Consider the following 54,773-nt stretch of genomic DNA (forward strand, 5'->3'; position numbering starts at 1 on the left):
GGCCGAAGCGCCGGCCGCCAGCGTGGCCCGCAAGGCAGAAGCCGCGCCGGCGAAGGTGCAGGCCCCCGAGCCCGCTCCCGCCATGTCTCATCAGGCTGCGGTCGTGGCCTCCGGAAAATGGGTGATCCAGCTCGGTGCGACCGATGACGAGGGTAAGGCCAAGGAGATCCTGGCCCGTGCTCGCGCCAAGGCTTCCGGCTCGCTGGCCAGCGCCTCGCCCTTCACCGAGAAGGTCGAGAAGGGCGGCTCCACCCTTTTCCGCGCCCGCTTCGCCGGCTTTGAAGATCCGAAGGACGCGCAGAACGCCTGCGCGCAGCTGAAGCGCGGCGGCTTCTCCTGCTTCGCCACCCGCAGCTGAGCATCGGACCGACAAGTGGAATCCGGCTTTCGGGAGAATCCGATGCGCAATCGCAAAGACAGATCGCCGAACCTGCGTCCGTCAGGACGCAGGGCGGGCTGACCGGCCAGGGAAAGGAGTTCACGCCATGTCGCAGACGCACTCCCCGCACCCTTCGCTATCGCTGCTTCACAAGGACGTCCTTGGCCTGGTTGACGCGAGCGGCAAGGCCGCTGGTGCCCCCGGCATCCGGGTGGATGCGCTTCATCAAAGCCCGGTGGGCTTCGCGGACCGCCTCCTCGCTCGCCCCCGGCTGAAGCCCCAGGATCTCGTAGGCCTCCTGCTGCGTCATCGCGCCCGTGCCCGGCGCGCCGCCCTGCCCCGCGTCGCGATCACGCTGAGCGTCTTCACGCCAGCCGGGCGACCGGCGGTCGAGATATGCCTCTAGCAGGCGCGTGCCATCGGGATCGCGCGCCAGGCATTCGCGCATCAGCGCGCTGAGCTCGCTCATTCCCAGGCTGTCGAGCGGCCGGCCCGCAAAGGCGCCCGCCTTGACGCTGCCGGTCATCGCGCCGCTATCGTGGTCGAGCTCCATCTCCAGCAGCGCCGAGCCGACCTTCGAGCTGGCGCCCGGGCTCGGCCCGGACCGGTCGGCCCAGGGAAAACGGATACCGCCCGGCCCTGTCGCGCTCCAGCCGAGCAGCCAGGCGCCGATGCCGCCGAGAAAGACCGCCATATCCAGGCGTCCGCGCACCATCAAGAGCCCGGCCACGCCGAGCGAGGCGACGCCGCCGACAGTTTTCATCAGCCGCGCAAGCATTTTGGGATTGGTCCCGGCGAACAGCTTCGCCAGCCACCAGACCAGGATCAGGACGGCAACGCCGTAGAGCAGGCTCACTTGCGCCCTCCGTCCATGGCCGCGAGCAGGCCCTTGACCGCCGGGCTCGATCCGGCGAGCCGCAGCATTGCCTCGCGCCCGCCAGCGGCGTAAGCCGCCGCGCCGCGCAGCAGTTCCAATAGCGAAGCCGGCGCCGTCACGTCGAAGCGCGCATGCGCGCCGCCGGTCAGCCGCGCGATCGTCGCGAAGGCCGCGCTCGCGGCGGGATCGCCCCCCTCCTGGAAAACGAAGCCGCGGATGCCGCGCAGGCCGAGCTCGCCCGCCAGCGCCCCCAGCGCATCGACATCCTCTTCCATTGCGTCGCCGACAAAGACGAAAGCGCGCAACGGCACCTTTGCCGCCTCGTCGCGGACATGGCGCAGAACGCGGGCAATCTGCGTCTGCCCGCCCTCGCAGGCGATCCTGCGCATCAATCCGGTCAGCCGTTCGGGCTCGCCGACCCATCCCGAGGCGCGGCATTCGCCGATACCCCGGAAATAGACGAGCTGGACCGCGAGCCCCCCGCTCTGCCCGGCGACCTCGAACATCCGCGCCTGCAGCGAACAGGCGAGATCCCAGCTCGGCTGGCGGCTCATCGTGGCATCGAGCGCGAAGACCAGCCGTCCGGCCTGCCCCGTTGCCAGCGGCGCCAGCCGCTTCGCCGCTCCGAGGAAGCGGTCGATTTCGCCTGGCTGCGAATGCCCTGTCGGCGTGGTCGCGGCGGCCTTGCCGACAGCGCGATCGTTCTTGTCGCTCATCAACCCATCGATCCGACGGAATCGTTCTCGTTGGTTCTGATATTGGCCATCGACACCGGATTTGCTACCCGTCCCGGACGGAGATCGGCCTGTTCCTCTCAGGCTTCATCCTGAGGAGCGGACGAAGTCCGCGTCTCGAAAGGTGCTTCAGACGGTTCCGGAACCTCCTGGGGCATCCTCGAGAGGCCGCTACGCGGCTCCTCAGGATGAGGGCTGCGAAGATCGACGCAGACGAGAAAGAGAAGTCCATGGCTGGGATCACGGTTTTCGAGACGGTCGCGGCGATGCGCGAAGCCGTCGCCGGCTGGCACGCGGCCGGCGAAAAGGTCGCGCTGGTGCCGACCATGGGCGCGCTGCATGCGGGCCACATCGCGCTGGTCACCGAAGGCCAACGCCACGCGAAGCGGGTGATCGTCTCGATCTTCGTCAACCCGACCCAGTTCGCTCCGCACGAGGATTTCAAGAAGTACCCGCGCACCTTCGACGACGACTGCGCCAAGCTCCTCGCTGCCGGCGCCGATGCCGTCTTCTTCCCTTCGGTCGAAGAGATGTATCCGGCGGGCTTCGCCACGCGGGTGCTGTTGCTGGGCCCAGCCGCCGTCGGCCTCGAAGACCGCTTCCGCCCGACGCATTTCGAGGGCGTCGCGACAATCTGCTGCAAGCTCTTCACGCAGTCCCGCGCCGATTGCGCGATCTTCGGCGAGAAGGACTATCAGCAGCTCAAGGTCGTCACGCGGATGGCTGGTGATCTCGATCTCGGCATCACCGTCGTTCCTCTCGCGACATTCCGCGAGGCGGACGGCCTCGCCATGTCCTCGCGCAACCGCTACCTCTCGCCCGAGCATCGGGCGTTGGCGCCGGTCCTCCACCGCGTGATGCAGGTCCTTGCCGCGCGCATCCGCAACGAGGATCCGCTGTTCCGGGCGGTCGCCGACGCGCAGAACGAGATCATCACCGCCGGCTTCGAACTCGACTATCTCGAAGCCCGCCACGCCGAGACGCTGGCCCCGATTACCGGGCTGGCGGATGGGCCGATCCGCTTGCTGCTCGCCGCCCGCATCGGCGGCACACGCCTGATCGACAACATTCCGGTCTGAACGCCGCCGCCGCTGTGATTGCGGCGCCAAACGGAAACGCTACGCTGGCCGTATCCGGGCAGCCGTCTGGTTAGCGGTCGGCATGCTGAAAGCGCCAGAGCCAGAGGAGAGCGGTGGATGATCCATGCATCGGGTAGCGCAGCGCGCGGCCGAAACGCGTTCCTGCGCCGGGGCGCCGCCATACTTCTCGCCTGCGCGCTGCTCGCCGACACGGCTGTCCAGGCCTGCACGCGCTTCGTCTATTTCGGAGCGAATGGCAGCGTCGTCACAGCGCGCTCGATGGACTGGAAGAGCGACATCGCCACCAATCTCTGGATCCTGCCGCGCGGCGTCGAGCGCACCGGCGAGACCGGCGCCAACACAGTGCGCTGGACGGCGAAATATGGCAGCGTGATCGCCTCCGCCTACGACATCTCCAGCAGCGACGGCGTCAACGAGGCCGGGCTCTCGGCCAATCTGCTCTGGCTGGTCGAATCCGAATATCCGAAGTTCGAGGCCGCCTCGAAGCCGGGGCTGAGCATCTCACTCTGGGCGCAATACGTGCTCGACAACTTCGCCACGGTGAGCGAGGCGGTCACCGCGCTGCGCGAGGAACCTTTCACCCTCGTCACCGACATGATGCCGGGCGAGAATCGTCTCGCCACCGTGCATCTCTCGCTCTCCGACTCCAGCGGTGACAGCGCCATCATCGAGTATGTCGGCGGCAGGCAGGTCATCCATCATGACCGCGCCTATCAGGTCATGACCAACTCGCCGATCTTCGAGAAGCAGCTCGCGCTCGCCGAATACTGGAAGCAGATCGGCGGCACCGTGATGCTGCCCGGCACCAACCGCGCCTCCGATCGTTTCGTCCGCGCCGCGTTCTACGCGAACGCGATCCCGAAGGACCCCGATCCGAACCGCGCCGTTGCCAGCGTCTTCAGCGTGCTCCGCAACGTCTCGGTGCCCTATGGGCTGACGACGCCCGACCAGCCGAACATCTCCTCGACGCGCTGGCGCACGGTCTTCGACCATGCCCGCAAACTGTATTTCTTCGAGTCGGCGCTGACGCCGAACACCTTCTGGGTGGACCTCGAGAAGATCGACTTCTCGACTGCGGGCGGCACCCGCAAGCTCGATCTCGGCAAGGACCAGGACCACACCTATGCGGGCGACGCGACCGGGAGCTTCGTCCCGGCCAAGCCCTTCGCCTTCCTCGGCCTGAAAGGCTGAGCCGGTCGCCTACAGCAACCCGAGCCCCGCGAGTTCCCGCCGCAATTCCTCCGGCATCTCGCCGAGATCGCCGCCATGCTCGGAGAGATCGCGCGGCGCGTCCTTGGGCTGGAGATAGCGCCAGCCCTGGAACGGGCGGAACGGGCGTGGCTCGACCGGAACCACCACGGGCTCCATGACGAGATGGCAGCGCCCGATACCCTCGGCGTCGGTGAAGGGCCGGATATCGGTCAGGCGCTGGCGCGCCGAGATCTGCCCCTTGATCACCCAGTAGAGCGAGCCGCCATCGAGGATTTCCTCGACCTTCTTCGGCACCATGCGTGTGGTGTGCAATTGTTCGGCCGGCTCGCCACGGGCACGCCGCTGCGCCTGGCGTTCGGCGATCCACTCTTCGAGGTCGCCGATCGATTCCGCGCCGACGCAGAGCTTGAGCAGGTGAAGGGACATGGCCGGTAAAATAGGCCTCGAAGCGCCCGCCGGCCAGCCTCCCCGGCCCTTCTCCACAGATCGCCTCAGCCGCGATGCGCCAGCACATTGACCAGCCGTCCGAACGGGTCACGCAAGAAGAAGCGGCGCACGCCCCACGGCTCGTCGACAGGACCGTATTCGATCGGCAGCCCGGCCGCCTCCACCTTGCGCAGAACCTCGTCGAGGTCATCGACCTCGATCGACAGGTCCGGGACCGGCGCGCCCGAGCCGCCCTCGCTGGCGAAGCTGAGCTGCGGCCCGGCGGGGTCGCCGCCTGCCGCATAGGTCTGTATCCAGCCGTGGTCCATGACGGGGTGCATGTCAAAAATGCTGCCGTAGAAGGGTTTTGCCAGCGCCGGCTCGGCGGTTAGCATGTTCGCCACGATACGCTTCACCGTCATGCTCTTTCCCTCGACAGGCTACGGACGATCATCATGCGCGGACTTGCAGGCAAGGCCATCCTCATCACCGGTTCCTCCACCGGCATCGGCTATGCGATGGCCGAGCGCCTCATTGCCGAGGGGGCAAAGGTACTGATTCATGGCCGAGACCGGGCCGAAGTCGACGCGGCGGTCGCCCGGCTCGGCGCCGCCGCCAGCGGCATCACCGGCGACCTCGCCGAGCCTGCCACGGCACAGGCCATCGTCGATGCCACGGTCGGCGCCTTCGGCCGCATCGACGGGCTCGTCAACAATGCCGGCATCTATCCGCGCGGCATCCTCGGCGAGACCACCGCCGCCTTCTTCGACCATATGTTCGCGATCAACACGCGGGCGCCGCTGCTCTGCGCCGAGGCCGCGATCCACGCCTTCCGGGCCCAGAAGTCGCCGGGCGCCATCGTCACCGTCGGCTCGATCAACGCCTATTGCGGGCTGTCGAATCTGACCGTCTATTCGATGTCGAAGGGCGCGCTGATGACGATGACGCGCAATCTCGCCAACACGCTCGGCCCGGAGCGCATCCGCGCCAACCAGCTCAATGTCGGCTGGACCTGGACCGCCAACGAGGACGCGACGCAGCAGCGCGAGGGACGAAAGCCCGGCTGGCAGAACCATCTGCCGCTGCGCGACGCGCCGACCGGCCGCATCATGCAGCCGGAGGAAATCGCCTCCCATACCGCCTTCTGGCTGTCGGACGACAGCGCGCCGGTATCCGGCCAGATCTACGAAGCCGAGCAGTTCCCGATCATCGGCCGCGGATGAACGCGATTTCTCCAAGCTCGTTCGAGCCCTGGCTCACACGCTGGGAGCTTGTCCCGGATGGCGCGCCAATCGCGACGCGCGGCAGCCTGCTCCTGCCCGTCCTGCAAGACAGCGCGCCGGCCATGCTGAAGCTGCCGGCCTGCGAGGACGAGCGCCGCGGTTACCTGCCGCTGGAATTTTGGAGCGGTGACGGCGCTGCCCGTCTCCTCGCGCGCAGCGAGAATGGCGGGGCGATGCTGATCGAGCGCGCCACGGGCCGGCGCTCGCTCGCCGCCATGGCCCGCAGCGGCGCGAAGGGCGATGACGAGGCCACCGCCATCCTCTGCGACGCCATCGCCGCCTTGCAAAAACCGCGCGGCGCGGCCCCCGCGGGGCTGATCCCGCTCGACATCTGGTTCAAGGACCTCTTTCCGGCGGCGGCGCGGCATGGCGGCCTGCTTGCTCGGGCCGCTGCGGAGGCAAGCGCGCTCCTGCCTGCCCAGCGGGAAATCCTGCCGCTCCATGCCGATCTGCATCACGACAACGTCCTCGATTTCGAAGGCCGCGGCTGGCTCGCTATCGACCCGAAATCGGTGATCGGCGACCGCGCTTTCGAATACACCATCCTGTTCTGCGACCCCGACCTCGCCGATCCCGAGCCGCCGGTCGCCGTCGCGCCCGGCATCTTCGAGCGGCGGCTGGAGATCGTGCTGGCGAAATCCGGGCTGGTGCGAAAGCGGCTGCTACGCTGGATCGTCGCCTGGTGCGGGCTGTCGGCCAGTTGGTTCATGGCGGATGGCGACCCGCTGGCGGAGGTCAATCTCGCCGTTGCGAAACGAGCGATCGCGGCGTTGGACGGCTGAGGGCCGTCATGCTCGCCCTTGAGGCGAGCATCCACGTCTTCACCGCACGGCATCGACCAAGACGTCGATGGTCGGGACAAGCCCGACCATGACGGGAACCGCCTGAATCAGAATCGAAGCAATCGCCCGCAAGCGATTCCGCCGATTCAGCTATTCACCGATCACAACCACCTTGGCACCTTCTGCCACCTGCGCACCGGGCTCGCCTGCGACTTCGCTGACGGTGCCGTCGCGCGGCGCGGTCAGCACATGCTCCATCTTCATCGCCTCGACGATGGCGAGCCGCTGGCCCTTGGTCACCGCCTCGCCGGGCGCCACGAAGAGAGCCACCAGCTTGCCATGCATCGGCGCCTTGACCACGCCGCCCGAACCGGCGGCCGCCTCGAGATCGACCTTGAAGGGATCGAACAGGGACACCGCCGTCTGGCGGCCGCGATGCAGCGCAAACCACGTACCGCCCTCGCCTTCGGCCAGCGCGATCTCGTGCTCGCCTTCGCCGATCTCGTGGCCCGGCAGGCTGACGCGAGCGTCCTCGCCATGCCATTCGATCTGCGCTTCGATGCGCTCGCCATCGACGAGCAAGGGCAGCCCCAGCGGCTGGCGCGGCATCAGCGAGAAGGCGTCCGGGTCAAGCCAGGGCGAGCGTGACTCGCCCTCCGCCCGTCCGGCCGCCTCGATCATGCCGGCCTCCTGCCGCTCCTCCTCGAGTTGCAGGGCAGCCGCCGCCACCGCCGCCGCGTCGAGCGGCTGCGGTTCGGCGCCGAGCGCGCTGATGTTGCGGTCGATGAAGCCGGTATCGAACGGCCCGGCCCGGAAGCCGTCGGCCTCGGTCAGTTTCTTCAGGAATGCGAGATTGGTGCGCGGACCGGCAACGATCGTCTCGCCCAGCGCCGCACCGAGCCGGTCGAGCGCCTCGTCGCGGGTCGCGCCATGGGCGATCACCTTGGCGATCATCGGGTCGTAGAACGGCGTCACCGTATCGCCGGCCTCGACGCCGGTGTCGATGCGGATGCCCTCGCCATCGGGGAATTGCAGCGCCCAGAGCTTGCCGGTCGAGGGCAGGAAGCGCTTCTCCGGGTCCTCCGCATAGAGCCGCGCCTCAACGGCATGGCCGGTCGCCTTCACATCGGCCTGCGTGAAGCCGAGCGGCTCGCCCGCCGCGACCTTGAGCTGCAACTCGACCAGATCGAGCCCGGTGATCGCCTCCGTGACGGGATGCTCGACCTGAAGCCGCGTGTTCATTTCCATGAAATAGAAGCGGTCGGCCCGGAGCCCGTCGCGGCCATCGGCAATGAACTCGACGGTTCCGGCTCCGACGTAGCCGACCGCCCTCGCCGCCTCCGTCGCCGCCTTGCCCATCGCGGCACGTACCTCGTCCGTCATGCCGGGCGCCGGCGCTTCCTCGATCACCTTCTGGTGGCGACGCTGCAGCGAGCAGTCGCGCTCATAGAGGTGGACGACATTGCCGTGGCTGTCGCCGAAGACCTGGATTTCGACATGGCGCGGCGAGAGCACATATTTCTCGACCAGCACGCGCGCATCGCCGAAGGCATTCTTGCCCTCGCGCTGGGCGCTTGTCAGCGCGTCCGCAAAGTCCTGCGCCCGCTCGACTTTCTTCATGCCCTTGCCGCCGCCGCCGGCGACCGCCTTGATCAGCACGGGATAGCCGATGCGCTCGGCCTCCTTCGCCAGAAACCCGGCATCCTGCTCGGCGCCGTGATAGCCCGGCACGACCGGCACCTCGGCCTTCTCGACCAGCGCCTTGGCGGCGTCCTTCAATCCCATCGCCCGGATTGCGGAGGCGGGCGGGCCGACGAAGACGATACCGGCCTTGGCACAGGCATCCGCGAAATCGGCATTCTCCGAAAGGAAGCCATAGCCGGGATGAATGCAGGCAGCGCCGGCCTCCTTCGCCACCGCGAGAATCTTGGCCGCGTCGAGATAGCTCTCGCGGGCCGGGGCCGGGCCGATATGGTAGGCCTCATCAGCCATCTGCACGAACAGCGCCTCGGCATCGGCATCCGAGTAGACTGCGATGGTGCGCAGGCCCAGCCGCTGCGCGGTGCGGATCACCCGGCAGGCGATCTCGCCGCGATTGGCGATCAGGATGGAGGGCAGCTTGGCGGCGATCGTCATGGAAGCGTCCTCGGCAGCATCCTTGGCTTTTCGCCTTTATAGCCCGCCCGCCGCTTCTGTCTGCGCCTTGTTGTGCAAACCGGGCTGGGCCGCTTCCGACCCCGCGCGCCGCCGCAGCGAGCGCCAGATCGCCCATGTCGCCTGGAAGCAGATCCCTGCGACGACGAGATCGAACAGATATTCCGGCCAGCGCACCGGCGCGACGCGCGCCGCAAGCCCCACCAGCGCGAAGCCGGTCGTCGAGATCGCATCGTTGCGGCTCGACAGCCAGGTCGCCTTGATCACCGGATTGTCCTCGCGGCGGAACCGCCAGAGCACGGCAATGACGATGAGCGCGATGACGATGGCGCTCGCCGCCGCGAAGCCGAGCGTCCAGACCTCGATCGGTCGCGGGCGGACAATCTTGTCCCAGAGATCGTAGAGGGTGTGCAACCCGGCGACAGCCATGACGGCGCCGATCGCGATGGCCGCCAGTCGCTCGGCCCGTGCGTCCCGGCCGAAGACCAGAGCGGCGATGCCGTAAAGCGCGACATCGTAGACCCAGTCGACGCCGTCCTTGAACAGTTGGGCATTGCCGATGGCGAGCGCCCAGACGACAGTCGCCACCGCCTGAACCAGGATGCCGAGCGCGATGCCCCAGATGGTCAGCGTATAGGCGCGAGCCACGGTGGGACCGGTCACCGAGTCCATAATCGCATCAGGAGCATTCTCGATCGCCGCCATGCGGCCTCCCGTCACTCTCGGGCGCAGCGCCTGGGTCCGACCTTTGGTCAGCCCAAGGATAAACTCCGCGGAGCCCCGAGAATCTCATCATCCATCTGGACGAGATGCCCGGGTCAAGCCCGGGCATGACGGAGCTGCCCGATCACCCACGCCCGACGAGCGGCGCCTTGGTCGCCATCACCGTGACGAAGAGGATGTTCGCGTCGAGAGGCAGTCCGGCCATATGCAGCACCGTGGTGGCGACGTGGTCGACATCCATCACCGGCTCGACCTTAACCGAGCCGTCGGCCTGCGGCACGCCGGTCGTCATCTTCTTGGCCATGTCGGTCAGCGCATTGCCGATATCGACCTGGCCGACCGCGATGTCGTATTTGCGCCCATCGAGCGAGGCCGTCTTGGTCAGGCCCGAGATCGCATGCTTCGTCGCCGTATAGGCGGCCGAGTTCGGCCGCGGCACCTGGGCCGAGATCGAGCCGTTATTGATGATGCGCCCGCCGCGCGGCTCCTGGCTCTTCATCGCATTGAAGGCGGCCTGGGTGCATAGGAAGGGGCCGGTCAGGTTGGTATCCACCACCTTCTGCCAGTCCTCCAGCGAGAGGTCCTCCAGCAGGACCCCGCCCGGCGCATTGACGCCGGCATTGTTGAAGAGAACGTCGACCCGGCCGAAGGCCTCCTTCGTCTTCTTGAACAAGCTCTCGACCGAGGCCTTGTCGGTCACATCGGTCGAGACCGCCAGTGCGCGGCCCTTGTCGACGCCGGAGAGCGCGATCGTCTCCTCCAGCGCATCGACCCGGCGCCCGGCCAGCACGGTGCGGTAGCCGTCCTTCAGGAAGGCGATGGCGACCGACCGCCCCACGCCCGAGCCAGCTCCGGTGATCATCGCGACCTTGTTATGCCCAGACATGCGCTTCCTCGTGTTTCCTGCGGCCTAAATCGTTTGATATGGCGCACGACCATAGCGACGGCGACGGCTCGGGGGAACTGCGCAGCCATTCGCGTTGCATGCGCTTGCCGCCCGCCGGCTCTGCCTTATCGTTGTAGTCGGGAGGACGACGCGATGACCAGCCTGAACCGCCGCCATCTGCTGGCTGCTGGCGCCGCCGCGCTCGCCGGGCCGGCGCTCGCCCAGCAGCCGGGTCATGAGCACCACGGCCCGCAATACGAGCGGCTCACCCAGCCCGGGCGGATCGAGAAGCCCGCGCTTGCCGCCGCGCAGAACGTCTTCGACTCGCCGGCACCGAAAGCCGCCTCGCCCGGCCGCTGGAGCCCGAAGTCGCCGCTGCCGCTGCCGCGCTCCGAGATGGCCTGGGCAACGGCCTTCGAGGACAAGATGCATATCGTCGGCGGCTACGCCGAGCAGCGGGTCGACCGGCGCTATCACCATGTCTATGAGGCGATGTCCGATCGCTGGAGCGACGCCGCGCCACTCCCGCTCGGCGCCAACCATGTCGGCGTCGCCTTCCTCGACGGCAAGCTCTACGCCATCTGCGGCTTCCTCGAGCAGAACCGCAAGCCGCATCCGCGCTGCTTCGTCTATGATCCGAAGACCGATCGCTGGGCCGAGATCGCCTCGTTACCGGCCGCGGTCGGCTCGGCCGCCGTCGTCGGGCTGAACGGCCGCCTCCACGTCATCGGCGGCGCCATCGGCGACGCCTTCGACACCAAGAAATCGATCGACTGGCACCTGACCTACGAACCGAAAACCGACCGGTGGGATAGGCGCACGCCCATGCCCACGGCGCGCGACCACACCGGCACGCTCGCTATCGGCAACCTGATCCACGTGATCGGCGGGCGCGTCGATTCCTTCCACACCAACTCGAACCTGCACCACGCCTATGATCCGACGACGGACAAATGGGCGATGCGCTCGCCCCTGCCGACCGCCCGCTCCGGCCACGGCGCCGTGCTCTATCGCGGCAAGGTCTTCGTGATGGGCGGCGAAGGCACCAACCGCGTCTTCGGCCAAATGGAAGCGTATGATCCTGCGGCGGACAGCTGGGAGCAGTACGCGCCGATGCTGACGCCCCGCCATGGCCTCGGCGCGGCGGTGGTGGGCGATGCGATCCACGTTGCCGGCGGCGGCCCGATCATGGGCGGCGGCGTACAGAGCGCCGTGCACGAAGCCTTCGCGCTGGGCTGAAGCCCCGCAAGCGAGGCGAACCCGGCCCGAACGGCACCGTGGGTCGTTGGCGAAGCAGAATTCGGCGGCGGTTCCTCTCTCGGATTGCAGTCATGTTAAATTAATCTTGGACCGGCCGCGGATTTGGAGGAGCAACCGGACGACCACGTATCCAACAGCACGGAAGACGATGGGAGGACCAACCATGGGCACAAGATGCGTTACGCTTGCCGCGGCCGTCGGGCTGCTGGCACTGGCCGGCGGTGTGGCTAAAGCCCAGACAGCAGAGATGAGTTTTTTCGTCACCAGTGCGGGGTCCGGCAAGGGGGCCGACCTCGGCGGCCTCGCAGGTGCGGACGCGACTTGCCAGCGCCTCGCCCAGGCGGTTGGCGCCGGCGGCAAGACTTGGCGAGCTTATTTGTCGACGCAGGCGAGTGCTGGTGCGGCTGCCGTCAATGCGCGTGATCGCATCGGCGCCGGTCCCTGGCGCAATGCCAAGGGAGCGGTCATCGCCACCAGCGTTGCTGATCTGCATGGTGCTGCAGCGAATCTCACCAAGCAGACCGCGCTGACTGAGAAAGGCGAAATCGTAAACGGCATCGGCGACAGGCCCAATGAGCACGATATGCTGACGGGCTCGCAGGCCGACGGCACGGCATTCGGTCCGGGCGAGGACCGCACCTGCGGCAACTACACCAGGAGCGGCACGGAAGGAGCGGTGATGATGGGTCACCATGACCGCACCGGGCTCGATCAATCGCCGCCTGCGAAATCCTGGAACATGGCGCATCTCTCGCGCGGCGGCTGCAGCCAGGATGCCCTGAAAAGCACGGGCGGCGCCGGCCGCTTTTACTGCTTCGCGACGAACTGACGCGATCACGCAGCGACCGACGAGGGTCACCACCGACGATCGGTGCCGTCGCGCGGACGGCACCGCGGAATTCGGCGCCTTCCGGGCCGCGCATCGCCCGGTCGCCTCACAGCGCGCTCGCTATTCCTCGTAGCGGCCCGTAGCATCCCGATCGCGCTCATATCGTCGCTTGAATGGAAACGGCGGCAGCCAGGATTCGCGGCGGACGGTCCAGAGCTCGTAGGTCGGCACCAGTTGGTCGGGGGCATCGAGGGATCCCAGGTTCACCTCGACTTCATCGCCGCTGCGGGCGAAAACCGGCGAGCCGCAGCGGGGACAGAAGAACCGCCCGGCATAATCGCGGGTCTCGCCGGCAATCGTCACCGCCTCCTGAGGGAACACCGCGGAAGCGTGAAACAGCGCTCCGTGATGTTTGCGGCAATCGAGGCAGTGACAAATGCCGACCCGATAGGGGCGCCCCGAGGCCACGATGCGAACGTCTCCGCAGCGGCAACTAGCGGTGAATCGGTCCATGCCGCGCCTCCACGAAATCAGATGATCCAGATGCCGATGATCAGCATCGTCGAGCGTTGGTGCAGCTCGCGCCAGCCCTTAGCGCCGGAAGCGACAGCTATCGACAGGCGTGTCAAACGATGCCCTCATGCTGTCGATATTCCAAGGAGGCCACCCGCCTTGCTCCGCACCCTGCTGATCCTGCTCGTCATACTGACGGCTCCGCTCGCGCGCGCCCAGGAGCCCGTCCTCGAACTCGCGGGTATCGGAGCGGCTGCGATCCGGCTCTCGCCGGGATCCCTCGCCAGCCTGCCGGCCGTGGAACGCGACGTGACGTTCGAAACCTCGAAGGGGCCGGCGACGCATCGCTACAACGGCGTGCTGTTCTGGGATGTGCTGCAGGCGAACAAGGCACTCGACGGCCTCAAGCCCGCCGACCAGTTGAGGAAGACGTTCCTCGTGAGTGCCAAGGACGGCTATCAGATCGCCTTCTCGATCGGCGAGATCCATCCCGATTTCGGCGGCCTGCCCTTAATCCTTGTCACTGCCGTGGACGGCAGGCCGCTCGACGGCGGTTGGCGCCTCGTCGCCCCCGGTGACAAGCGCGGCGCGCGCGCCGTCTACGAGGTCACGAAGATCGAATTGCGCTGAGGCGGGCTGCGCCCCTCACATCCGGAAAACGCCGAACTTCGTCTCGGGCACTTCGGCATTGAGCGTGGCGGAGAAAGCCAGCGCCAGCACCCGGCGCGTCTCCGAGGGCAGGATGATGCCGTCGTCCCAGAGCCGGGCCGTCGCGAAATAGGGCGAGCCCTCCTCCTCGTATCTGCTACGGATCGGCGCCTTGAAGGCTTCCTCGTCCGCCGCCGGCCAGCTCTTGCCCTCGGCCTCGATATTGTCGCGGCGCACCGTCGCGAGCACGCTCGCCGCCTGCTCGCCGCCCATCACCGATATCCGCGAATTCGGCCAGGTGAACAGGAAACGTGGCGAATAGGCCCTCCCGCACATGCCGTAATTGCCGGCACCGAAGGAACCGCCGACCAGCACGGTGATCTTCGGCACCCGCGCCGAAGCCACCGCCGTGACGAGCTTGGCGCCGTCCTTGGCGATGCCGCGGGTCTCGACGTCGCGGCCGACCATGAAGCCGGTGATGTTCTGCAGGAAGAGAAGCGGGATGCGCCGCTGGCAGCAGAGCTCGATGAAATGCGCGCCCTTCAGCGCACTCTCCGAGAACAGGATGCCGTTATTGGCGATGATCCCGACCGGGATGCCGTGGATGCGGGCGAAGCCCGTTACCAGCGTCGTGCCATAGAGCTTCTTGAACTCGTCAAACTCCGAGCCGTCGACGAGTCGCGCGATCACCTCGCGGATATCGTACTGCTTCTTGAGGTCGGTCGGGACGACGGCTTCGAGCTCGGCGGGGTCGTAGAGCGGCTCGACCGGCTCGGCGATGTCGATGTCCGGCCGCTTCACGCTGTTGAGATTGCCGGCGATGCGCCGGGCGATGGCAAGCGCATGGGTATCGTCGCCGGCATAATGGTCGGCGACACCCGACAGCCGCGCATGGACATCGGCGCCGCCCAGATCCTCGGCCGAGACGACCTCGCCGGTCGCGGCCTTCACCAGCGGCGGGCCGCCGAGGAAGATCGTACCCTGCTTCCTGACGATGACCGTCTCGTCCGACATTGCCGGCACATAGGCGCCGCCGGCAGTGCAGGAGCCCATCACCACCGCGACCTGCGGGATGCCCTCGGCCGAGAGCGTCGCCTGGTTGTAGAAGATGCGGCCGAAATGCTCGCGGTCGGGAAAGACCTCGGTCTGGTGCGGCAGGTTCGCGCCGCCGGAATCGACGAGGTAGATGCAGGGCAAGCGATTCTCGCGCGCGATCTCCTGCGCCCGCAGATGCTTCTTCACCGTCATCGGGTAGTAGGTGCCGCCTTTGATCGTAGCATCGTTGCAGACGATCATGCATTCCCGCCCCGCGACGCGCCCGATACCGGCGATCATGCCGGCGGCATGGACATCGCCCTCATACATGCCCAAGGCAGCGAGCGAGCCGATCTCGAGGAAGGCAGAGCCGGGGTCGGTCAGGCGCAGCACGCGTTCCCGAGGAAGCAGTTTTCCGCGGGAGGTATGGCGCTCGCGGGACTTGGCATTGCCGCCGAGCGCAGCCGTCGCGCGCCGCTCCTGCAGCTCGTCGCGCAGGCCGGCCCAGGCTTCGGCATTGGCGCGCGTCTCAGCCGAATTCAGATCGACCTTGCTCTCGATGACAGGCACGGGCGCGCTCCCTCACGACAATCCTTGGCCCGAGGTTATGGCGCGCCCTATCGAAAACGCCAACCGGCACGGACACCCGGACGCGGCCGGGCAAATCCGCGCCGGGCGCTTGCGTTCACTCGCTCATCTTGTTGATCGATCCGGTTACGGAAGGCGCCGCGACGGCGCCGATCGCACCTCCGGCGACCGCGCCGATCGGTCCGCCGACGATCGCCCCGGCTCCCGCTCCAGCGGCAGCGCCGGCAATGCGCTGGTCCGTCGTGTTGCAGGCTGCCAGCAACACGGCGAAGCTACCGGCGAAAAGGAAAACACGCATCGTCGTCCCCATGCTTTTGGCCCAGTCCCCATACCGAGGATGGGTTTGGCATGGCTAACGACAGGTAAATCAGACCAAGACCGTCGGCCCGAACACCCGCTCGAAGGCTTCGCGCAGCATCGAATCGGCCTCCGGCATCGTCACCGGCAGGCCGAGATCGACGAGGGAGGTCACGCCATGCTGGCTGACGCCGCAGGGCACGATTCCGTCGAAATGGGAAAGGTCAGGCTCGACATTGAGCGAGATGCCGTGGAACGAGACCCAGCGTCGCACGCGGATGCCGATGGCGGCGATCTTGTCCTCGATATCAGCGCCCTTCTCCGGCCGGCGCACCCAGACGCCGACGCGATCCTCGCGCCGCTCGCCGCGGATGTTGAAATCGCCGAGCGCGCCGATCAGCCAGCCTTCGAGCGCCGCGACGAAGCGGCGCAGATCCGGCTGGCGCCGCTTCAGGTCGAGCATGACATAGGCCACCCGCTGGCCGGGGCCGTGATAGGTGAACTGCCCGCCCCGCCCCGACCGAAACACCGGGAAACGCTCCGGCGCGATCAGATCCTCGTCGCGTGCCGAGGTGCCGGCCGTGTAGAGCGGCGGATGTTCGACCAGCCAGACGCGCTCGCGGGCCTTGCCGTCGGCGATCAGGCCGGCACGCAGTTCCATCTCGGCGACGGCCTCGTCATAGCCGGTCAGTCCCTCGGCCACGACCCATTCGACCGGCTCGGAGCCTGCTTCCGGCAGGAAGGAGACGGCCAGTTCCTCACGCATCTTCACCATGGCTTAACCATGTTCCGTTCAATCTTTCCAGGCTGGCGACATCCGGCGCGACCTCGGCAAGCCTGATGCGCCGAAAACCGGCAGGCAGGCAAGTTTTGCTGGTCCAATTCTGAAGTAAGGTTCCGGAGGCAGGACTTGAAGGCCGATCTCGATCTCGTTCCCGTCGAGCTCACTGTCGTGCTGGGGCAGACCCAGATGCCGATCTACAAGCTGCTGCGACTCGGCCGCGGCGCCATCATCGAGCTCAACGCCAGCGAGACCGACGAAGTCCAGATTCTCGCGAACAACCACCCCTTCGCCAAGGGAATCGTCGTCGTCAGCGGCGCGAGGATCTCCGTCGAGATCACCCAGATGCTGAAGCGCCCGACGATCTACACCCTGCAGAGCGTCGCCGAAGCCGCCTGAAGCGGCCCATTCTGGGGAAAATTCGATATCGCTCGTTTTTCCACAGTGACGCTCTTGTGGCAGCGGATTCGATTTGCTAGATCGGCGCCGCTCCCTGGTTGCACCGCCCGCAACCGGAACCGAGCTGCGGTCGTGGCGGAATTGGTAGACGCACTACCTTGAGGTGGTAGCGGGGAGACCCGTGGAGGTTCGAGTCCTCTCGACCGCACCAAATTCGGACAGTGTCCAGCGAAAGGCGACCTTCGGGTCGCCTTTCGTGTTTCCGGGCCATCGCAAGGCGTTACGGCAAGAACCTTCCTTTCCGCGGCAACAGCGAATCGACGGCGCTGGACGGCCGTATCACGGAGCTGCCGCCGATTGGGCTGACAGGCGGCAGAACTTTGGTAACGTAAACCGGCCGTCAAGCATTCTCCGCAATTCTCCCCGACATGAACTCCCATCGCATGCAGTTCTCTAGCATCCTGCCCTTTCTGGCTGCCGCCGCTGTCGCGGCCCTTGGTGGCTGCGTGGCGCTCGACAACTATCCGTCGAAGGGCGATGCGCGCCCTCATCCCGGTGTTGCCGCGGCACATAGCTATCCGATCCACGGCATCGACATCTCGCGCTGGCAGGGCGATATCGATTGGGCCTCGGTCAAGGCGGCCGGCACCCGTTTCGTCTACATGAAGGCGACAGAGGGCGGAGACCATGTCGATCCGGCCTTCCAGCGCAACTGGGAAGGTGCGCGCCGCGCCGGCATCCCGCGCGGCGCCTACCATTTCGTCTACTGGTGCCGTCCGGCGCATGAGCAGGCGGTCTGGTTCAAGCAGCAGATTCCCAACGATGCCGATGCGCTCCCGCCGGTGCTCGACGTCGAATGGAACGGGCACTCCCGCACCTGCCCACAGAAGATCGACCGCGAGCTGGCGCGTGAGAAGATCCAGCTGATGCTGAGGGAGCTGGAACAGCTCACGGGCAAGAAGCCTGTGATCTACACGGACATCACCTTCCACCGCGAGGTGCTGGAAGGCCAGTTCAACGAGTACCCCTACTGGATCCGCTCGACCGCGGCCCTCCCGGAAGCGCGCTACAACAACCGCACCTGGGGCTTCTGGCAGTTCACCACCACCGGCCGCGTGCCCGGCATCAAGGGCGACGTCGACCGCAACGCATTCTTCGGCACGGAGAGCCAGTTCGCCGGCTGGCTGCGCGGCGAATACGACATCGGCATGCGGCGTTGGGACAAGCGGGAGGCCGCTCCGCAACCCGCGGCGGCTCCAGCGCCTCAGCAAGCCCCCTCGCCGGCTCCCGTTCCCGGCCAGGCCCCGCTGCCGGCACCGGACGTGCCGAGCGACGTACCGGTCGCGCGCATCCCGGGCAGCGCTCCTCCAGTCGCCTCCGCCTTCCAGCCGAGCCGCATGGCTGCGAGGGCGGCTCAGGACTCCGACCTCGACGATTGAGGGCCCGCCAGCCCGGCGGTTAACCAAGGCTGAAACTCTTCGCTAGATTGCGCGGCAATTCTAACCGCTGCTTAACCACGCTCCCGCCATCTGGACCTGTGATGCGGGAGAGACACATGCCAGCGGGCAAGCTGACCAGCGGACGGACCGGGCTTGGAGCCCTTGCCCTAGCGGCGCTTCTGACCTGTTTTGTCGAGCCGGCACTGGCTCTCTATCCGAAGAAGGGCGACAGCGCCCCGCATCACGGCGTCCGCGATGCGCGGCGCAAGGTCATCCAGGGCATCGACGTCTCGCGCTGGCAGGGCGAGATCGACTGGGGCAGGGTCAAGGACGCCGGCACCCGCTTCGCCTTCATCAAGGCGACCGAGGGCGGCGACTATCTCGACCCCAACTTCAAGCGCAACTGGGCCGAGGCGAAAAAGCACGGCATTCCACGCAGCGCCTATCACTTCGTCTGGTGGTGCCGTTCCGCGAAGGACCAGGTGCGCTGGATCAAGAAGCATATCCCGCGCGACCCGGATGCCTTGCCGCCCGTCCTCGATGTCGAATGGCAGAACGACTCGCAATGCACCCGCAAGATCTCGCGCGAACTGGCGCTCGCCAAGATCGAGGAGATGCTGAAGGGGTTGCGCGAGCACACCGGCAAGAAGCCGATCATCTATACCGACATCAATTTCCACGAGGATGTGCTGGAGGGCGAACTCAAGGATCACCCCTTCTGGCTGCGCTCGACCGCCGCGCCGCTGGCCAAGCGCTATGCCCGGGACCGTTGGGAATTCTGGCAATTCACCACCACCGGGCGCGTGCCCGGCATCTCCGGAGACGTCGATCGCAACGCCTTCTTCGGCAGCGAGCGCGAGTTCGAGGCCTGGCGCAAGGGCCACTTCGACATCGGTTCGCGTAAGTGGCACGGTGGCGAGCCGAAGGTTGCCGAGCAGAGGGCACTGCCGACACCGGCCGGCGCCCGCGCGCCGAAAGCTGCGGGCGGAACGCAGCTTCAATTCGTTCCGCCGGGACGTATCCCGCCCGCGCGCACGGCCGCCAATCGCAACTAGCCGGGGACAGCGACCGTCACGTCGCTGTCACATCCGCAGCGCCCTTAGGCGCGCCGCCGGCCAGACTGCGGCGGTAGCGGAAACAGACCATGCCCGGCGACGTGCAATCCCAATCCGGCATCATCTGGGCCTATCGCTTCGATGAGGATGGGTTGCCGAGCCGGGTTCCGCGCGACATCCTGCCGGACCTAAATCCCGCCGAGGGCTTCGTCTGGCTCCATCTCGACCTAGTCCACACGCGGGCCCAGAGCTGGATCGCCGAGCAGGCCCTGCCGGACGCAACCCAGGAAGCGTTCCTCTCGCATGAGCAGCACCAGCGGCTCGACCATTCGGCCAGCCTCGCCTGGGGCGTCTCGCACGATCTGATCCGCGACATCGCCCACAAATCCGAGGATGTCGGCGCGCTGCGCTGGATCGTCGGCGACCGGTTCCTGCTGACCGGACGCCGCGAGGCGCTGCACTCGATCCGCATGACGGCGGAGGCGCTCGATCGCGGCGAGCCGGCCGCGAGCCCGGCCGGGCTGTTCGAGCAGATCATCGAATACATCATCGACGACGTCACCGACGCGGTCATCCGCCTCGTCGACGAGACCGACAGCGTCGAGGATCACATCCTGCTCGATAGGCTGCATGATGGCCCGCAGCGTGTCGGTGCAGTGCGCCGCACGGCCGTCCGCCTGCACCGGCAGCTCAGCGGCCTGCATGTGCTGTTCCGCCGCTTCGCCGAGACGCCGTCCGGCCGCAGCGCCCCGGATGCCGTCAAGGCGGCAGCCCTGCGGTTGCTCCAGCGCATCGACGGCCTGCACCACGATGTCCAGTCCGTACAGGACCGCGCCCGGCTGTTGCAGGATGAGATCGCCGCCCGCTCGGCCAGCCGCACCAACCGGCAGCTCTACGTACTCTCGCTGCTGACGGCGCTCTTCCTGCCTGCGACCTTCATCACCGGCCTGTTCGGCATCAATGTGAAGGGACTGCCCTGGGTCGAGTCGGATTTCGGCGCCGCCTTCGTGTCCCTGTCCTGCATCTGCGCCGCGCTGTTCACGCTGATCTTGCTGCGCCGCCGCGGCGTGATCGGCGACTGAGCCCGCCCCTACGCGGCGGAACGCGTGTTCACCTCGACCGTGACATGCGAGAGCGTCGGCAGATCGGCGAGCAACGCCTTGTAGGCCGCGGGCGGCTTGGGCTGGCCGGTCACGACCGAGACGATGGCGCTGCGATGGCCCGGCCCAACCTGCCAGAGATGCAGGTCGGCGACCTCTGCGCCCTCGGCCGCGATCCGCTCTCCGATGCGCCTTGCCAGCTCCTCATCCGGCACCGTGTCCAGCAGCACGCCTCCCGAGCTGCGCAGCAGCCCGATCGACCAATGGGCGATGACGCAGGCGCCGACGATGCCCATCACCGGATCGAGCCAGACCCAGCCGTAGAAGCGGCCGCCGAGCAGCGCCGTGATCGCCAGGATCGAGGTGAACGCATCCGCGAGCACATGCATGTAGGCGGCGCGCAGATTGGTATCCCCGCCATGACCGCCATGGGCGTGGTGATGGCCGTGTTGGTGGTCGTCATGCCCGCGGCCGTGATGCCCGCTGCCGCCATCGTTGTGGCCGTGGTGATGATCGTGCCCGTCGCTCAGCAGCCAGGCGCTTACGAGATTGACCAGAAGCCCGAGCACGGCAACCGCCGTCGCCTGGGTGAAGTCGATCGCGATCGGCGTGTAGAGCCGCAGAGCCGACTCCCAGGCGACAGCCAGTGCGATGAACATCAGCAGCAACGCGCTGGCGAAGGCAGCGAGATCGCCGAGCTTGCCCGTTCCAAAACTGAAGCGGCGGTCATGCGCGTGCTGGCGCGCGAAGCGATAGGCAAAGGCAGCGATGCCGAGCGCCGCCGCATGGGTCGACATATGCCAGCCATCGGCCACGAGAGCCATCGAGCCGAAGACCGTACCGGCCACGATCTCGGCGACCATCATGACGGCCGTCAGGCCGACGACGAGCCAGGTGCGCCGCTCGTGGCGGTCATGCGCGCTGCCGAGAAAGATATGCTCATGCTGGGCGGGAAAGCTGTTCGCGTCCGACATCGGTTTACTCCGCGGCGGTCAGAGATATTTGGTGAGGGCCTTGAGCTCCTCGATCGACTTGCGCGCATCAGGCGTCGAGACCTGTGCGTGGTCGAACAGATGATGCTCGATATGATCGAAAATGAGCAGCGACTTGACCTTCTCCAGCGCCTTCTCGACAGCCTGGAGCTGCTGCACCACCTCGGGCACTGCCCTGCCCCCCTCGACCATGCCGACGACGGTGCCGAGATGCCCCTGCGCGCGGCGCAGGCGGTTGATGATGTCGGGATCCATCGCGTGGCTCATGTACGTATCCTATCCCCCTGGATAGGATATGTACAAGCCTTGAATTCCGGTTGGAACGCCGCTCCGCCGATGCCGGCTGCGAGACCTGACCGTGGCGTCGACGCCAAACTGCGCCGGGCGCGGCTGCGCACTGACGCGCCGCCCCCCGGGCAGCTATAACGAAGGCAAAGGGAGCCCCGCTCCCCACGATCTGCCGGGAGGTTCCGCCATGCTTGCCAACGCGCCGCGCCCGTTCAATTTCGACCTCGGCGAGACCGCCGACGCCATCCGCGACACCGTCCACGCCTTCGCGCAGGAGAAAATCGCCCCGCGCGCCGAAGAGATCGACCGCACCAACCAGTTCCCGCGCGATCTCTGGCCGGAAATGGGCGCGCTCGGCCTGCACGGCATGACGGTCGAGGAGGAATATGGCGGTTCGGGGCTCGGCTATCTCGAACATTGCATCGCCGTGGAGGAGGTCAGCAGAGCCTCGGCCTCGGTCGGCCTCTCCTACGGCGCCCACTCGAATCTCTGCGTCAACCAGATCCGCCGCAACGGCAACGAAACGCAGAAGCGCAAATATCTGCCTGGGCTGATCTCCGGCGAGCATGTCGGCGCGCTCGCCATGTCCGAGCCCGGCTCGGGTTCCGACGTCGTCTCGATGCGCACCCGCGCCGAGAAGAAGGGCGACCGCTACGTCCTCAACGGCAACAAGATGTGGATCACCAACGGCCCGATCGCCGAAACGCTGGTCGTCTACGCCAAGACCGATCCGGAGGCCGGCTCACGCGGCATCACCGCCTTCCTGATCGAGAAGGGCATGAAGGGGTTCTCGACCCATCAGAAGCTCGACAAGCTCGGCATGCGCGGTTCCGACACCTGCGAGCTCGTCTTCCAGGATTGCGAGGTGCCGGAGGAGAACGTGCTCGGCCAGGTCGGGCGCGGCGTCAACGTGCTGATGTCCGGCCTCGACTACGAGCGCGTCGTGCTGGCGGCCGGGCCGCTCGGCATCATGCAAGCGGCACTCGACGCGGTCATGCCCTATGTCCACGAACGCAAGCAGTTCGGCCAGTCGATCGGCGAGTTCCAGCTCGTTCAGGGCAAGGTTGCCGACATGTATGTCGCGATGAACTCCTGCCGGGCCTATGTCTATTCGGTCGCCAAGGCCTGCGACCGCGGCGAGACGACCCGCGAGGATGCTGCCGGCGCCATCCTGATCGCAGCCGAGAAGGCGACGCAGGTCGCGCTCGACGCCATCCAGTTGCTCGGCGGCAACGGCTACATCAACGACTACCCGACCGGGCGATTGCTGCGCGACGCCAAGCTCTACGAAATCGGCGCAGGGACAAGCGAGATCAGGCGGATGCTGATCGGGCGGGAACTGTTCAACAAGACGAAGTAAGGGTCAAAGGCGCCGTCATGCTCGGGCTTGACCCGAGCATCTCAGGACGAGATGCCTCAACAAACAGGGCGGCTATACGTCCCGAGATTCTCGGGTCTGCGCCGCGCGCCGCCCGAGACTGACGCGAGGCCCCAATGCCCCTCTATTTCGCCTACGGCCTCAACATGGACCCGGCCGGGATGGCACAGCGCTGCCCGAACTCGCGCCCGCTCGGCCCCGCTCGCCTGCCGCGCCATCGCTTCATCATCACCCGCGACGGTTATGCCTCGGCGATCCGCGATCCGCGCGACGAAGTGCATGGCGTGCTCTGGGATTGCTCGCTCAGCGACATCCGCGTGCTCGACAAGTTCGAGGATATCGCGAGCGGCCTCTATGTGAAGATCAGCCAACCGGTGATCGTGCCGGGCGGCGCCAAGCGCACGTTGATCTATATCGGTCGCTCAGCCGAGCCGGGAAAGCCGAAGCCCGGCTACATGGAGACGGTCATCGCTGGAGCAAAACACTTCGGCCTGCCAGAGACTTACATCGCCAACCTGAATCGTTTTCTGACCGAGAACCGAGGGATGGTGTCGCCGCGATTGCAGGAAAAACTCCGCAAATTCTGATGCCCCTGGGCCAACGCGAGAGCTATTTCGACGCTGGGAACGCTCGGGTGTCGGCGGATCGTTGCGAGGTTGGACTAGACGAGGGCCGCTACAGCCCTCGCCGGAGGGGCGTAGCGGAGCTCGACCCGCAGCCCGGCTGCGTCGAAGAAGTGCCAAGCCGAGCCGTTGAAGCCAAGCCGGACGGACTTGCCTTCGATCTGTTCCGTTCCCGGTGGCAGGATGACCGCGAGGTCCCGGTCGAGGATTCTGCAATAGGCGATGCGCGAATTTCCGAGCTCCTCGACCATGTCGACGACCGCGTCGCAGCTCTCGGCCGCTTCGCTCATGACGATCTCTTCCGGACGGATCCCAGCGACCAGTTGCGTGCCTGGTCTCATGCCAGAGCGCAAAGCGATCGCCCGCTCCGGCTCGATCTCGAGCGCGACCGCCCCGTCGTCGCGGACGAAAGCCGGCAGTAGGTTCATGGCGGGAGCCCCGAGGAAACCGGCCACGAACAGGGACGCCGGGCGACGATAGATCTCGGACGGCGCTCCGATTTGCTCCACCCGGCCCTTGTTCATCACGATCAGGGTGTCGGCGAGCGTCATCGCCTCGATCTGGTCATGCGTGACGAGGATGGAGGTCGTCCGCAGCCGCTTGTGCAATCGCTTGATCTCGATCCGCATCTGCACGCGCAGCAGGGCGTCGAGATTTGAGAGCGGCTCGTCGAACAGGAAGATCTGCGGCTCGCGGACGATCGCCCGGCCCATCGCCACCCGCTGGCGCTGGCCGCCGGAAAGCTGCGCGGGCTTGCGGCCGAGATAGTCGCTCAGCCCGAGAAGCGCGGCGGCCTCGCGCACCTTGCGCTCCTTTTCGGCCTGCGGAACACGGGCGATCTTCAGCGGATAGGCGATGTTCTGCGCCACCGTCATATGCGGATAGAGCGCATAGTTCTGGAAAACCATGGCGCAGCCGCGCTCTGCCGGATCGACGAAATTCACCACCCTGTCGCCGATCACGATGGTGCCGTCGGTGACGTCCTCGAGCCCCGCGATCATCCGCAGCAAGGTCGACTTGCCACAGCCCGAGGGGCCGACGATGACCGCAAAGTCTCCGTCGGGGATCGCGACATCGATGCCATGCAGCACCTGCTTGCCGTCATAGCTCTTGCGGAGCGCCGTGATCGAAAGAGCGGACATCAGAGACCTCTCGGCATCAGCGGATGCCCGATTTCATGAAGGATTGAACGACCTGACGCTGCAGCACGAGATAGATCGCCAGGACCGGCAGGCTCGCCATCGTCGAGGCTGCCATGAGCGGCCCCCAGGCATTGCCCTCGGCCGTCATGAACATTTGGATGCCGATCTGGATCACGCTGTTCTCGGACGTGCGGCTCAGCAGCAACGGCCAGAAATACTCGTTCCATGTCGAGATGAAGATCAGGATGGCGAGCGAGGCGAGCGTCCCGCGCAGGCTGGGCATGACCACCTCCCACAGCACGCGCCAGTGCCCGGCGCCATCCATTCGGGCCGCCTCCAACACCTCTTTCGGAAAGCTCCGCATGGTCTGGGCCAGCAGCAGGATCGCGAGCGCGGAGGCGAAGTTCGGCAGGATCTGTGCGGCGACGCTGTCCAGCAGACCCATCCGCGCGATCAGCAGGTAGTTCGGGATCATCACGACCTGGAACGGCACGAGCCAGGTCAGCGCGATCAGAGCGTAAACGAGACGATCGCCCGGGAAGCGCCAGCGCGCGAAGGCATAAGCCGCCAGCAGCCCGGTGAAGAGCTGGATCACCGTCACGGCGACGGAGATGACGAGCGTATTGGCCAGCATCCGGACGATCGGGATGGCGTCCAAGGCTGTTGCATAATTCGCGAGCGAGAGCTCGGAGGGCCAGAGGCTGGTCTCGAAGATCGCGTTCTCGGGACGCAGCGAGGTGACGATCATCCAGTAGACCGGGAACAGGCAGAAGATCGACAGCAGGACCATGACGAGATGGCCCACGGCGCGGCCGCGCTGCCCCGGACGAATGTCAGTTGTCATGGATGGAATACCTGTCGATCAGCCGCAGGAGGACGAAGGCGATCGCGCTGAAGCCGAGGAAGAGGATGACGGCTGAGGCCGAGCTCCAGCCGACGGACATTGTCGAGAAGCCGAAATCCCAAAGCAGGTAGAACAGGTTCGTGGTCGAGCCGAGCGGGCCGCCGCCGGTCAGGACATGGATGTAGCTGAAGCTCCATTGCGCGCCGAGCAGCGTGGTCATCATCAGCAGGAACAGCACCGTGGAGCGCAGCAGCGGCAGGCGCACGTCGCGGATGATCTCCCAGCGCGAGGCTCCGTCCATTCGCGCGGCCTCGATCAGTGCCGGATTGATGTTGGCGTTGGCGGCCGAAAGGATCAGCGTCGAGAAGCCGATCAGCTTCCAGCCTGTGATGACGATGATGGTCCAGATCGCCCAGGCGGGATCGCCCAGGAAGCGGACAGGCGCAGCGCCGGTCAGGGTGATGCCGGCATTGACCAGCCCGTGGCCGGGATCGAGCAACCAGCGCCAGATCACCGCGCCGACGACGGGGGCGATGATCATCGGGACGAAGATGATCGCGCGATAGATGTTGCGGGAGCGCGCCGGCAGGTCGTGCGTGTAGATTGCGATCGCGAGCGGCAGCAGCACGGCGAGCGGGATCAGGCCGAGCACGTAGACGCCGGTATTGGCGACTGCATCCCAGAATTTCGGCAGCGAGAATATCCGGACATAGTTGTCCCATCCGACGAAGCGCTGCGGCGCGTTGGGCAGCATGTTCCAGCGGAAGAAGCTGAGCCGGACGGCGTCGATCAGCGGCCAGTAGATCCACAGGATCAGCTTGATCATCGCGGGCGCCAGATAGAGCCACGGAGAGACGATCCATCTCGCCCTGCGCCTCGAGGCCGCCGCAGCGAGCTCGGCGAAGGGTGTCATCGCATGTGCCATGTGCCGGCTGCCGCGCGCTTCAATCGTTCAGCCGGGCCCGCAGCCGCTCGATCCGAGCGGGCGCGAGCCCGATGGCTGCGAGATAGGTGGCGATGCCGCCATGCCGCTCCCGCAGATGCGCGAGCATCGTGCGGATCGTGATCTCGTCGCTCGCCAGCATGAGCGAGACCTGGGCCGGATCGGCGCCGCCGGCGAGCGCGCGCTCGCGCAGTCTGTCGAGCATCGCCTGTCCGAGTTCCGCGGTCAGGACGTAGTCGGCGGCGATCTCGTCTTCGGCGACGCCGGCGACCAGCAGCAGGAGCGCAGCGACGATGCCGGTGCGGTCCTTGCCCGCCGTGCAGTGGAAGAGCACGACCCCCTCGGGCGCCTCGGCGATGGCGGCCAGGACGTCCACGAGCCGCTCACCACATCGATCCAATGCCTCGCAGTAGCGTGCTGCCATATTGAGCGGCGCTGACAGCGTTCCAATGGGCTCCAACTGGTCGAAAAGCGCTATGCTGCGATAACGCACCGTCGCATGGGCAGCGAACGGGTTCGGCTGATGGGCAATCTCGTGGAACCCGCGCAGATCGATCACCAGAGCCAATCCGCGGTCCACCAGCGCGTCGCGGCTGCTCTCGCTCAGATGCCAGAGGTCGTCGCCGCGCAGCAGACGCCCCCAGCCCGTGGCGACTCCACCGGCGCCGGCATAGCCCCCGAGATCGCGGATATTATGGGCGTCCGGCAGTTGCCAGTGACGCAAGGGGTGAAGCGGCATCGATCGGGTGACCTGTCGGTGAACGGAAACGCGGAGGGAGCGGGCGGGGACGCCCGCTCCAGCGTCAAAGGTCAGGGCATCATCGCCTGGCCGCGGGTCTGCGCCTCGGTCAGGATCCTGGCGACGTCGCCTCGGCCGAAGACCGCTTCGATGACGGCGTCCTTCATAAGGCTTTCGACCTGGCGGTAATCGGGGCCGGGAAAGGCGACGTTCGGGGTCAGCCGCGAGAGCTGCTCCAGATTCGGGCGGATCAGCGGGTTCGCAGCGGTCCACGGGCCGAGGTAATTGGGATCGTCGACGATATCGAGACGCAACGGCAGGTAACCGATCTTGCTGGTGATGACCGTATAGCCGCGCTTCGAGGTCATGAACTTGAGCAACTCGTAGGAGGCACGCTGCTTGGCCGGATCGGTCGAGAACGCGAACAGAGCAGAGCCGGAGTTGGTCGGCGCCGTAGGCTTGGTGCCGAAGGCCGGCATCGGCGCGACGCGCAGCTCCCATTTGCCCCTGGCCGCATTGGAGATGCTGTTTTGCAGCGCGCTCGTATAGAGGAACATGCCGAGCTTGCCTGCGGACATGGCATCGGCCGGGCTGGCCGGATCCATGCGCGAATGCCCACCGCCCGCGACCATGTCGCGCAGCATCTGCACGGCCTCGATACCTTCGCGGCTGGCATAGGTCAGCCTGTTGCCGTCCCGGACCTTGCCGCCATTCGACATCAGGATCGCCTGGTAGACGAAGGTGCCGTCGGCCGGCCCATAGGCGCCGGGGAAGAAGCCCTCGGCGCCGGTCTTCTTGGCGATGGCCTCGGCGGCCGTGCGCACTTCTGCCCAGGTCCGCGGCGGCTTGTCAGGGTCGAGCCCCGCCTTCCGGAACAGGTCGGCGTTGTAGTAGAGGATCGGCGTCGAGAAGGTGTAGGCAAGGCCGTAGGTCTTCCCCTCGACCTTGCCGAGCTCCAGGCCGTTCGGGATCATCCCCGCGGTGAGCTCGGCATAGCCCTTGGCGCCCGCCATGTCCTCGAGGGGCTGCGCGCCGAGATCGGTGGCCAGATAGATCAGGTCCCGGAAGACGAGCTGCGCGACGTCGGGCTGCCGCCCTGCAGCCATATCCGCCTGCAGCCGCGTCATGATCTCGTTCGGCGGCACTGGGACCGGCTGCACCTTGATCAACGGATTGGCCGCCTCGAACTCGGCGATGAGCTCGCGCGTCGCCTGCGCGCCGGCCGTGGCTGTGGCGAGGTTGTAGTTGTAGAACGTGATCGTGACCGGCTTGCTCGGTGGGCCAGCCATCTCCGCCGCTGCCGGGTTCGACAAGACAATGCCGAGCCCGCCCGCAGCCAGCAGCCGCAACATCAAACGTTTCATCATGGGTAGACCCGTCCTTGCGGTGACTCTGGGTTCAACCCGCCGTGGCTTCGGCCAGGGCGGCTTCCTGCCGCTCGCTCAGCATCGTGAGGTCGTAGCGATTGAGCTCGGCCCGATCGGACGGCAGCGGGACGAGCGCCATCGTCAGGCCCGATTTGCGGACCGTGCCGATGCCGAAGGAAGCGCCGCGGACCATGCGCAGTACCGAACTTTCCAGAATGTCCGTGGCTGCATGCATGCCCATACCGACGATCACCGGAATGCCGTGCCAGACCGAAAAGCGGTCGTGATGGATATGGCCGCTCAGGATCGCGAGGATGTTCCGCCCGACGAGCATCTCGGCCAGGCGCTGCGACTGGTCGAACTCGATAGTGCGCCAATGGGCCCAGTCCGGGGCCTCGCCGAGCGCAGGCGCGTGATGGGCGACGAGCAGCTTCGGCAGCTCCGGGTGGGCGTCGAGCCTGGCTTCAAGCCAGTCGAACTGCTCGGGTTCGATCGTGCCGCCAATTTGGCCGGGCGTGCTGGTGTCGAGAACGATGACATGTAGCCCGTCGATGACGTGATCATGGTCGTAGGACGCCGTCAGCTCGTCGGCACGATCGAGCATGCCCTGATAGAAGCCCTCGCGCGTGTCATGATTGCCGAGCGCGTACAGGACCGGAACGTCCGTCGACTGCATGAGCCGGGCGAGATGCCTGTAGTCGTCAGTGCTGCCGCGGTTCGTCAGGTCGCCACTGGCGACGATGAAGGCGGGCTTCGGCTCGATGCGGCCGATCATCGCGAGGATCGAGGTGAGCGTCTCGCTCGTATTGCTGAACAGGTGATCGTCCGAGACCGCGGGATCGCCGACATGCAGGTCGGTAATATGAACGAATGTGACGCTTGATTTCATCGGGGGCTCTGCGAGTTCGGAGCCCGATAGGTCTGCCAAATGTCACTGGAATGAACGAATTCAAACGCGGTTTGACAATCAGTGCTGACGGAACATCGGCGTGGCGATAGAAACGATATGGCCGAGCAGCACCTCGGCATCCGACATGTCGATCCGGCCCATGGTGAGGGCTTCTGTCCGCTGCCGATGCCGGATGAGCTGCGATCGGATGCCGAGAAGGCAACTGATCCTGAAGCCGATCTCCGCCTCGTCGAGCCATGGCGCGACCTTCAGGAAATGCGAGATGAACAGGCGGTGAGGCTCGACCTCGTCGATCATCGCTCGGTACATCTCCGGCTTCTCCGAACCCAGGTAGTTGGAGATTACATGCCGAAGGACCGGATAAGCGGAATCCGGATCGAGCGCCCAGCGGATCGAGGGGCCGATGATAGCGCGGACCAACGCGTCGGCTGGCACCGGCTCAGGGTGGGCCGCATCAACGGCCTTTTGCAGAAGCGCCAGACGCTCTGCGTTGAGGCGTCGGTAGGTGCGCTCCGCCACCGCAATGAACAACTGTTCGAGGCCGCCGAAATGATAGTTGATCGCAGCCGGATTCGTGCCGGCGCGATCGGCGATCCGACGCGATGAGACTTCGGACGGATGTCTTGTTTGGACGAGCAGGTCTTCGCAGGCATTCAATAGGGCTGCGGCCGTAGCATTTGCTGTCATGCCCATAACCTCGCGATGTGACCTGAGCCATGCGTCATTCCGGCAGAGCCGATCTTGGCGACGCCAGCCGAAGGCGCACGTCAGCGCGATGCGGTCAAATGCTTCTCATGGGCGCGCCCCTGGCCCGCTTCGCGAGCGCGTGCCGCACTATCCGGATTGGCCGCCCGCGCCAGCAGCACCTCGTCGCTATTGCGGCGCCTTGCGATCGACAGCGCATCATTGATGCCGACGAAGATCAGCCCGTCACCGCAGTAGCGAAGCGCAGGAAACCAACTGGGCAGCCACCGCCCGCGTCTGCCGCCACGCGATGAACTACGGCAATAGTCTACTCTGCACTTTACGGGCTGTTTTCTTTGCTAAGAGCGGAGGCGAGCCACGCTTCGATCGGACCGCGACAGCCGGGTGGCGCAGGCCTTCGCCGAGCTAGGCTATGCGTTCACCTCTGAGCGCTTCGGCATCGAACCCTTCGCCCAGCTTGCCTTGCTTCAGGTCTCGAGCGGCTCCGACGTCGAGCAAGGCGGCGCTGCGGCGCTACGCGTCTTCTCCGGCGACCAGAATCTCGGCTTCACGACATGGGGCCTGCGCGCCGAGGCGCAGCTCGGTACGATGCCGCTCTTCGCCCGGGGTCTGCTCGGCTGGCGCTATGGCTTCGGCGATCTGACGCCGAAGACCGTGACGGCCTTCGTCGCCGGCACGACGTGGGCCGGGGTTTACGCCGCGGCCATCGATCGCAATGCGCTGGTCGCCGAAGCCGGGCTCGACTGGCGCGCAAACGCCTCGACCACCTTCGGCATCTCCTATGTGGCCGCCGTCGGCGAGCGAACCCGCGACCAGGCCCTCAAGGGACGGCTCGACGTCAGGTTCTGAAGGCGATCACAAGCCAGCAGCGACCTGCGGACATGAGGTTCCGGCACGGCAGGTGACCGCGTGCGCGCCTATGAATGTCCGCACTCGGGCAACCGCCCAATGGCTGCAATTGGCGCATCCTGACAGCGCCGTGATGTGCCCCCTCCCCCCGTGTCTTCTGCGTAGGTTACGCAGATTTCCGACCGATCCGTCTATGGTCCGCCCCGAAGCAAGAACCGACGCGATGATGGGATCGGCGTCGATGCCCGACGACGAACAGAGGAAGCCAGGCGTTTCCGCCGTGATGCAACGGTTCCCGGCCGAGCGCCGGACGATCGAGCAGCTCGCGGCACGCAGCGAGGATTTTTGTGACATGTGCGAGGAACTCGCCGAGGCGGAGCGGGCGCTGCTCTTGGCCCAGGCACTTCCCGCCGAGATTCGCGGTGAAAGAACGGCGGAATGGTTTGCCGTGATCGACCGCCTCATCGCCGAAATCGGCGCGGCGCTGAGGACCGTCGACCTCATCCCGATTGGCCGGGCGGACCAGCCGAAGCGCCGCTCATGAGCATGAGAGTTCCACGGCGCCGGGCGCTCCTGCCGTCAGGGGCCGCGAGAAGCCCGGAGAGCCAAAGCGAGGGAGGAAAGACATGTACTACACCGACAACTCGATATTGCCGGAGAACATGGCGCCACTCATCATCACGGCGGCGCCCTATGGCCCGGCATGGCTACCCGGCGACGCGAGCGATATCGCCCTGACCTGGGACGAACAAGTCCAGATCGCAGTCGACTGCTACAGGGCCGGCGCCACGATGCTGCACTTCCACGTCCGGAACCCGGCCACCGGCATGGGGTCGACGAACTTCGACGATTACAATTACCTGCTGAAGCGGGTGAAGGAAGCCGTGCCCGACATGATCATCCAGGTCGGCGGCTCGATCTCGTTCTCGCCGCACACGGCCGACGCCAAGGCGAAATGGCTCGATTACGATACCCGCCACATGCTCACCGAGCTGGATCCCAAGCCGGAGTTCGTGACGGTGACGACCGGCACCACGCTCTGGGACATCGCTTCGATGTTCTCCAAGGAAGACATCAAGGGGACGCATATGGACGACCCCAAGGTGCTGGCGGCCTGGGCCGGCATGGTGGTGGATTCGACCCCCGAATTCTACGTCGAGCACCTCAAGCGCCTTCGGAAGAACGGCATCCAGCCTTACTTCGTCCCCGCTCATGTCCACCAATGGGAGCTCATCGAGCGGGTCATCCGGGCTGGCGTCTATATGGGGCCGTTGAACATCGCGCTCTGTGCCTATGGCGGCGGAACGCTGGGCCGGAATCCGTTCGATCTGATGCACTTCCTGCAACGCCTGCCGCAGGGGTCGGTCAATACCTTCTGGTCGAGCATGCGTGGCCTTATCTCCATCTCGGCGATGTCCATCGTGCTCGGCCAGCATGTGCGGGTCGGCAACGAAGACAATCTCTGGGGCGCCGATCGCACCCGCAAGACCACGGTGGAGCAAATTCAAGGCGCGGTGCGTCTGTGCAAGGAGTTCGGCCGCAAGGTTGCGACCGCCGAAGAGGCGCGCCGGATCATGAAGGTCGGGACCTGGTACGACAGCGTTGAAGAGACGCTACGCAAGAACGACATGCCACCCAGTCCGACTGACTTCAATCCGGGTTTCCTGACCTGGCCGACCGATGGAAAGGTCAAGCCGGCTGTCCTGGGCGGTGACTCGCATCCGATCGCCGCGTGCATGATCGCACCGGCGCCCGTCCTGGCCGCACAGGCAAAGCTGAAGATCGCATCGGCATAGCCGATCGCGCTCCATGCGCCTTGATGGGGCCTGCGCTCCGGCGCAGGCCGATCCTTCCAAACGAGCTCGGGAGCGGGATCGTGACTGGCCAGATAACCCACTTCGAAATCTATAGCGACGAGCCGGAGCAGCTCTCCAGATTCTACAGCGCGCTCTTCAGTTGGCGAATGGAGCGCGTGGAGGGCATGGACTATTGGCGCATGCACCTCGACCCGACCGACGCCGACACGGTCGGCGGCGGCCTAACCTACCGGCCGCAGGCCGACCCGAAGGGCTGGCTGCAATTCGTGCATGTCGAGTCAATCGAAGAGTCGATCACCCTCGCTGAACGAATGGGGGCCAAAGTCATGCGGCCCAAGACGGCCGTTCCGAGAACGGCATGGGTTGCCGTTCTCGCCGATCCGTCGGGGAACATGTTCGCGGTCTGGCAGCCCGATGCCACGGCCTTCCCAATGCCGGAACCGGACTAAGCGGAGGTTTGGAAATGCATCAGCCCCAGGACAGCCGTTCGCTTGGGCCGTGGGAACGCGATGCCCTTGCTCATTTCGAGGCATGGGACCCAGGCTGGGCGCTTGCCTGCCAGGCGATGAGCGCCAACCCCTGGGACGGCGGGGTCCTTCCGCGCCGTTTCGTCGAGTTGATCGCCGTTGGGATCACTGCCGCCTGCACCAATCTGGATAAGGAAGGCGCGCGCCGCCACGTCCGCGCTGCCCTGGACGCGGGCGCGACACGCGACGAACTCCTGACGGTCATTAAGATGGCGACCGTGGTGTCCATTCATTCCTGCAGCCTTGGTGCGCCGCTCCTCCTCGAGGAAATGAAGGCGTCGGGACAGCGTTCGGCGACAAGGCCTCCGGTCGCGACGCCCGCATGCGATAGGATGAAGGATATCGGCCAGTGGAACGAAGCGTGGAATCCCTTCTTCGAGCTCGATCCGCAATGGACCGACCAGTTCATGGCGACGGGCGCCGGAATCTACGGCAGCGGAATTTTCAGTTCGAAGGAGATGGAGCTTCTCAGCATCGCATTCGATGCATCCTTCACCCACATGTACGCGCCAGGGACGCATCGACACATCAAGGCCGCCTTGGCGCTAGGGGCGACAGCCACGGACATCATGGAAGTCCTGAAGCTGTGCACCGCACTGGGCGTACAGGCCTGCAACCTCGCGATTCCGATCCTGGCTGAGGAGCTGGCGAAGCCCTCGAAGAGCCGAAGCGGAGATGCGGGCGATGACGAAGGCTGATCCGGGCGAGCGAGGGCGTGCGCGCAACCTCCGGACGCGCGTCCTCGACGAGGCAAGGCGGTTCGCCGTGCTGTTTCTGTACCTGTGGATCCTGTTCGGACTCTTCGTGCTGAACGAGCGGATCATTCTTCGCGAACACGGCATCGGCTTTGCGTCCCAGGGCTTCGCCGTGTTCAACGCGTTCATCCTCGCGAAGGTCATGCTTGTCCTGGAGGATCTCAATTTGAGCAGGTGGCTCGATCGGCGGCCACTGATCTATCCGATCCTGTACGAGGCCTTCCTGTTCTCGATCCTGTTCGTCGTCTTTCACGTCGTCGAAGAGATGCTGATCGGCCTGTTCAAGGGCGAATCCGCCACCACCAGCGTTCCGGCGATCGGCGGAGGCGGCCTGTCCGGCGTGCTGTGCGTCGCCGTGATCCTGTTCTTCGCCCTCATGCCGCACTTCGCATTCCAGAATCTCAGTCGCGCGCTCGGTCCGGCGCACATGAAAGCGCTGCTGTTCAGGACGGTCGTTCGGGATACGGCGGAATCGTAGCGCTGCAGTCAGTCGAATTTCCTCTTGCCCTCGCCCGGCGACGCGATACCGGCCTTGCGCAAGGACTGCAGGAACCGATCGACGTCCTCCGGGCGGACGACGCGCAGCGCCACCTCGGATCGAAGATTGGCGACGAGCTGAGGCGCATGGGCCTCGAGCCAGGCCCGCTCGCGCGCGGCCTCGATCGTTTGACCGGCCTCGCCGTAGACCGCTGCGGCGATCAAGTGATAATTGGGGTTCTCCGGCGCAGGCGTCTTCGTGATCCACATCACAGCCTCGCGCAGGTCCCCCTTGAAGTAGCTGCAGAGCGCCAGGCCGGATTCGTAATAGGCGAGCGGCCCGGGATTGCGCTCGCGAGCCTCGTTCATCAGATCGCAGCCGCGCGGCCAATGGCCGGCCAAGGCGAGGCGGTAGCCATATTCGCCGACAAGCTCGGTATCGTTGGGGTTCAGCCCAAGGGCCTGCTCGCCGATCTTGAGAGCGGTCTCGACCTCGCCGTGGAAATACAAGGCAAACATCTGGGCCTGAAGTGCGCGAATGTTTTCCGGGTCGAGTTCCACCGCACGGCGCGCGGCTTCGAGCGCCCTGTCGATCGAAGCCGGCGACGATGACGGGTCGATTGGATAGCGAAAGCGGATCTCGTCGACATAGGCTTGCGAGAGGAGCGCCCAGGCGGTCGCATAGTCCGGAAAGCGCCGCACCGCGTCCTCGAGGCATTTGCGGACCGATGGATGCTTCTTGCCGTCGAGGCTGACGCGATAGGCGTAGTAGGACAGCGTGCAGGCATAGGCCTGCCAATCGTCCGGAGCGTTCTGAAGTCGCTGCGACGCGTCGGCTCGATAGATCACCCCATAGGGCTGCCCTAACGGCGTCACGACTTGCCGGGCGATGTCGGTCACGGTTTCGATGAGCTTCGAAGCCTGCAGATCGCCGGTGTAGCTGTTCGCCCAGATCACCGTGTTGTCGACACGGTTGAGGACACGGGCACGAAGCCGGAACTCGTTGTCGGTGACGTTGATGTCCCCCGCGAGAACGTAGCGCGGATCGGAGGCAGAAGAGCGTGCAGCGGAGGCGCCTTGATCATCGCGTGGATCACCGGCCACCGTCACGATGTCTTTGAACTTTGCGATCTGCCCGATGATCTCCTGCGTCAGCCCGCGCGCGATCGCTTGCGAGTTACCCGTATTGGTCAGGTCGTCGAAAGGTCTCACCAGCAGCCGAGGCAGCGCCGGAGCCTGCTGACGATCGCTTCTGATCCGATTCACGGTCGGCCAGGACAGTGTGGCAAGTGCCAACAGGCAAGCGGCGGCGATAGGAACAGCACGCCACCGGCGCGCCGGGCTGGCGACCCGGACGGGACGCATCGGCGATGGCCGCATGTCGAATTTGGGGACGTAGCTGCCTTTCGGGATCGAGATGACGATCTCGTCGGAAATGCCGGCGGTGACATAGTAGAGATTGAGTGCGCGCCGAAGATGCCCCGCCTCGATGCGGACGACCGGGTCGGAATGCGCGTCGAATGAGGCATCCCGCCCGAAGACCTCGGTCGCGATCGCATACGCCTTGATGCGGTCGGCACGGCCTGCGATCTCCTCCTCGACGACATAGCCGAGAAATCTCCGCGACCGTTCCGTAGCATCGAAGTCCGCGCTGTTCACGATGCGATGAAGCTGAGTCCTGACGCCTTCCGCAGTGAGGGTACTCGTGACCGCCCTTTCGAACGATGCGCCCGCGGTCGAAGCAACCGGCGAGGAACCCAGGATGCTCAGCTCTCGCATGATGTTCCTCCTCCGAGGACACACGCTCGAATATCGAATTGCCGACTGCAAACTATGGGATTTTCGGTCGGACATACAAGCCGACGGAGATTCGAGCCTGAGCCCCGCTGCAGCCGTGTATCAGGCGATCGCGAAACGAGTGCCTTCGCAATCGTCGCTTCGGCGATCAGGTCGCCACCGAGCACGGCGAGGACCAGCGGGGCGACCTTGGCCGGCTCCTTGCGAACCCGTTCGGTCGCCCGATGGAAAAGCCCGACGAAGCGTTCCGCGACCTCCGCGCGGCTCTTGTTCAGAGCGCCGGAGGCAGCAACGACGACGCCGGGAATATTTGGGCACATGTCCGGCGAGTTGACGATGCACCTGGTGCGCGGATCGAAGACCAGATGTGATGGATTGTCTCAAGCTGGCTACGAAGGACCGTGCCGGCAGATTGAAATTCGTGATCGCGTCGGAAAGCCGCATGATCTACGTTGACCGGACATGACCCCGCGCCTGCTACAGACTTTCCTTGCCGTCGCGCGCTGCAGGACGGCGACGCGAGCGTCTGGCGAACTCAACCTCGCTCAGTCCAGCGTGAGCGACCAGGTCCAGGCTCTCGAGGATGAACTGGGCGTTCGCCTGTTCCTGCGCTCCAGACAGGGTTTCCGGCTGACGGCAGCCGGTGAGGCGCTGGTCCCTTATGCCCAGGACATTCTGGCCACAACGGACGACGCGCTAGCGGCAGTTAAGAGCGCAAGCCTTTTCGGCGATCAATCGGTTACCATCGGAGCGCTCGAAACCGTGGCAAGGGAGGTTTTGCCCGCACTGCTCACGGATCTGCGACAACACCAGCCCGAACTTCGAATGCGCGTCGAGGTGGCGGGCAGTGATCATCTCCTGCAGCGCCTTCTCGACGGCTCGAACGACATCGCCTTTTGCTTTCGCAAGGGTGCTCTGGATGAACGTCTGGCTCGGCGGGAATTTGCGCAAGAGCCGCTGGTCATGATCGGGCAGCCGGCAGCCCCGGGCGCCGTCGTGCGCCCTTTGACACCGGATGCCCTCGCAGCCCAGCCATACATTGCGACCGATCCCGGCTGCGTGTACCGGCATCTGTTCGATCAGGCCTGGTGCAGGGCCGGCTTCACCCCGCCCAGGCCTGTCGCCGAGGTCGGCAGCATCGAGGCCATCGTGCGGCTGGTCGCGGCCGGCAGCGGCTATGCCCTTGTACCCCGGATCGCGACCCGGGAAGCGCTGGAACGCGGTGTCGTCGCCGCGATCCCATCCCCCGGATTCGAGCTTGCGGCGACGCTTGACATGGTATGGCGCCGCCGGCGCGTTCAACCGCCCGGCCTCAGGTTTCTCCTGGCCTCGACAGGGCGAACGCGACGTTCTCTCACACGAGGCGATGACCACCTTCGACGTGAAGAACCGTGCCTGTCGTAAAGCCATTGCCGATGAGGAAGGCCATGGCGTCGGCGATATCGTCCGGCTGACCGACGCGACCGACCGGCAGGCGTTCTGCCATTCCAGCGAGAACCTCCGCCTTCCGTTCGCCTGCCACCGTCTGCCATATCGGCGTATCGACCCAGCCCGGCGATACCGCATTCACACGGATCGGAGCCAATTCGACGGCCAAAGCCCGAACGAGCCCTTCGAGTGCCGCGTTGATGGTTGCGACCACCGTTCCCCTTACCATAGGCCGGTAGGCTGCGATGCCGGAGGTGAAGGTCAGCGATCCTCCGGGAGAGAGCTTCGGACTTCCGTATTTGGCGAGAAGGATGGGGCCGATGATCTTGCTGTCGATGGCGCGCCGGACTGCATCCAGGTCCAGCGCAGGAAGCCTTTCGTAAGCGCCCGTAAAATCCGCTGCCGTGCAGACGATGTGGTCGAACGGCTCGCCATGCGCGAACAGCGCCTGCATCGCTGCTTCCGAGGTGATGTCGGCTACCCGTATTTCGAGCTTTGCCGAGGCCCCGAGGTCATCCTGCGCACGCCGAAGCCGGGAAGCGTCCCTGCCAACGATCGTCACATGGTCGCCGGCCGCTGACAGCCGCCGCGCGAGGGCGAAGCCCATGCCGGAGCTACCTCCGACGATGAGGATGCGGCGCGGGTTCGTTCTCTGCTTGGTCATCTCGGTCTCCATTTTCGATTTGCCCGCCGTTTTCCGGCTTCGCGGGCTGTTTTGAAAACGGAATGATCCGATGATGTTATCGGAGATGCCGATCGAAGATGGGTGATTGCCCGGACCGATGAAGCAGGTCGCGCAGATGGTCGAATAAAGCGGGCAGCCCGCACGCCCTGCGAGTTCATGCGGCACGCGCGCAATCATCGCCGAAGAGGCGAGCGACAGCGAAAATACAATTGTGTCATCAAACATTCATTTGTATGGTCCAAGGCAAAGCCGCTGCCCGGCGCTCGCGCCGGAGACAGACGGTCGCCCGATGAAGTGGCGAATTCTGGAGGGGACATGCAGCGTATCGTGCAGATTTCCGACACCCATCTGAGCCCGACCAAGCGGCATTTCGCCGATAATTGGGCGCCGCTGACGGCGTGGCTGGCCGCCCACGCGCCGGACCTCGTCATCCATACCGGCGACATCACCGTCGATGGCGCGGATGTCGACGAGGACATGCGCCATTGCCGCGCCCTGCTCGATACGCTGGGCGTGCCGGTGCTCAGCATCCCCGGCAACCATGATGTGGGAGAGGCCCATCATCCGCACCAGCCGGTCAATGACGCACGTCTCGCGCGCTGGCGCAGCCATATCGGCGAGGATTTCTGGGTCCGAGACCTCGAGGGCTGGCGGCTGATCGGCCTCAATTCGATGCTGTTCGGCAGCGACGAGGCCGAAGAGCAAAGGCAGCTCGCCTGGCTCGACCGGCAGATCGCCGAGGCGCAAGGCCGCCGCATCGGCTGGTTCCTGCATCGCCCGCTTTTCATCGAGGCGCCGGACGAGGGCGACAAGGGCTATTGGAGCGTGCCGCCCGAACCGCGCGCCCATCTGCTCGACCTCGTGCGCCGGCATGAGGTCGCCTTCGTCGCCAGCGGCCATCTGCACCGCGCCCATGACTTCACGGTTGCCGGCACGCGCTACATCTGGGGGCCGTCTTCCGGCTTCGTCGTAGGCGCAGAGCTGCAGCCCGGCATGGCCGGCACGACCACGCTCGGCGCCGTCTCCTACACATTCGACGGCCGGGACTTCTCCGCCGAGATCCGTGAGATCGCCGCGCTGAAGACACTCTGGATCGACGATGTGATCCACGAGGTCTACCCGCCGCGCGCCGCCTGAGACGCCTCCCCGGCCGCCCGCGGGCGGCACGGCAAGACACGCCCAACCAAGACACGCCCAACGACGAGCCCAGAGGGCCACAGAAAGGCGAACGCCATGGCCAAGGTCGCACTCTCCTCGATCGCCAAGTCCTTCGGACCGACGAAGGTTCTGGACGGCGTCGATCTCGACATCGCCGATGGCGAATTCCTGACTCTGGTCGGCCCGTCCGGCTGCGGGAAATCGACGCTGATCCGGATCATCGCCGGGCTTGAACATCACGACCGCGGCAGCGTCGCGATCGGCGGCAGTCGCGTCGATCATCTGCGCCCGCATGAGCGGCGCGTCGCCATGGTGTTCCAGTCCTATGCGCTCTATCCGCATATGAGCGTCGGCGCGAACATCGCGCTGCCGCTGACGATGTCGCGGCTCAAGCTTTGGCAGCGCCTGCCGCTGCTGCGGCAGCTCTCCCCCCAGCGCCGCAGCGTGATGCGCGGCATCGAGGCCGATGTCGGCGCGGTCGCCGCGCAGCTCCAGCTCGAACACCTGCTCGCCCGCAAGCCGGCCCAGCTTTCCGGCGGGCAGCGCCAGCGCGTCGCGCTCGGGCGCGCCATGGTGCGCAATCCCGACGTCTTCCTGATGGACGAGCCGCTCTCGAATCTCGACGCCAAGCTGCGCGTCCATATGCGCACCGAGCTGGCCGAGCTGCACAAGCGCCTGGGCGCGACCTTCATCTATGTCACGCACGATCAGGTCGAGGCGATGACGATGTCCGACCGCGTGGCGATGATGGATTCAGGCTCCGTGCTGCAACTCGGCACGCCCTCGCAGCTCTACGAGAAGCCGGCCTCGCTCAAGGTCGCGCAGTTCATTGGCAGCCCGGCGATCAACCTGCTGCCGGCAACGGTCGCGCATGGCGGCCGCCTCGAGCTCTTCGGCCGGCCCTTGGCGCTCGCCGTTCCGCTGGCGCAAGGGCAGGCCGCGACGCTCGGCATCCGCTCCGAGGCGCTCTCGCTGGTTCATGGCGAGCCCGGCGGCAGCGGACGAGCCTGGTTCTCGGCCCGCCTGCGGCGCAAGGAGAATCTCGGCTCCGAATACATCCTGCATTTCGACCTCGCCGGGCGCGACGCCGCAGGCGTGACGATGCGCGCGACACCGGCCGCAGCGGCCGGCGTCAACGAGGCTGCCGAAGTCACGCTTGGCTTCGACGAGGCCGCAGCCCACGTCTTCGCCGCCGATGGCGAGCGTATCGAGCCGCGCGGCCCGGGCGCTGCCACCGGCTCCGTCGTGCCGCTGAGGGCCTGAGCATGACGCTCGCCCTCGCATCCCCAACCGATTTTGCCCCCGTCGCGCGCCGCCGGCTCTGGATCGAGCGTGTCACCGGGCTCGGTTTTGCCCTGCCGGCCTTCATCCTGCTCCTGCTGACGATCCTGCTGCCGCTCGCCGTCCTGCTCTGGCTCAGCCTGACCAACTACGAGTTCGGCGGCGTCGACATGGACTGGGTCGGCCTCGCCAATTTCCAGAAGGCGCTGGCCGATCCGATCATCCGGCGCTCGCTCGTCAACACGCTGCTCTATGTCGCGATCGTCGTGCCCGGCGGCGTGTTCGGCGCGCTGCTGATCGCGGTGCTCGCGCATCGGCGTGGGCGCACGCGTTCCTTCTACGAAGTGGTCTATTTCCTGCCCGTGACCTCGACGCTGATCGCCATGGCGACGGTCTGGCAGTTCCTGCTCCATCCCTCGCTCGGTCCGGTCAACGGCCTGCTGAAATGGCTGGGCATCGGCCCCATAGCCTTCCTCAGCGAGCCTTCGACCGCGCTGGCGACGCTGGCCGTGATCGGCATCTGGCAGCTGATCGGCTTCAACATGATCCTGTTTCTCGCCGGGCTCACCGCGATCCCGCGCGATCTCTACGAAGCTGCCGATATCGACGGCTGCTCCAGCGGCATCGACCGCTTCCTGACCATCACCTGGCCGCTGCTCGGGCCAACGACGATGTTCGTGCTGGTCACCACGATGATCACGGCCTTCAAGATCTTCGATACAGTGGCGGTGATGACACGCGGAGGCCCTGTCGGCTCCACCGAGGTGCTGCTCTACAACATCTATCTCGAGGGTTTTCAGTACTTCCACACCGGCTATGCCGCGGCGCTGACCTTCATCTTCCTCGCCTTCATCCTCGTCTTCTCGGCCGTGCAGACCTTCGCCCTCGACAAGAAGGTGCACTATTGATGACCGATCTCGCGCTCCCCGCCGCCTCGGTCACGCCCGTCCATTCGGTGCTGCGCCGCTTCCTCTCGCTCGCGCTGATCCATGCCGTCTTGATCGCCGGGGCGGTCTTCATGCTGGCACCCTTCATCTGGATGCTCGTGACCTCGATCAAGCCGCCGGCCGAGATCTTCAGCGCCGAGATCTCGCTCTGGCCGAAGCAGTTCTACGGCCTGCAGAACTACGGTTTCGCGCTGGAGAAAGCACCGCTGCTGCGCTTTGCGCTGAATGGTTTCATCCTCTGCGGCGGCATCCTGATCGTCCAGCTGCTCGTCGCCATACCCTGCGCCTATGCGCTGGCGAAGCTGAACTTCCCCGGCCGCAACGCCCTCTTCGTGCTGGTTCTGCTCGGCCTGTGCATCCCCGTGCAGGTGCCGGCGATGCCGCTCTACATCGCACTCGCTCAGCTCGGGCTGCTCAACACCTATTTCTCGATGATGGTGCCGTTCTTCCTCTCGGTCTTCGCCATCTTCCTGTTCCGCCAGTTCTTCCGCAGCTTTCCCGACGACATCATCAACGCCGCCCGGCTCGACGGCATGAGCGAGTTCGAGATCGTCTGGCGGATCGTCACGCCGAGCGCCTGGCCGGCCATCGCCGCCTTCTCGGTCTTCTCGGCGGTGGCGCACTGGAACGACCTTTACTGGCCGCTGATCGTCATCTCCGACGCCAAGCTCGCACCGCCACCGCTGGGCATGATGTTCTTCGCCGATGCCGAGACCGGATCAAACTATGGGGCGCTGACGGCCGCCGCGACGATCCTCACGGCGCCGCTCGTCATCGCCTTCCTCGTCGCAAGGCGCCGGTTCATCGACGGCATCACCATGACCGGGGTGAAGTAGCCGGCTGCCGAGCCGCCCGCCCCCCAAGAGTTCAGGCCTGAAGCAACGCAACCCCGGACAGCCCCCGCTGTCCTGCCAAGGAGATCACCCATGAAACCTCTCGGCAAAGTCCTTGCCGCGGCGGCATTGACCCTTCTCGCCTCGACGGCGGCCAGGGCCGAGCAAGTCACGCTCGACGTGCTCTACGCTTTCCCCGCTTTCGCCAAGTTTCACGAGCCGATCGCCGCGGAATTCATGAAGAAGCACCCGGACATCAAGATCAACTTCCGGGCGCCCGCAGCGAGCTATGACGAAGGCCATCAGGCGATGCTACGCCAGTCCGTCACCAACCAGTTGCCGGACGTCTACTATTCCGGCTTCCATCTACTGACCGAGCTCGTCGAAACCCTCGACAAGCGCAAGCAGCTCGTCGATCTCGGCCCTCTGCTGAAGGCCGAGCCGGAGGCCTGGCGCAAGGCCAACTATTCCGACGCCCTGCTCTCGCTCGGTCAGGTCGCTGGCAAGCAGGCGGGCCTTGCCTTCAACGCCTCGACGCCGCTGATGTATTTCAACGCCGAGCTGGTGAAGAAGGCCGGCGGCGACCCCGACAAGATGCCGGACAACTGGGCCGACACCGTCGCGCTCGCCAAGAAGATCCGCAACGGCGACACCGCCGGCATGGCCTACAACATCCATGACTGGCCGGATGACTGGCTCTGGCGCGGCGTGATCCTCCAGGGCGGCCATTCCATGCTGTCCGCAGACGGCAAGAAGGTCGCCTTCGGCGGCGAGGTTGGCGAGAAGACGCTGTCGCTGCTGCGCAGCTTCGTCACCGAAGGCGGCATGCCGCTGATCGACTGGGACCAGTCGCGCCAGCAGTTCATCGCCGGCAAGATCGGGATCTTCTTCGACACGCCCGCCCGCCTGCGTCAGGTCACCGACCTGATCGGCGACCGCTTCACGCTGAAGACCGCCCTCTTTCCGGTCGACGACAAGGCCAAGGGCAGGCTGCCGACCGGCGGCAACGCCGCGCTGATCACCGCCAAGGACGCCGCCAAGCAGAAGGCGGCCTGGGAGTTCATCAAGTTCGTCACCGGGCCGGAGGCCCAGAAGATCGTCGTCGAGACCGCCGGCTACATGCCGACCAATCTGCGCGCCGGCGAGGATGCCTTCCTCGGCCCGTTCTACAAGGAGAACGCCAACTTCCGCACGATCAACGGCCAGGTCTCTCGCGCCGCGCCGTGGGAAGGCTATCCGGGCGGCAACTCGGTGCGCATCTGGCGCCAGCAGCGCGAAGTCGTCGCCGGCGTGATGCGCGGCGAGATCCAGCCCAAGGCCGGCATCGAGCGCATCGTCTCCGAGACCGAAGCCCTGATGAAGTAATCGGCCGCGCTGCGCCGCCCGCCCCTCGCCGCCCGGTCCTGTCATGACCGGGCGGTTTCCCTTTTCCCGACCGCCGGACGTTTCCCGATGATCATTGCCCAGCTCAGCGACTTCCATGCCCGCCCTCATGGCAATCCCGCCTATGGCATTGTCGAGACCAACCCGGCGATCGAACGGGCTGTGGACCAGGTCCTGAAGCTGGAGCCGCAGCCCGACTGCGTGCTGGTCACCGGGGATCTCTCCGATTGCGGCCTGCCCGAGGAATACGGCATCGTCCGCGCCGCGCTCCGCCGCCTGCCGATGCCGGTCTACGTCATCCCCGGCAATCATGACCGCCGCGACACCTTCGCCGCGGAATTGCGTCCCGATCACTCGTACCTGCCGCAAGCGGGCTTCCTGCATTACGTCATCGACGATTTTCCCGTGCGGCTAATCGGGCTCGACACCGTCGTCGCGGGCGAGGACGGCGGCGAGATCTGCGCCGCGCGCGAGGCCTGGCTCGCCGAGCAGCTCGCACAGGGACAGAGCAAGCCGACGGTGATCTTCATGCACCATCCGCCCTTCTCAGTCGGCGTCGACGGCATGGACATCATGCCTTGCAAGGTCTCGCCGGGCTTCGCCAAGCTGATCGCCGATCATCCCGAGATCGAGCGCGTGCTCTGCGGCCATTACCACCGGCCGATCCAGCTGCGCTTCGCCGGCACCATCGGCTATGTCGTGCCGGGCACCGCCCATCAGGTCGCGCTCGATCTCAGGCCCGGCACGGAAAACAAATTCGTGATGGAGCCGCCGGCGCTGGCCCTCCATGTCTGGAAGCCCGGCCTCGGCCTGGTCAGCCATCTCCAGCAGATCGGCGACTATGGACCGCGCCGGGATTTCGTGCTCGATCCCGCCTATCCCGGAAAGCCGCAAACGGTGCCTGCCCCATGACCGAGCCACGCCTTCTCGCTCTACTCGGCCAGGCCGATGCTCTCGCCCGCCGGGCCGGCGAGGTTCTCGTGCAGATGCAGGGCGCCGAGCTCGGCGTCACCCGCAAGGAATTGAATGACGTGGTCACGGCGGCCGACCTCGCCTCAGAGCGTCTCGTCATCGACGGCCTGCGCGCGCTGACGCCGGAGGCGGCGATCCTCTCCGAAGAGGCCGGCTTCTCCGGTTCGGAACAGGCGCCGCGCTGGATCATCGACCCGCTCGATGGCACGGTGAACTACGCGTCCGGCCTGCCCTGGTTTTCGGTCACCATGGCCTATCAGGAGCAGGGCCGCACGGTCCTCGGCCTGACCCATGCGCCGCTCGCCGGGCTCTCCGCGCGCTTCACTGAGGGCGGCATCGCGACGGTCGACGGCCGGCCGGCGCGCGTTTCCGCCACGGCGCGCCTGAGCGATGCCGTCGTCTCGATCTGCCTGACCTCGCATTACTCTGCCGAGGAGGCGAACCGGACGAGCGACGTCATCCGCCGCCTCGCCGGCCTGTGCCGGGGCGTGCGGGTCATCGTCTCCGGTGGGTTGGAAATGTCGCTGGTCGCAGCCGGCCGGCTCGACGCCTTCATCGGCCTCAAGGCCGACATCGTCTCGCATGCCGCTGCGATGCCCCTGGTGCGGGCGGCGGGTGGCCGGGTGACGACGGTCTATGACCAGGATTCGCGCGACGAAGATCTGGAGAAGATCGTCACCAACGGCCTGATTCACGCCGAATTGCTGCAGGCAATCCGTAGCGCCTGAGGCTTAGCGGTCACACGGTGGCCGGGGCCTCGAGCACGGCGGCCGCCGCATCCTCGTCCGTGATCAGCACGGAAGCGAGCTTCCCGCGCAGTGTGGCCGCAATGACCTCCGCCTTGTTGGCCCCGCCGGAGGCCAGGATCACGGTCGGTATCCGGCGGAGGGCTTGGAGCGGCAAGGCGATGGCCCGGCGGTTGATGGGATGCGCGACAGCCTGGCCGCTGCGATCGATGAACTGACCGAGCATGTCGCCGACGGCGCCAGCTTCCGCCAGTTCCGCGACCCGGACATCGCCCGGTAGCCCGTAGCGCACCAGCAAGGATCGCGCGCTGAGATCGCCGGCGCTGAGGATCGCAACATCGGTCGCTCGGATCCGGGCGAAGGCCGCCTCGAACACGTCCTGCGCCAAGATGATGTCGCGCGATTGCGGGGCCCCAGCGTAAATCGGCGCAGCCAGATAATGGCATTGCGCCTGCCAAAGCCGGGCGAAATGGCTGGCGATCTCGAAGGTGTTGATCTCGATGCCATAGGTCAGCCCGCCCATCATCGAGGTCACCGCGAGATCGCGATATTGCCCGGGACGGATATGCCGGATGGTTTCCCTGAGGGTTCCGCCCCAGCCGACGCCGAAGATGCCGGTGGGCTTCTCCTCGATGACCCGCGAGACGAACTCTCCGGCGGCCTTGCCGATCTGCATTGCGATCTGGCCGGGATCGGCGGGGCTGGGCACGACGATCGCGTCTGTCAGGCCGAATTCCGCCATCAGCGCGCGTTCAAGCCGGACGCAGCTTTCCAGCCGGGAGTTGATGGTGATGTTGACGAGCCCGCTGCTGCGCGCCTCGACCAGGAGCCGGTTGACGCGCAGGCGGGTCATCTTCAGTCGGTCCGCGATTTCCGCCTGGGTCAGCCCTTCCATGTAATAGAGCCAGGCGGCTCGAACTTGCGTCTGCGGTTCCTCCGGCATGGCGGTGTCCTGATGCGATGGGAGCCGCCTATGAAGCGGTCGACAATGGTGAGCGAGGTCTTCGAAGCTGGCTTACATCGCTTTCGCACGCGCCGACAACGCACAGGGCCCGGGCGGTATCACGCTTGACGCAAACCAATGTAAATCACAAAATACATTTGCATAAGATTATCCGCATAGCGAGTGGCGACCACCCATGTCCCGTGCCGTCTTCCTTCACGCCGCAGGCGATGCGCGTGTCGCGCCGTTCAATCTCCGCGAGAGAGCGCCGGGCGAGACCCTGCTCGACGTGGCGGCGGTCGGCCTCTGCGGCAGTGACCTGCACTACTACAAGGATGGCGGCATCGGTTCGGCTGTGATTGCGACGCCCTTCGTCCCCGGCCATGAATTCAGCGGCTGGCTGACCGAGGATTTGCCGGAACTCGGCCTGCCGCGCGGCGCCCTGGTGGCCGTCGATCCCAACCAGGCCTGCGGCCATTGCGAGCATTGCCGGAGCGGGCATCCCAATCTCTGTCCCGACGTCGTCTTCATCGGGGCCCCGCCGCATGACGGGGCGATGACGGAGCGGATCTGGGTGCCGAAATCGCAGATCGTCGCGGTTCCCGAGGCCTTCTCGCCGAGCGATGCGGTGATGCTCGAGCCGCTCGGCGTCGCGATCCATGCGGTGGATCTTGCCAAGCCGCGTCTACTGGAACGCGTGGCGCTGATCGGCTGCGGCCCGATCGGCCTCCTGATCCTGCAGGTGCTGCGCACGGCCGGGGTCGGCGAGATCCTTGCCTGTGATCCGCAGCCGCACCGCCGCGAGCTGGCGCTCAAGCTCGGCGCGAGCAGGGCTGGCGCCAGCGTCGCCGACATCGCCGAATGGACGAAGGGGGAAGGCCTGCCGCTGGTCATCGAGGCTACCAATGCGCCCGAGGGCTTTCGCGACGCGATCCGCGCCGCCCGCATCGGCGGTCGCGTCGTCCTGGTCGGCATTCCCGACGGCGACAGCTATGTGATCCCCGCCGCAGAAGCGCGCAGGCGCGGTCTCAACATCAAATTCTCGCGCCGAATGGGCCATGTCTATCCGCGGGCAATCGAACTGGTGGCGCTCGGCAAGGTCGATGTCGATGCCGTTGTCAGCCATCGCTTCCCCCTCGCCGAGGGGCCTGCCGCGTTTCGCCGCCACGCCGCCAACGAGGCCGGTATGGTGAAGAGCATGATCTATCCGGGCCGCTTGCCTGAAGAACATCGCTGAACCGCAGGCCTTGTTGTGACCTTCATCGGCATCGATCTCGGAACGTCATCCGTCAAGGCAGTGCTGGTCGATGACCGGCAGCACGTGCTCGCCACGGCGACGCGAGAGCTTGCCGTCGCTCGCCGCTTCCCGCTCTGGTCGGAGCAGAATCCCGCGGACTGGATCGCCGCGACGCTGGATGCGCTGCGCAGCCTGAAGGGCGCTGCTCCCGAAGCCTTTCGCCGCTGCGCCGGCATCGGCCTCTCCGGACAGATGCACGGCGCGGTTCTGCTGGATAAGCATGATGAGCCACTGCGCCCATGCATTCTTTGGAACGATGGCCGCGCCGCGGCGGAATGCGCGGAGCTCGAAGCGAGGGAGCCTGATTCCCGCGTCATCACCGGCAATATCGCCATGCCCGGCTTCACCGCGCCCAAGCTTCTATGGGTGCGCAGGCACGAGCCCGACATCTTCCGGCGAACCCGCCGGATTCTCTTGCCGAAGGCCTATCTGCGGCTCGCGCTGACCGGTGACGCGATCGAGGACATGTCCGATGCGTCCGGAACGCTCTGGCTTGATGTCGGCCGCCGCGACTGGTCGGACCGGATGCTGGCCGCGACCGAGCTCGATTGCAGCTTCATGCCTGAGCTTGTCGAAGGGTCGCAGCCGGCGGGCCGCATGCGGGCAGAGCTCAGCCGGGAGCTGGGCTTCAACGCGCCACCCCGCTTCGCCGGAGGCGGCGGTGACAACGCCGCCGGAGCTGTCGGCCTGGGCGCCGTGGCACCCGGTAGCTGCTTCCTTTCCCTTGGCACCTCCGGCGTCTTGTGGCGCACGACGGCGGGTTTCGAACCCCGCGCCGGCAGCGCCGTCCACGCCTTCTGCCATGCCTTGCCGGAGCGCTGGCACCAGATGTCAGTCCATCTCTCGGCTGCCGCCAGCCTGAGCTGGTGGGCGTCGATCTCCGGGCGAACAGAGGCGGCGCTGCTGCAGGAACTCGGCCCGCAGTTGCAGCGCCCGGCACCGATGCTCTTCACGCCCTATCTGTCGGGAGAACGCACACCGCACAACGACCCGCAGATGCGCGGCAGCTTCATCGGCCTCGGCCACGAGACTGATCGCACGGCGATGACCCAGGCCGTGCTGGAGGGCGTTGCTTTTGCCTTCAAGGATGGCAAGGAGGCACTGGAAGCTGAAGCCTCGCCAATCGAGGAAGCCATGGTGATCGGAGGCGGGGGACGTTCGGATACCTGGCTGTCTATCCTCTCTGACGTGCTGAACCTGCCGCTCAAGCGCTACCACAAGGCCGAGACCGGCGCCGTCTTCGGGGCTGCGCGCCTGGCCCGCCTTGCCTGCACCGGCGAAAGCCCGGAAGCGATCTGTACGCGGCCGTCTGGCGAAGCCGCTATCTTCACGCCGCACCCCGGGAGGGCTGCGGCCTATGCCGAGCGCTACGCGGTCTGGCGGCGCGCCGTGGAGGTCAACCGCACGCTGCGCTAACGGGGGAGAGTTTGACAGGCGGTCGGACGAATGCTCTTCATGTGAGCATTCGTTCGAACTGACTGTTGCCCGATGCCCCCTCCGCTCCCGCCCTTCGACCTTGTCATCCTCGACTGCGACGGCGTACTCGTCGACAGCGAAACCATCAGTTGCCGAACCCTCGTCGATATTCTCTCGCCCTTCGACTCGCGCTATGATCTGGAGATGGTCATGCGCCGCTATCTCGGGCGGCCGGCCAGCGCCGTTGTCGAGGATTACGAGCGAATGACCGGCCGCCCGGCCTCGGCTGACTTTACGCGGAATTGGCGGGCGCAGCTTTTCGCAGCCTTCCGGAGCGATCTCCAGCCTGTCGATGGCGTCCGCGATGCCGTCGCAGCCTTCGGCGGCGACTATTGCGTGGCTTCGTCGAGCGATGAGGAACGCATCGAGATCTGCCTGCGCCAGACCGGGCTCTGGGACCTGTTCGAGGGACGGATCTTCAGCACGACGCGCGTGCGGCGCGGCAAGCCGGCACCGGACCTCTTTCTTCTTGCCGCGAGCGAGCGCGGCGTCGCGCCGGAGCGCTGCCTGGTGATCGAGGACAGCGTCAGCGGCGTGACCGCGGCGAAAGCGGCGGGGATGACCGCCTATGGCCTCGCTGCCGGCAGCCATTTCGCCGTACTGGATCAGCGCCAGGCACTTCTGGCAGCTGGAGCCGATCGCCTTTTCGAATCCTGGCGGGAGCTCGCGCTCGCGCCGGCGCCTCACTGAGAACGCGATGGCCGAGAACGACAACACCCGCCTCGACGACGCAGCTCGGGCCGGCTGGCTCTACTATATTGCAGGGCGCACGCAGGACGATATTGCGCAAACGCTGAACATTTCGCGCCCGGCGGCCCAGCGCCTCGTCTCGCTCTGCCGCAGCGAGGGCCTGATCAGCTTCCGTATGAATCATCCGATCAGCACCTGCATGGATCTCGCCGCCAGGCTGCGCGACCGTTTCGAATTGTTGCATTGCGACGTCGCCCCCTCCGACGGCTCGACGGAAACCGGCGCGGCCGGCATCGCCGCGCTCGGCGGCGTGCTGATCGAGCGCTGGCTGCGCTCGCGCAAATCGCTGGTCATGGCACTCGGCACCGGCCGCTCGATGCGTGCCAGCATCGAGCGCGTCCCCCCGATGTCCTGCCCGCTCCACCGGCTGGTTTCGCTGGTCGGCACAATTTCCCCCGATGGCTCGGCCAGTCCCTTCGACACGTTGGTCAAGCTCGCCGAGATCACCAAGGCGCAGCATTTCCCGATGCCGCTGCCACTTTATGTGTCGAGTCCCGAGGAGCGCGCCCAGCTCGTCGAGATCGAGTCGATCCGGCGTATCCGCGCCATCGCCGGCGAGGCGGATCTCTGGCTGATGGGCATCAGCCAGATCGGGGAAGATGCCGTGCTCTATCGGGACGGCTTCATGACCCGCAGCGAATTGCTCGAAATGGTTCGCCATGGCGCCGTTGGTGAAGTGACCGGGTGGGTGTTCGACGCCGAAGGCCGCTTTCTCGACCGCGGCACCAACCTGCGCGTCACCAGCGTGCCGCCGGAGCCGGGCAGCGCCCGCCTGCGCATCTGCATCGGCCAGGGTCAGGCCAAAGTCGCGCCGCTACGGGCCGCACTGACCGGCAAGATCGTCAACGGTCTCGTTACCGACGAGGGTACCGCCCGCGCCCTGCTCGCGGACTAACTCCACTCCCCAGGCCGACCATTCCCCGCTCGCGCACCGGTCACCGCGCAACCGCCGTCCGCTTGTCGCCAAGAGTTGACATGAGAAGCCAGTGTGCGAGCATATGCTTCAACAAAGAGCATATGCTCGCAAAAAAACTGATGAGGGAGGCTTTGCATGCGACCTTTCTATGGTGCGTTGGCGGGTGCGGGCGCTCTGCTCTTGGCAGGGCTCAGCTCGGTGCAGGCAGCGACTGAAATAGAGTTCTGGCACGCGATGAGTGGCGCGCTTGGCGAGCGGGTCGACGAGTTGGTCAAGAAGTTCAACGACTCGCAAAAGGACTATGTCGTCAAGGCTATCGCCAAGGGCACCTATGACGAGGTCCTGAACGGCACGATCGCGGCCTATCGCGCCAAGCGCCAGCCCGAGATCGTGCAGTCGAACGAGCGCTCCTTCCTGACCATGGTCAATTCCGGCGCCATCCTCCCGACCAGCGAACTGATGGCGCAGCAAGGCCATCCGATCGATACCTCGAAATTCATCGCGCCGGTCGTCAGCTACTATGCGATCGACGGCAAGCTGCAGGCGATGCCGTTCAACTCCTCCACGCCGATCCTTTTCTACAACCGTGACCACTTCAAAGCCGCCGGCTTCGACAAGCCCGGCACGACCTGGCAGGAGCTGGAACCGCAGCTCGACGCAATCAAAGCCAAGGGCGTGTCAAAATGCGCGATGGTGCTCCCCGGCGACTACGAGTGGAGCTTCCTCGAGAACTACAGCGCCGTGAACGACATCCCGTATGCGACCAAGCGCAACGGCATGGACGGGCTCGACACCAATTTTGTCTTTAACAAGGGCAAGCTCGTCGGCCACGTCGAGCGCATGAAGCGCCTCGTATCGTCCGGCGTCATGCAGCTCGCCGGCCAGGGCATCATCCCGATCCAGCTCTTCACCTCCGGCGAGTGCTCGACCATCATCGCCTCTACCGCCTCGCATGCCGCCGTCGTCGCGGCCGCGAAATTCGACTGGAGCGCAGCCGAGCTGCCGTACGAGCAGGGCGTAACGCCGAAGAACAGCGTCATCGGCGGCGCCGCTCTCTGGACCCTCAAGGGCCATACGCCGGAGAAGTACAAGGCGATCGCCGCCTTCTATGACTTCCTCGCCAGGACCGACACGCAGGTCTGGTGGCACCAGGCGACGGGCTATGTCCCGGTCACGACCGCGGCTTACGAAGCTGCAAAGGCTGAGGGCTACTACCAAAAGAACCCGACGCGCGAGATCGCCGTGGTGCAGCTGATGCGCGGCACGCCCAGCGACAATTCGCTCGGCTTCCGCATCGGCAACAGCAACCAGATCAATGTCGCCATCATGGAAGAGGTTTCGGCGGCATTCCTCGGCAAGAAGCCCGTGCAGCAGGCACTCGACGATGCGGTCTCCCGCGGTAACGAGTCGCTGCGCCGCTACGAGCAGCTCAATGCTGGCAAGAAATAAGGCACCTGGCCTTCCAACGGCAGCAGGCTTGGGCGGCCTGCGCCTCCGGTCGCCGCTGCGGCACCTGTTCCTGAAGGGCGCCGGCGATGCGCAAGGCGAAAGCGGACTGAAGCGCGCGCATTTCAAGGAATGGCGCTTGCCCTTCTGGTTGCTCGCGCCGCAGCTCTTCATCCTGCTGCTGTTCTTCTTCATCCCCTCGATCAGGGCGCTGATCCAGGCTTTCCAGCTGACGGACCCGTTCGGCGCCACGACCCAATGGGTCGGCTTCCAGAATTTCGAGCGGCTCTTCCGCAGCAACGTCTACTGGTCGTCGGCGCAGGTCACGCTGATCTTCACAATCATGCAGAGCGCGCTGACCCTGTCGGTCGCGCTGCTGCTCGCCTTCGCCTCCAACCATATCCTGCGCGGCCGCGGCGCCTATCGCACCGTGCTGCTGCTGCCTTATGCGATTGCGCCCGCGATCGCCGGCATCATGCTGGCCTTCTTGTTCAACCCCCGCGTCGGCCCCGTCGCCCACATGCTGCAGGTCCTGGGGTTGGACTGGGACCCGAACCGCAACTCCTGGCACGCTCTGGCCCTGATCGTCATGGCGGCGTCCTGGAAGCACATCTGCTACAATTACATCTTTCTGGTCGCGGCGCTGATGTCGGTGCCCCAGTCTATCCTCGAATCCGCCTATCTCGACGGCGCGGGGCCCATCCAGCGCTTCCTGCGCATCTCGCTGCCGATGATCACGCCGACGCTCTTCTTCCTGATCGTGATCAACTTCGTCTACGGGCTGTTCGAGACCTTCGCCATCGTCGACGCGACCACGCGCGGCGGCCCGGCCGGCGCTACCTCGATCCTTGTCTACAAGGTCTATCAGGACGGCTTCGTCACGCTCGATCTCGGCTCCTCCGCCGCGCAATCTGTGGTGCTGATGGCGCTAGCCCTCTTCCTGACCTTCACGCAGTTCCACTTCGTGGAGCGCCGCGTCAACTACAGCGTCTAGGGCGGCGATGAACGAGCGCACACCCGTCATCGACGCGATCTGCCACCTCATCTTGCTCGCAGGGGCCGCGCTCGTCTGCCTGCCGATCTACTTTGTCTTCGTCACCGGTTCTCTCTCGCAGGCCGAGATCATGCGTGTGCCGATGTCCTGGCTGCCCGGCAGCCAGTTCTTCGCGAACATGCAGACCGTGCTGAGCAGCGCCAATTTCGGCCGGCTGCTGCTCAACTCCTTCGTCATCGCCACCGGCATCACCGTCGGGAAGCTTGCCGTTTCGGTCATCGCGGCCTTCGCCGTCAGCTATTTCCGCTTCCCCTTCCGGATGACCGCCTTCTGGCTGATCTTTATGTCGCTGATGCTGCCGATCGAGGTGCGCATCGTGCCAACCTACGAATCTGCCGCGAATGTCGCCCTGCCGCTCAACATCCTCGGCTCCTGGCTCGGCATCCGGGCGCTGGTCGACCTCGACTGGAACCTCGTCAATACCTATTCGGGCCTGATCCTGCCGCTGATCGCCTCGGCCACCGCGACCTTCCTGTTCCGCCAGTTCTTCCTCACCATCCCCGACGAGCTCTGCGAGGCCGCGCGCATCGACGGCGCGACGCCCTGGCAGTTCTTCCGGCTGATCCTGCTGCCGCTCTCGCGCTCGAACATCGTGGCGCTTGCGATCATCCTCTTCCTGATGGGTTGGAACCAGTATCTCTGGCCGCTGCTGCTCACCACCGAGCCCGCCATGGCCAATGCAGTAATCGGGCTAAAGAAGCTGATGCCGCAGGGCGACTCGCTGCCGACGTGGCATCTCCTCATGAATGCGGCCTTGCTAACGATGCTGCCGCCGACCCTCGTCATCCTCGCCCTCCAGCGCTGG

At 65.8% G+C, this 54,773-nt stretch carries 56 protein-coding genes, 1 tRNA gene and 2 pseudogenes (2 of these 59 running past the window's edge); 36 read left to right on the forward strand and 23 right to left on the reverse strand.

The genetic code is table 11. The features are described from left to right. On the forward strand, window positions 1–358 hold the final stretch of the coding sequence (locus tag AC1DEZ_RS03690) for an SPOR domain-containing protein (protein WP_476778671.1). 1,298 nt of this gene lie to the left of the window's left edge; the window shows 358 of its 1,656 coding nt (coding positions 1,299–1,656); the start codon falls outside the window, past its left edge; the stop codon is at window positions 356–358. Between the two features lie 157 nt (window positions 359–515). Here AC1DEZ_RS03690 and AC1DEZ_RS03695 read toward each other — a convergent pair whose 3' ends face one another. Together AC1DEZ_RS03695 and AC1DEZ_RS03700 are read right to left on the reverse strand one after the other, a co-directional pair. After that, the gene (locus tag AC1DEZ_RS03695; RefSeq protein ID WP_476778672.1) at window positions 516–1,235 is read right to left on the reverse strand and encodes a DnaJ domain-containing protein; all 720 of its coding nucleotides are present in this window, start codon (window positions 1,233–1,235) and stop codon (window positions 516–518) included. Then, complete coding sequence (locus tag AC1DEZ_RS03700; protein ID WP_441512749.1) at window positions 1,232–1,972, reverse strand: VWA domain-containing protein; 741 nt, start codon at window positions 1,970–1,972, stop codon at window positions 1,232–1,234. The genes AC1DEZ_RS03695 and AC1DEZ_RS03700 overlap by 4 nt, the downstream gene beginning before the upstream one ends. Window positions 1,973–2,220: 248 nt before the next feature. Here AC1DEZ_RS03700 and panC point away from each other — a divergent pair, with 248 nt between their 5' ends. Further along, window positions 2,221–3,069 carry a pantoate--beta-alanine ligase gene (gene panC, locus AC1DEZ_RS03705; RefSeq protein WP_476778673.1) on the forward strand — a complete coding sequence of 283 codons (849 nt, stop codon included), beginning with the start codon at window positions 2,221–2,223 and terminating at the stop codon, window positions 3,067–3,069. 117 nt (window positions 3,070–3,186) lie between these two features. After that, window positions 3,187–4,281 carry a linear amide C-N hydrolase gene (locus AC1DEZ_RS03710; protein WP_476778674.1) on the forward strand — a complete coding sequence of 365 codons (1,095 nt, stop codon included), beginning with the start codon at window positions 3,187–3,189 and terminating at the stop codon, window positions 4,279–4,281. Between the two features lie 9 nt (window positions 4,282–4,290). Here the strand turns inward: AC1DEZ_RS03710 and AC1DEZ_RS03715 are convergent, their stop codons facing one another. Then, a complete protein-coding gene (locus AC1DEZ_RS03715) occupies window positions 4,291–4,728 on the reverse strand; it encodes a DUF1489 family protein (protein WP_441512752.1) in 438 nt (145 codons plus the stop codon). A 65-nt stretch (window positions 4,729–4,793) separates the two neighbouring features. Beyond that, entirely contained in the window at window positions 4,794–5,150 is a 357-nt protein-coding gene (locus AC1DEZ_RS03720) for a VOC family protein (RefSeq protein WP_476778675.1), read from the reverse strand. 33 nt (window positions 5,151–5,183) lie between these two features. On the opposite strand from AC1DEZ_RS03720, the gene AC1DEZ_RS03725 reads away from it, so the two are divergent. Continuing rightward, on the forward strand, window positions 5,184–5,951 hold the full coding sequence (locus AC1DEZ_RS03725; protein ID WP_476778676.1) for an SDR family NAD(P)-dependent oxidoreductase: 768 nt from the start codon (window positions 5,184–5,186) through the stop codon (window positions 5,949–5,951). Continuing rightward, entirely contained in the window at window positions 5,948–6,793 is an 846-nt protein-coding gene (locus tag AC1DEZ_RS03730; protein ID WP_476778677.1) for an aminoglycoside phosphotransferase family protein, read from the forward strand. The genes AC1DEZ_RS03725 and AC1DEZ_RS03730 overlap by 4 nt, the downstream gene beginning before the upstream one ends. Before the next feature lie 150 nt (window positions 6,794–6,943). On the opposite strand, the gene AC1DEZ_RS03735 is transcribed toward AC1DEZ_RS03730, so the two are convergent. From AC1DEZ_RS03735 to AC1DEZ_RS03745, 3 genes are all read right to left on the reverse strand, one after another. Next, window positions 6,944–8,929 (reverse strand): acetyl/propionyl/methylcrotonyl-CoA carboxylase subunit alpha, encoded by a 1,986-nt coding sequence (locus AC1DEZ_RS03735; RefSeq protein ID WP_476778678.1) that lies wholly within the window; start codon window positions 8,927–8,929, stop codon window positions 6,944–6,946. Window positions 8,930–8,965: 36 nt separating this feature from the next. Beyond that, window positions 8,966–9,652, reverse strand: coding sequence for a cation efflux transmembrane domain-containing protein (locus tag AC1DEZ_RS03740; RefSeq protein WP_476778679.1), 687 nt, complete (start codon window positions 9,650–9,652; stop codon window positions 8,966–8,968). Window positions 9,653–9,794: 142 nt separating this feature from the next. Then, window positions 9,795–10,556: an SDR family oxidoreductase gene (locus tag AC1DEZ_RS03745; protein ID WP_476778680.1), complete on the reverse strand. Its 762-nt coding sequence runs from the start codon at window positions 10,554–10,556 to the stop codon at window positions 9,795–9,797. A gap of 153 nt (window positions 10,557–10,709) precedes the next feature. Between AC1DEZ_RS03745 and AC1DEZ_RS03750 the strand changes: the two genes are divergently transcribed. After that, window positions 10,710–11,795: a Kelch repeat-containing protein gene (locus AC1DEZ_RS03750; RefSeq protein WP_476778681.1), complete on the forward strand. Its 1,086-nt coding sequence runs from the start codon at window positions 10,710–10,712 to the stop codon at window positions 11,793–11,795. A gap of 169 nt (window positions 11,796–11,964) precedes the next feature. Next, window positions 11,965–12,645: a hypothetical protein gene (locus AC1DEZ_RS03755; protein ID WP_476778775.1), complete on the forward strand. Its 681-nt coding sequence runs from the start codon at window positions 11,965–11,967 to the stop codon at window positions 12,643–12,645. A gap of 120 nt (window positions 12,646–12,765) precedes the next feature. On the opposite strand, the gene AC1DEZ_RS03760 is transcribed toward AC1DEZ_RS03755, so the two are convergent. Beyond that, window positions 12,766–13,158 (reverse strand): GFA family protein, encoded by a 393-nt coding sequence (locus tag AC1DEZ_RS03760; protein WP_441512761.1) that lies wholly within the window; start codon window positions 13,156–13,158, stop codon window positions 12,766–12,768. 159 nt (window positions 13,159–13,317) lie between these two features. Between AC1DEZ_RS03760 and AC1DEZ_RS03765 the strand changes: the two genes are divergently transcribed. After that, window positions 13,318–13,788, forward strand: a complete 471-nt coding sequence (locus tag AC1DEZ_RS03765) for a hypothetical protein (RefSeq protein WP_476778682.1) — start codon at window positions 13,318–13,320, stop codon at window positions 13,786–13,788. A gap of 15 nt (window positions 13,789–13,803) precedes the next feature. On the opposite strand, the gene AC1DEZ_RS03770 is transcribed toward AC1DEZ_RS03765, so the two are convergent. The 3 genes from AC1DEZ_RS03770 to lipB all read right to left on the reverse strand — a co-directional run bounded on the left by AC1DEZ_RS03770 (window position 13,804) and on the right by lipB (window position 16,501). Beyond that, window positions 13,804–15,411, reverse strand: coding sequence for a carboxyl transferase domain-containing protein (locus AC1DEZ_RS03770; protein WP_476778683.1), 1,608 nt, complete (start codon window positions 15,409–15,411; stop codon window positions 13,804–13,806). A 115-nt stretch (window positions 15,412–15,526) separates the two neighbouring features. After that, window positions 15,527–15,727, reverse strand: coding sequence for a hypothetical protein (locus AC1DEZ_RS03775; RefSeq protein WP_441512764.1), 201 nt, complete (start codon window positions 15,725–15,727; stop codon window positions 15,527–15,529). 69 nt (window positions 15,728–15,796) lie between these two features. After that, entirely contained in the window at window positions 15,797–16,501 is a 705-nt protein-coding gene (gene lipB, locus AC1DEZ_RS03780; RefSeq protein ID WP_476778684.1) for a lipoyl(octanoyl) transferase LipB, read from the reverse strand. Between the two features lie 135 nt (window positions 16,502–16,636). On the opposite strand from lipB, the gene AC1DEZ_RS03785 reads away from it, so the two are divergent. From AC1DEZ_RS03785 to AC1DEZ_RS03805, 5 genes and pseudogenes are all read left to right on the forward strand, one after another. Beyond that, window positions 16,637–16,906 (forward strand): FliM/FliN family flagellar motor switch protein, encoded by a 270-nt coding sequence (locus tag AC1DEZ_RS03785; protein WP_149128694.1) that lies wholly within the window; start codon window positions 16,637–16,639, stop codon window positions 16,904–16,906. Between the two features lie 126 nt (window positions 16,907–17,032). Beyond that, window positions 17,033–17,117, forward strand: a tRNA-Leu gene (locus AC1DEZ_RS03790). A gap of 232 nt (window positions 17,118–17,349) precedes the next feature. After that, a pseudogene (locus AC1DEZ_RS03795) lies at window positions 17,350–18,108 on the forward strand (glycoside hydrolase family 25 protein); the annotation flags it as partial. A gap of 353 nt (window positions 18,109–18,461) precedes the next feature. Beyond that, the gene (locus AC1DEZ_RS03800) at window positions 18,462–19,400 is read left to right on the forward strand and encodes a glycoside hydrolase family 25 protein (protein WP_476778685.1); all 939 of its coding nucleotides are present in this window, start codon (window positions 18,462–18,464) and stop codon (window positions 19,398–19,400) included. An 89-nt stretch (window positions 19,401–19,489) separates the two neighbouring features. After that, window positions 19,490–20,482: a CorA family divalent cation transporter gene (locus AC1DEZ_RS03805; RefSeq protein WP_476778686.1), complete on the forward strand. Its 993-nt coding sequence runs from the start codon at window positions 19,490–19,492 to the stop codon at window positions 20,480–20,482. 8 nt (window positions 20,483–20,490) lie between these two features. Here AC1DEZ_RS03805 and dmeF read toward each other — a convergent pair whose 3' ends face one another. Together dmeF and AC1DEZ_RS03815 are read right to left on the reverse strand one after the other, a co-directional pair. Beyond that, entirely contained in the window at window positions 20,491–21,474 is a 984-nt protein-coding gene (gene dmeF / locus AC1DEZ_RS03810; protein ID WP_476778687.1) for a CDF family Co(II)/Ni(II) efflux transporter DmeF, read from the reverse strand. A gap of 18 nt (window positions 21,475–21,492) precedes the next feature. Continuing rightward, window positions 21,493–21,759: a metal-sensing transcriptional repressor gene (locus AC1DEZ_RS03815; protein WP_476778688.1), complete on the reverse strand. Its 267-nt coding sequence runs from the start codon at window positions 21,757–21,759 to the stop codon at window positions 21,493–21,495. Between the two features lie 208 nt (window positions 21,760–21,967). On the opposite strand from AC1DEZ_RS03815, the gene AC1DEZ_RS03820 reads away from it, so the two are divergent. Both AC1DEZ_RS03820 and AC1DEZ_RS03825 read left to right on the forward strand, forming a co-directional pair. Beyond that, complete coding sequence (locus AC1DEZ_RS03820) at window positions 21,968–23,140, forward strand: isovaleryl-CoA dehydrogenase (RefSeq protein ID WP_476778689.1); 1,173 nt, start codon at window positions 21,968–21,970, stop codon at window positions 23,138–23,140. Between the two features lie 134 nt (window positions 23,141–23,274). Next, window positions 23,275–23,745: a gamma-glutamylcyclotransferase family protein gene (locus AC1DEZ_RS03825; protein ID WP_476778690.1), complete on the forward strand. Its 471-nt coding sequence runs from the start codon at window positions 23,275–23,277 to the stop codon at window positions 23,743–23,745. A 74-nt stretch (window positions 23,746–23,819) separates the two neighbouring features. Here the strand turns inward: AC1DEZ_RS03825 and AC1DEZ_RS03830 are convergent, their stop codons facing one another. From AC1DEZ_RS03830 to AC1DEZ_RS03860, 7 genes are all read right to left on the reverse strand, one after another. After that, window positions 23,820–24,923, reverse strand: a complete 1,104-nt coding sequence (locus AC1DEZ_RS03830; protein WP_476778691.1) for an ABC transporter ATP-binding protein — start codon at window positions 24,921–24,923, stop codon at window positions 23,820–23,822. Between the two features lie 16 nt (window positions 24,924–24,939). Next, window positions 24,940–25,767 (reverse strand): carbohydrate ABC transporter permease, encoded by an 828-nt coding sequence (locus AC1DEZ_RS03835; protein WP_476778692.1) that lies wholly within the window; start codon window positions 25,765–25,767, stop codon window positions 24,940–24,942. Then, window positions 25,757–26,692, reverse strand: coding sequence for a carbohydrate ABC transporter permease (locus AC1DEZ_RS03840; protein ID WP_476778693.1), 936 nt, complete (start codon window positions 26,690–26,692; stop codon window positions 25,757–25,759). Before AC1DEZ_RS03840 ends, AC1DEZ_RS03835 begins: the two co-directional genes overlap by 11 nt. A 19-nt stretch (window positions 26,693–26,711) precedes the next feature. Next, entirely contained in the window at window positions 26,712–27,449 is a 738-nt protein-coding gene (locus AC1DEZ_RS03845; protein ID WP_476778694.1) for a tyrosine-protein phosphatase, read from the reverse strand. A 71-nt stretch (window positions 27,450–27,520) separates the two neighbouring features. Then, window positions 27,521–28,816, reverse strand: coding sequence for an ABC transporter substrate-binding protein (locus tag AC1DEZ_RS03850; RefSeq protein ID WP_476778695.1), 1,296 nt, complete (start codon window positions 28,814–28,816; stop codon window positions 27,521–27,523). A 31-nt stretch (window positions 28,817–28,847) separates the two neighbouring features. Continuing rightward, window positions 28,848–29,705, reverse strand: coding sequence for a metallophosphoesterase (locus AC1DEZ_RS03855; protein ID WP_476778696.1), 858 nt, complete (start codon window positions 29,703–29,705; stop codon window positions 28,848–28,850). 78 nt (window positions 29,706–29,783) lie between these two features. Next, window positions 29,784–30,419: a TetR/AcrR family transcriptional regulator gene (locus tag AC1DEZ_RS03860; protein WP_476778697.1), complete on the reverse strand. Its 636-nt coding sequence runs from the start codon at window positions 30,417–30,419 to the stop codon at window positions 29,784–29,786. A gap of 378 nt (window positions 30,420–30,797) precedes the next feature. On the opposite strand from AC1DEZ_RS03860, the pseudogene AC1DEZ_RS03865 reads away from it, so the two are divergent. From AC1DEZ_RS03865 to AC1DEZ_RS03890, 6 genes and pseudogenes are all read left to right on the forward strand, one after another. Further along, window positions 30,798–31,280: pseudogene (locus AC1DEZ_RS03865) on the forward strand (autotransporter outer membrane beta-barrel domain-containing protein); the annotation flags it as partial. A gap of 241 nt (window positions 31,281–31,521) precedes the next feature. Further along, window positions 31,522–31,824 (forward strand): hypothetical protein, encoded by a 303-nt coding sequence (locus AC1DEZ_RS03870; protein ID WP_476778698.1) that lies wholly within the window; start codon window positions 31,522–31,524, stop codon window positions 31,822–31,824. 82 nt (window positions 31,825–31,906) lie between these two features. After that, a complete protein-coding gene (locus AC1DEZ_RS03875; RefSeq protein WP_476778699.1) occupies window positions 31,907–33,076 on the forward strand; it encodes a beta-keto acid cleavage family enzyme in 1,170 nt (389 codons plus the stop codon). Window positions 33,077–33,156: 80 nt separating this feature from the next. Beyond that, complete coding sequence (locus AC1DEZ_RS03880) at window positions 33,157–33,546, forward strand: VOC family protein (RefSeq protein WP_476778700.1); 390 nt, start codon at window positions 33,157–33,159, stop codon at window positions 33,544–33,546. Between the two features lie 14 nt (window positions 33,547–33,560). Further along, window positions 33,561–34,322 (forward strand): carboxymuconolactone decarboxylase family protein, encoded by a 762-nt coding sequence (locus tag AC1DEZ_RS03885; RefSeq protein WP_476778701.1) that lies wholly within the window; start codon window positions 33,561–33,563, stop codon window positions 34,320–34,322. Then, the gene (locus tag AC1DEZ_RS03890) at window positions 34,300–34,857 is read left to right on the forward strand and encodes a hypothetical protein (RefSeq protein WP_476778702.1); all 558 of its coding nucleotides are present in this window, start codon (window positions 34,300–34,302) and stop codon (window positions 34,855–34,857) included. Before AC1DEZ_RS03885 ends, AC1DEZ_RS03890 begins: the two co-directional genes overlap by 23 nt. A gap of 8 nt (window positions 34,858–34,865) precedes the next feature. Here AC1DEZ_RS03890 and AC1DEZ_RS03895 read toward each other — a convergent pair whose 3' ends face one another. Continuing rightward, window positions 34,866–36,635: a hypothetical protein gene (locus tag AC1DEZ_RS03895; RefSeq protein WP_476778703.1), complete on the reverse strand. Its 1,770-nt coding sequence runs from the start codon at window positions 36,633–36,635 to the stop codon at window positions 34,866–34,868. A 480-nt stretch (window positions 36,636–37,115) separates the two neighbouring features. Between AC1DEZ_RS03895 and AC1DEZ_RS03900 the strand changes: the two genes are divergently transcribed. Then, entirely contained in the window at window positions 37,116–38,057 is a 942-nt protein-coding gene (locus AC1DEZ_RS03900; protein ID WP_476778704.1) for a LysR family transcriptional regulator, read from the forward strand. Here AC1DEZ_RS03900 and AC1DEZ_RS03905 read toward each other — a convergent pair. Further along, the gene (locus AC1DEZ_RS03905) at window positions 38,008–38,745 is read right to left on the reverse strand and encodes an SDR family oxidoreductase (RefSeq protein WP_441513079.1); all 738 of its coding nucleotides are present in this window, start codon (window positions 38,743–38,745) and stop codon (window positions 38,008–38,010) included. The two genes, AC1DEZ_RS03900 and AC1DEZ_RS03905, sit on opposite strands and share 50 nt — an antisense overlap. A gap of 336 nt (window positions 38,746–39,081) precedes the next feature. On the opposite strand from AC1DEZ_RS03905, the gene AC1DEZ_RS03910 reads away from it, so the two are divergent. From AC1DEZ_RS03910 to AC1DEZ_RS03940, 7 genes are all read left to right on the forward strand, one after another. After that, window positions 39,082–39,903, forward strand: a complete 822-nt coding sequence (locus tag AC1DEZ_RS03910) for a metallophosphoesterase family protein (RefSeq protein WP_476778705.1) — start codon at window positions 39,082–39,084, stop codon at window positions 39,901–39,903. 96 nt (window positions 39,904–39,999) lie between these two features. Then, window positions 40,000–41,187 carry an ABC transporter ATP-binding protein gene (locus AC1DEZ_RS03915; RefSeq protein WP_441512789.1) on the forward strand — a complete coding sequence of 396 codons (1,188 nt, stop codon included), beginning with the start codon at window positions 40,000–40,002 and terminating at the stop codon, window positions 41,185–41,187. 2 nt (window positions 41,188–41,189) lie between these two features. Next, window positions 41,190–42,113, forward strand: a complete 924-nt coding sequence (locus AC1DEZ_RS03920; RefSeq protein WP_476778706.1) for a carbohydrate ABC transporter permease — start codon at window positions 41,190–41,192, stop codon at window positions 42,111–42,113. After that, complete coding sequence (locus AC1DEZ_RS03925; protein WP_476778707.1) at window positions 42,113–42,988, forward strand: carbohydrate ABC transporter permease; 876 nt, start codon at window positions 42,113–42,115, stop codon at window positions 42,986–42,988. Before AC1DEZ_RS03920 ends, AC1DEZ_RS03925 begins: the two co-directional genes overlap by 1 nt. A gap of 90 nt (window positions 42,989–43,078) precedes the next feature. Next, complete coding sequence (locus AC1DEZ_RS03930; RefSeq protein WP_476778708.1) at window positions 43,079–44,350, forward strand: extracellular solute-binding protein; 1,272 nt, start codon at window positions 43,079–43,081, stop codon at window positions 44,348–44,350. An 87-nt stretch (window positions 44,351–44,437) separates the two neighbouring features. Next, window positions 44,438–45,280: a phosphodiesterase gene (locus AC1DEZ_RS03935; protein WP_476778709.1), complete on the forward strand. Its 843-nt coding sequence runs from the start codon at window positions 44,438–44,440 to the stop codon at window positions 45,278–45,280. Continuing rightward, window positions 45,277–46,068 (forward strand): inositol monophosphatase family protein, encoded by a 792-nt coding sequence (locus AC1DEZ_RS03940; protein ID WP_476778710.1) that lies wholly within the window; start codon window positions 45,277–45,279, stop codon window positions 46,066–46,068. The genes AC1DEZ_RS03935 and AC1DEZ_RS03940 overlap by 4 nt, the downstream gene beginning before the upstream one ends. 10 nt (window positions 46,069–46,078) lie before the next feature. Here the strand turns inward: AC1DEZ_RS03940 and AC1DEZ_RS03945 are convergent, their stop codons facing one another. Continuing rightward, entirely contained in the window at window positions 46,079–47,029 is a 951-nt protein-coding gene (locus AC1DEZ_RS03945) for a sugar-binding transcriptional regulator (RefSeq protein WP_476778711.1), read from the reverse strand. 196 nt (window positions 47,030–47,225) lie between these two features. Here AC1DEZ_RS03945 and AC1DEZ_RS03950 point away from each other — a divergent pair, with 196 nt between their 5' ends. From AC1DEZ_RS03950 to AC1DEZ_RS03980, 7 genes are all read left to right on the forward strand, one after another. Next, the gene (locus tag AC1DEZ_RS03950; protein ID WP_476778712.1) at window positions 47,226–48,266 is read left to right on the forward strand and encodes a zinc-dependent alcohol dehydrogenase; all 1,041 of its coding nucleotides are present in this window, start codon (window positions 47,226–47,228) and stop codon (window positions 48,264–48,266) included. 15 nt (window positions 48,267–48,281) lie between these two features. Continuing rightward, window positions 48,282–49,742 carry a xylulokinase gene (gene xylB, locus AC1DEZ_RS03955; protein ID WP_476778713.1) on the forward strand — a complete coding sequence of 487 codons (1,461 nt, stop codon included), beginning with the start codon at window positions 48,282–48,284 and terminating at the stop codon, window positions 49,740–49,742. 72 nt (window positions 49,743–49,814) lie between these two features. Continuing rightward, window positions 49,815–50,492, forward strand: coding sequence for an HAD family hydrolase (locus tag AC1DEZ_RS03960; RefSeq protein WP_476778714.1), 678 nt, complete (start codon window positions 49,815–49,817; stop codon window positions 50,490–50,492). Between the two features lie 7 nt (window positions 50,493–50,499). Beyond that, window positions 50,500–51,447 (forward strand): sugar-binding transcriptional regulator, encoded by a 948-nt coding sequence (locus tag AC1DEZ_RS03965; protein WP_476778715.1) that lies wholly within the window; start codon window positions 50,500–50,502, stop codon window positions 51,445–51,447. A 156-nt stretch (window positions 51,448–51,603) separates the two neighbouring features. After that, a complete protein-coding gene (locus AC1DEZ_RS03970) occupies window positions 51,604–52,917 on the forward strand; it encodes an extracellular solute-binding protein (protein WP_476778716.1) in 1,314 nt (437 codons plus the stop codon). Beyond that, window positions 52,901–53,908 carry an ABC transporter permease subunit gene (locus AC1DEZ_RS03975; protein ID WP_476778717.1) on the forward strand — a complete coding sequence of 336 codons (1,008 nt, stop codon included), beginning with the start codon at window positions 52,901–52,903 and terminating at the stop codon, window positions 53,906–53,908. Before AC1DEZ_RS03970 ends, AC1DEZ_RS03975 begins: the two co-directional genes overlap by 17 nt. Window positions 53,909–53,915: 7 nt before the next feature. Beyond that, window positions 53,916–54,773, forward strand: the 5' portion of a protein-coding gene (locus AC1DEZ_RS03980; RefSeq protein WP_476778718.1) for an ABC transporter permease subunit. 33 nt of this gene lie beyond the right edge of the window; only the first 858 of its 891 coding nucleotides appear in the window; it begins with the start codon at window positions 53,916–53,918; its stop codon lies beyond the right edge, outside the window.

This window comes from Allobosea sp. 10L422 (genome assembly GCF_056395345.1).

Bases quoted from the DNA above. Each gene is read 5' to 3' on its own strand.
- AC1DEZ_RS03700 (WP_441512749.1), bottom strand. From the start codon at position 1,972: ATGAGCGACAAGAACGATCGCGCTGTCGGCAAGGCCGCCGCGACCACG.
- panC (WP_476778673.1), top strand. From the start codon at position 2,221: ATGGCTGGGATCACGGTTTTCGAGACGGTCGCGGCGATGCGCGAAGCC.
- AC1DEZ_RS03710 (WP_476778674.1), top strand. From the start codon at position 3,187: ATGATCCATGCATCGGGTAGCGCAGCGCGCGGCCGAAACGCGTTCCTG.
- AC1DEZ_RS03715 (WP_441512752.1), bottom strand. From the start codon at position 4,728: ATGTCCCTTCACCTGCTCAAGCTCTGCGTCGGCGCGGAATCGATCGGC.
- AC1DEZ_RS03720 (WP_476778675.1), bottom strand. From the start codon at position 5,150: ATGACGGTGAAGCGTATCGTGGCGAACATGCTAACCGCCGAGCCGGCG.
- AC1DEZ_RS03725 (WP_476778676.1), top strand. From the start codon at position 5,184: ATGCGCGGACTTGCAGGCAAGGCCATCCTCATCACCGGTTCCTCCACC.
- AC1DEZ_RS03730 (WP_476778677.1), top strand. From the start codon at position 5,948: ATGAACGCGATTTCTCCAAGCTCGTTCGAGCCCTGGCTCACACGCTGG.
- AC1DEZ_RS03735 (WP_476778678.1), bottom strand. From the start codon at position 8,929: ATGACGATCGCCGCCAAGCTGCCCTCCATCCTGATCGCCAATCGCGGC.
- AC1DEZ_RS03740 (WP_476778679.1), bottom strand. From the start codon at position 9,652: ATGGCGGCGATCGAGAATGCTCCTGATGCGATTATGGACTCGGTGACC.
- AC1DEZ_RS03745 (WP_476778680.1), bottom strand. From the start codon at position 10,556: ATGTCTGGGCATAACAAGGTCGCGATGATCACCGGAGCTGGCTCGGGC.
- AC1DEZ_RS03750 (WP_476778681.1), top strand. From the start codon at position 10,710: ATGACCAGCCTGAACCGCCGCCATCTGCTGGCTGCTGGCGCCGCCGCG.
- AC1DEZ_RS03755 (WP_476778775.1), top strand. From the start codon at position 11,965: ATGGGAGGACCAACCATGGGCACAAGATGCGTTACGCTTGCCGCGGCC.
- AC1DEZ_RS03760 (WP_441512761.1), bottom strand. From the start codon at position 13,158: ATGGACCGATTCACCGCTAGTTGCCGCTGCGGAGACGTTCGCATCGTG.
- AC1DEZ_RS03775 (WP_441512764.1), bottom strand. From the start codon at position 15,727: ATGCGTGTTTTCCTTTTCGCCGGTAGCTTCGCCGTGTTGCTGGCAGCC.
- lipB (WP_476778684.1), bottom strand. From the start codon at position 16,501: ATGGTGAAGATGCGTGAGGAACTGGCCGTCTCCTTCCTGCCGGAAGCA.
- AC1DEZ_RS03800 (WP_476778685.1), top strand. From the start codon at position 18,462: ATGCCAGCGGGCAAGCTGACCAGCGGACGGACCGGGCTTGGAGCCCTT.
- AC1DEZ_RS03805 (WP_476778686.1), top strand. From the start codon at position 19,490: ATGCCCGGCGACGTGCAATCCCAATCCGGCATCATCTGGGCCTATCGC.
- dmeF (WP_476778687.1), bottom strand. From the start codon at position 21,474: ATGTCGGACGCGAACAGCTTTCCCGCCCAGCATGAGCATATCTTTCTC.
- AC1DEZ_RS03815 (WP_476778688.1), bottom strand. From the start codon at position 21,759: ATGAGCCACGCGATGGATCCCGACATCATCAACCGCCTGCGCCGCGCG.
- AC1DEZ_RS03820 (WP_476778689.1), top strand. From the start codon at position 21,968: ATGCTTGCCAACGCGCCGCGCCCGTTCAATTTCGACCTCGGCGAGACC.
- AC1DEZ_RS03825 (WP_476778690.1), top strand. From the start codon at position 23,275: ATGCCCCTCTATTTCGCCTACGGCCTCAACATGGACCCGGCCGGGATG.
- AC1DEZ_RS03830 (WP_476778691.1), bottom strand. From the start codon at position 24,923: ATGTCCGCTCTTTCGATCACGGCGCTCCGCAAGAGCTATGACGGCAAG.
- AC1DEZ_RS03835 (WP_476778692.1), bottom strand. From the start codon at position 25,767: ATGACAACTGACATTCGTCCGGGGCAGCGCGGCCGCGCCGTGGGCCAT.
- AC1DEZ_RS03840 (WP_476778693.1), bottom strand. From the start codon at position 26,692: ATGGCACATGCGATGACACCCTTCGCCGAGCTCGCTGCGGCGGCCTCG.
- AC1DEZ_RS03845 (WP_476778694.1), bottom strand. From the start codon at position 27,449: ATGCCGCTTCACCCCTTGCGTCACTGGCAACTGCCGGACGCCCATAAT.
- AC1DEZ_RS03850 (WP_476778695.1), bottom strand. From the start codon at position 28,816: ATGATGAAACGTTTGATGTTGCGGCTGCTGGCTGCGGGCGGGCTCGGC.
- AC1DEZ_RS03855 (WP_476778696.1), bottom strand. From the start codon at position 29,705: ATGAAATCAAGCGTCACATTCGTTCATATTACCGACCTGCATGTCGGC.
- AC1DEZ_RS03860 (WP_476778697.1), bottom strand. From the start codon at position 30,419: ATGGGCATGACAGCAAATGCTACGGCCGCAGCCCTATTGAATGCCTGC.
- AC1DEZ_RS03870 (WP_476778698.1), top strand. From the start codon at position 31,522: ATGCCCGACGACGAACAGAGGAAGCCAGGCGTTTCCGCCGTGATGCAA.
- AC1DEZ_RS03875 (WP_476778699.1), top strand. From the start codon at position 31,907: ATGTACTACACCGACAACTCGATATTGCCGGAGAACATGGCGCCACTC.
- AC1DEZ_RS03885 (WP_476778701.1), top strand. From the start codon at position 33,561: ATGCATCAGCCCCAGGACAGCCGTTCGCTTGGGCCGTGGGAACGCGAT.
- AC1DEZ_RS03890 (WP_476778702.1), top strand. From the start codon at position 34,300: ATGCGGGCGATGACGAAGGCTGATCCGGGCGAGCGAGGGCGTGCGCGC.
- AC1DEZ_RS03895 (WP_476778703.1), bottom strand. From the start codon at position 36,635: ATGCGAGAGCTGAGCATCCTGGGTTCCTCGCCGGTTGCTTCGACCGCG.
- AC1DEZ_RS03900 (WP_476778704.1), top strand. From the start codon at position 37,116: ATGACCCCGCGCCTGCTACAGACTTTCCTTGCCGTCGCGCGCTGCAGG.
- AC1DEZ_RS03905 (WP_441513079.1), bottom strand. From the start codon at position 38,745: ATGACCAAGCAGAGAACGAACCCGCGCCGCATCCTCATCGTCGGAGGT.
- AC1DEZ_RS03910 (WP_476778705.1), top strand. From the start codon at position 39,082: ATGCAGCGTATCGTGCAGATTTCCGACACCCATCTGAGCCCGACCAAG.
- AC1DEZ_RS03915 (WP_441512789.1), top strand. From the start codon at position 40,000: ATGGCCAAGGTCGCACTCTCCTCGATCGCCAAGTCCTTCGGACCGACG.
- AC1DEZ_RS03920 (WP_476778706.1), top strand. From the start codon at position 41,190: ATGACGCTCGCCCTCGCATCCCCAACCGATTTTGCCCCCGTCGCGCGC.
- AC1DEZ_RS03925 (WP_476778707.1), top strand. From the start codon at position 42,113: ATGACCGATCTCGCGCTCCCCGCCGCCTCGGTCACGCCCGTCCATTCG.
- AC1DEZ_RS03930 (WP_476778708.1), top strand. From the start codon at position 43,079: ATGAAACCTCTCGGCAAAGTCCTTGCCGCGGCGGCATTGACCCTTCTC.
- AC1DEZ_RS03935 (WP_476778709.1), top strand. From the start codon at position 44,438: ATGATCATTGCCCAGCTCAGCGACTTCCATGCCCGCCCTCATGGCAAT.
- AC1DEZ_RS03940 (WP_476778710.1), top strand. From the start codon at position 45,277: ATGACCGAGCCACGCCTTCTCGCTCTACTCGGCCAGGCCGATGCTCTC.
- AC1DEZ_RS03945 (WP_476778711.1), bottom strand. From the start codon at position 47,029: ATGCCGGAGGAACCGCAGACGCAAGTTCGAGCCGCCTGGCTCTATTAC.
- AC1DEZ_RS03950 (WP_476778712.1), top strand. From the start codon at position 47,226: ATGTCCCGTGCCGTCTTCCTTCACGCCGCAGGCGATGCGCGTGTCGCG.
- AC1DEZ_RS03960 (WP_476778714.1), top strand. From the start codon at position 49,815: ATGCCCCCTCCGCTCCCGCCCTTCGACCTTGTCATCCTCGACTGCGAC.
- AC1DEZ_RS03965 (WP_476778715.1), top strand. From the start codon at position 50,500: ATGGCCGAGAACGACAACACCCGCCTCGACGACGCAGCTCGGGCCGGC.
- AC1DEZ_RS03970 (WP_476778716.1), top strand. From the start codon at position 51,604: ATGCGACCTTTCTATGGTGCGTTGGCGGGTGCGGGCGCTCTGCTCTTG.
- AC1DEZ_RS03975 (WP_476778717.1), top strand. From the start codon at position 52,901: ATGCTGGCAAGAAATAAGGCACCTGGCCTTCCAACGGCAGCAGGCTTG.